At 41.0% G+C, this 57671-nt stretch carries 51 protein-coding genes and 1 riboswitch (1 of these 52 running past the window's edge); of the genes, 17 read left to right on the top strand and 34 right to left on the bottom strand.

Annotated elements, in window-relative coordinates; all coding sequences use genetic code 11:
* Positions 1–170: 170 nt before the first annotated feature.
* Genes murA through mlaF form a run of 7 tightly spaced genes read right to left on the bottom strand, consistent with a single transcriptional unit; the run spans position 171 to position 4852 of the window.
* Positions 171–1430 (bottom strand): UDP-N-acetylglucosamine 1-carboxyvinyltransferase, encoded by a 1260-nt coding sequence (gene murA / locus C9I86_RS16910; RefSeq protein WP_080158402.1) that lies wholly within the window; start codon positions 1428–1430, stop codon positions 171–173.
* 11 nt (positions 1431–1441) lie between these two features.
* Positions 1442–1696, bottom strand: coding sequence for a BolA family iron metabolism protein IbaG (ibaG, locus tag C9I86_RS16915; RefSeq protein WP_045030117.1), 255 nt, complete (start codon positions 1694–1696; stop codon positions 1442–1444).
* Positions 1697–1715: 19 nt separating this feature from the next.
* Positions 1716–2027: a lipid asymmetry maintenance protein MlaB gene (locus tag C9I86_RS16920; RefSeq protein ID WP_080158335.1), complete on the bottom strand. Its 312-nt coding sequence runs from the start codon at positions 2025–2027 to the stop codon at positions 1716–1718.
* 2 nt (positions 2028–2029) lie between these two features.
* A complete protein-coding gene (gene mlaC / locus C9I86_RS16925) occupies positions 2030–2665 on the bottom strand; it encodes a phospholipid-binding protein MlaC (protein ID WP_080158336.1) in 636 nt (211 codons plus the stop codon).
* Between the two features lie 14 nt (positions 2666–2679).
* On the bottom strand, positions 2680–3156 hold the full coding sequence (gene mlaD / locus C9I86_RS16930) for an outer membrane lipid asymmetry maintenance protein MlaD (protein ID WP_080158337.1): 477 nt from the start codon (positions 3154–3156) through the stop codon (positions 2680–2682).
* 52 nt (positions 3157–3208) lie between these two features.
* The gene (gene mlaE / locus C9I86_RS16935; protein WP_107277021.1) at positions 3209–3991 is read right to left on the bottom strand and encodes a lipid asymmetry maintenance ABC transporter permease subunit MlaE; all 783 of its coding nucleotides are present in this window, start codon (positions 3989–3991) and stop codon (positions 3209–3211) included.
* Positions 3992–4048: 57 nt separating this feature from the next.
* Positions 4049–4852, bottom strand: coding sequence for a phospholipid ABC transporter ATP-binding protein MlaF (gene mlaF, locus C9I86_RS16940; RefSeq protein WP_107277022.1), 804 nt, complete (start codon positions 4850–4852; stop codon positions 4049–4051).
* Positions 4853–5380: 528 nt separating this feature from the next.
* On the opposite strand from mlaF, the gene C9I86_RS16945 reads away from it, so the two are divergent.
* The 11 genes from C9I86_RS16945 (at position 5381) to mgtE (ending at position 14291) form a co-directional block, all read left to right on the top strand.
* Positions 5381–6340, top strand: a complete 960-nt coding sequence (locus C9I86_RS16945; RefSeq protein ID WP_080158340.1) for a calcium/sodium antiporter — start codon at positions 5381–5383, stop codon at positions 6338–6340.
* A 15-nt stretch (positions 6341–6355) separates the two neighbouring features.
* On the top strand, positions 6356–7327 hold the full coding sequence (locus C9I86_RS16950; protein WP_080158341.1) for a KpsF/GutQ family sugar-phosphate isomerase: 972 nt from the start codon (positions 6356–6358) through the stop codon (positions 7325–7327).
* A gap of 57 nt (positions 7328–7384) precedes the next feature.
* Entirely contained in the window at positions 7385–7948 is a 564-nt protein-coding gene (lptC, locus tag C9I86_RS16955; protein WP_080158342.1) for an LPS export ABC transporter periplasmic protein LptC, read from the top strand.
* On the top strand, positions 7929–8435 hold the full coding sequence (lptA, locus tag C9I86_RS16960) for a lipopolysaccharide transport periplasmic protein LptA (RefSeq protein ID WP_080158343.1): 507 nt from the start codon (positions 7929–7931) through the stop codon (positions 8433–8435). Before lptC ends, lptA begins: the two co-directional genes overlap by 20 nt.
* 9 nt (positions 8436–8444) lie before the next feature.
* Positions 8445–9170, top strand: a complete 726-nt coding sequence (gene lptB / locus C9I86_RS16965) for an LPS export ABC transporter ATP-binding protein (RefSeq protein WP_080158344.1) — start codon at positions 8445–8447, stop codon at positions 9168–9170.
* Between the two features lie 63 nt (positions 9171–9233).
* Positions 9234–10718, top strand: a complete 1485-nt coding sequence (locus C9I86_RS16970) for an RNA polymerase factor sigma-54 (RefSeq protein ID WP_080158345.1) — start codon at positions 9234–9236, stop codon at positions 10716–10718.
* Between the two features lie 32 nt (positions 10719–10750).
* Complete coding sequence (gene hpf, locus C9I86_RS16975) at positions 10751–11038, top strand: ribosome hibernation promoting factor (protein WP_080158346.1); 288 nt, start codon at positions 10751–10753, stop codon at positions 11036–11038.
* 2 nt (positions 11039–11040) lie between these two features.
* Complete coding sequence (gene ptsN, locus C9I86_RS16980) at positions 11041–11490, top strand: PTS IIA-like nitrogen regulatory protein PtsN (protein ID WP_080158347.1); 450 nt, start codon at positions 11041–11043, stop codon at positions 11488–11490.
* Between the two features lie 36 nt (positions 11491–11526).
* Complete coding sequence (gene rapZ / locus C9I86_RS16985; RefSeq protein ID WP_080158348.1) at positions 11527–12378, top strand: RNase adapter RapZ; 852 nt, start codon at positions 11527–11529, stop codon at positions 12376–12378.
* A complete protein-coding gene (locus C9I86_RS16990) occupies positions 12375–12647 on the top strand; it encodes an HPr family phosphocarrier protein (protein ID WP_080158349.1) in 273 nt (90 codons plus the stop codon). The genes rapZ and C9I86_RS16990 overlap by 4 nt, the downstream gene beginning before the upstream one ends.
* Before the next feature lie 282 nt (positions 12648–12929).
* On the top strand, positions 12930–14291 hold the full coding sequence (gene mgtE, locus C9I86_RS16995; protein ID WP_080158350.1) for a magnesium transporter: 1362 nt from the start codon (positions 12930–12932) through the stop codon (positions 14289–14291).
* Positions 14292–14379: 88 nt separating this feature from the next.
* Here the strand turns inward: mgtE and pmbA are convergent, their stop codons facing one another.
* Positions 14380–15723 (bottom strand): metalloprotease PmbA, encoded by a 1344-nt coding sequence (gene pmbA, locus C9I86_RS17000; protein WP_107277023.1) that lies wholly within the window; start codon positions 15721–15723, stop codon positions 14380–14382.
* Between the two features lie 114 nt (positions 15724–15837).
* Here pmbA and yjgA point away from each other — a divergent pair, with 114 nt between their 5' ends.
* On the top strand, positions 15838–16362 hold the full coding sequence (gene yjgA, locus C9I86_RS17005; protein ID WP_107277024.1) for a ribosome biogenesis factor YjgA: 525 nt from the start codon (positions 15838–15840) through the stop codon (positions 16360–16362).
* Between the two features lie 104 nt (positions 16363–16466).
* On the opposite strand, the gene tldD is transcribed toward yjgA, so the two are convergent.
* From tldD to csrD, 23 genes are all read right to left on the bottom strand, one after another.
* On the bottom strand, positions 16467–17915 hold the full coding sequence (tldD, locus tag C9I86_RS17010) for a metalloprotease TldD (protein WP_080158353.1): 1449 nt from the start codon (positions 17913–17915) through the stop codon (positions 16467–16469).
* Between the two features lie 14 nt (positions 17916–17929).
* Positions 17930–18751 carry a carbon-nitrogen hydrolase family protein gene (locus C9I86_RS17015; protein ID WP_080158354.1) on the bottom strand — a complete coding sequence of 274 codons (822 nt, stop codon included), beginning with the start codon at positions 18749–18751 and terminating at the stop codon, positions 17930–17932.
* Positions 18752–18848: 97 nt separating this feature from the next.
* Positions 18849–22739 carry a YhdP family protein gene (locus C9I86_RS17020; protein ID WP_107277025.1) on the bottom strand — a complete coding sequence of 1297 codons (3891 nt, stop codon included), beginning with the start codon at positions 22737–22739 and terminating at the stop codon, positions 18849–18851.
* A gap of 21 nt (positions 22740–22760) precedes the next feature.
* On the bottom strand, positions 22761–24230 hold the full coding sequence (gene rng / locus C9I86_RS17025) for a ribonuclease G (protein ID WP_080158356.1): 1470 nt from the start codon (positions 24228–24230) through the stop codon (positions 22761–22763).
* Positions 24231–24242: 12 nt separating this feature from the next.
* On the bottom strand, positions 24243–24812 hold the full coding sequence (locus C9I86_RS17030) for a nucleoside triphosphate pyrophosphatase (RefSeq protein ID WP_199190814.1): 570 nt from the start codon (positions 24810–24812) through the stop codon (positions 24243–24245).
* A gap of 109 nt (positions 24813–24921) precedes the next feature.
* A complete protein-coding gene (gene mreD, locus C9I86_RS17035) occupies positions 24922–25410 on the bottom strand; it encodes a rod shape-determining protein MreD (protein WP_107277027.1) in 489 nt (162 codons plus the stop codon).
* A complete protein-coding gene (mreC, locus tag C9I86_RS17040; RefSeq protein ID WP_107277028.1) occupies positions 25397–26383 on the bottom strand; it encodes a rod shape-determining protein MreC in 987 nt (328 codons plus the stop codon). The genes mreD and mreC overlap by 14 nt, the downstream gene beginning before the upstream one ends.
* Before the next feature lie 40 nt (positions 26384–26423).
* A complete protein-coding gene (mreB, locus tag C9I86_RS17045; protein ID WP_036793121.1) occupies positions 26424–27467 on the bottom strand; it encodes a rod shape-determining protein MreB in 1044 nt (347 codons plus the stop codon).
* A gap of 115 nt (positions 27468–27582) precedes the next feature.
* The gene (locus C9I86_RS17050; protein ID WP_146142640.1) at positions 27583–30417 is read right to left on the bottom strand and encodes a DUF6701 domain-containing protein; all 2835 of its coding nucleotides are present in this window, start codon (positions 30415–30417) and stop codon (positions 27583–27585) included.
* Between the two features lie 299 nt (positions 30418–30716).
* Positions 30717–31142, bottom strand: a complete 426-nt coding sequence (locus C9I86_RS17055) for a hypothetical protein (RefSeq protein WP_080158361.1) — start codon at positions 31140–31142, stop codon at positions 30717–30719.
* Positions 31132–31893 carry a PilW family protein gene (locus tag C9I86_RS17060; RefSeq protein WP_107277030.1) on the bottom strand — a complete coding sequence of 254 codons (762 nt, stop codon included), beginning with the start codon at positions 31891–31893 and terminating at the stop codon, positions 31132–31134. The genes C9I86_RS17055 and C9I86_RS17060 overlap by 11 nt, the downstream gene beginning before the upstream one ends.
* Positions 31893–32498, bottom strand: coding sequence for a prepilin-type N-terminal cleavage/methylation domain-containing protein (locus tag C9I86_RS17065; RefSeq protein ID WP_080158363.1), 606 nt, complete (start codon positions 32496–32498; stop codon positions 31893–31895). Before C9I86_RS17065 ends, C9I86_RS17060 begins: the two co-directional genes overlap by 1 nt.
* The gene (locus tag C9I86_RS17070) at positions 32495–32950 is read right to left on the bottom strand and encodes a type II secretion system protein (protein ID WP_080158364.1); all 456 of its coding nucleotides are present in this window, start codon (positions 32948–32950) and stop codon (positions 32495–32497) included. Before C9I86_RS17070 ends, C9I86_RS17065 begins: the two co-directional genes overlap by 4 nt.
* Positions 32951–33041: 91 nt before the next feature.
* Positions 33042–33515, bottom strand: coding sequence for a type II secretion system protein (locus tag C9I86_RS17075; protein WP_107277031.1), 474 nt, complete (start codon positions 33513–33515; stop codon positions 33042–33044).
* A gap of 591 nt (positions 33516–34106) precedes the next feature.
* Complete coding sequence (locus C9I86_RS17080) at positions 34107–35327, bottom strand: type II secretion system F family protein (RefSeq protein WP_107277032.1); 1221 nt, start codon at positions 35325–35327, stop codon at positions 34107–34109.
* A 7-nt stretch (positions 35328–35334) separates the two neighbouring features.
* A complete protein-coding gene (locus tag C9I86_RS17085) occupies positions 35335–37050 on the bottom strand; it encodes a GspE/PulE family protein (protein WP_107277033.1) in 1716 nt (571 codons plus the stop codon).
* A gap of 3 nt (positions 37051–37053) precedes the next feature.
* Positions 37054–38220 (bottom strand): lipopolysaccharide assembly protein LapB, encoded by a 1167-nt coding sequence (locus C9I86_RS17090; protein ID WP_107277034.1) that lies wholly within the window; start codon positions 38218–38220, stop codon positions 37054–37056.
* Complete coding sequence (locus C9I86_RS17095; RefSeq protein ID WP_107277035.1) at positions 38217–39065, bottom strand: ExeA family protein; 849 nt, start codon at positions 39063–39065, stop codon at positions 38217–38219. The genes C9I86_RS17090 and C9I86_RS17095 overlap by 4 nt, the downstream gene beginning before the upstream one ends.
* A 3-nt stretch (positions 39066–39068) precedes the next feature.
* Entirely contained in the window at positions 39069–40712 is a 1644-nt protein-coding gene (mshL, locus tag C9I86_RS17100) for a pilus (MSHA type) biogenesis protein MshL (protein ID WP_107277036.1), read from the bottom strand.
* A 14-nt stretch (positions 40713–40726) separates the two neighbouring features.
* Positions 40727–41047, bottom strand: coding sequence for an MSHA biogenesis protein MshK (locus C9I86_RS17105; RefSeq protein ID WP_241956912.1), 321 nt, complete (start codon positions 41045–41047; stop codon positions 40727–40729).
* A complete protein-coding gene (gspM, locus tag C9I86_RS17110) occupies positions 41040–41678 on the bottom strand; it encodes a type II secretion system protein GspM (protein ID WP_107277037.1) in 639 nt (212 codons plus the stop codon). The genes C9I86_RS17105 and gspM overlap by 8 nt, the downstream gene beginning before the upstream one ends.
* Positions 41678–43147: a PilN domain-containing protein gene (locus C9I86_RS17115; protein WP_107277038.1), complete on the bottom strand. Its 1470-nt coding sequence runs from the start codon at positions 43145–43147 to the stop codon at positions 41678–41680. Before C9I86_RS17115 ends, gspM begins: the two co-directional genes overlap by 1 nt.
* Positions 43148–43299: 152 nt before the next feature.
* Positions 43300–45228 (bottom strand): RNase E specificity factor CsrD, encoded by a 1929-nt coding sequence (csrD, locus tag C9I86_RS17120; protein WP_107277039.1) that lies wholly within the window; start codon positions 45226–45228, stop codon positions 43300–43302.
* A 138-nt stretch (positions 45229–45366) separates the two neighbouring features.
* On the opposite strand from csrD, the gene C9I86_RS17125 reads away from it, so the two are divergent.
* A complete protein-coding gene (locus C9I86_RS17125) occupies positions 45367–46260 on the top strand; it encodes a LysR family transcriptional regulator (RefSeq protein WP_080158375.1) in 894 nt (297 codons plus the stop codon).
* A gap of 35 nt (positions 46261–46295) precedes the next feature.
* On the opposite strand, the gene C9I86_RS17130 is transcribed toward C9I86_RS17125, so the two are convergent.
* Complete coding sequence (locus C9I86_RS17130; protein ID WP_107277040.1) at positions 46296–47759, bottom strand: phosphoethanolamine transferase; 1464 nt, start codon at positions 47757–47759, stop codon at positions 46296–46298.
* A gap of 151 nt (positions 47760–47910) precedes the next feature.
* On the bottom strand, positions 47911–48474 hold the full coding sequence (locus C9I86_RS17135) for a single-stranded DNA-binding protein (protein ID WP_080158377.1): 564 nt from the start codon (positions 48472–48474) through the stop codon (positions 47911–47913).
* A gap of 696 nt (positions 48475–49170) precedes the next feature.
* Here C9I86_RS17135 and galU point away from each other — a divergent pair.
* The 3 genes from galU (at position 49171) to C9I86_RS17150 (ending at position 54828) form a co-directional block, all read left to right on the top strand.
* Entirely contained in the window at positions 49171–50037 is an 867-nt protein-coding gene (gene galU / locus C9I86_RS17140) for a UTP--glucose-1-phosphate uridylyltransferase GalU (RefSeq protein ID WP_080158378.1), read from the top strand.
* Positions 50038–50178: 141 nt separating this feature from the next.
* Positions 50179–53007: an excinuclease ABC subunit UvrA gene (uvrA, locus tag C9I86_RS17145; RefSeq protein WP_107277041.1), complete on the top strand. Its 2829-nt coding sequence runs from the start codon at positions 50179–50181 to the stop codon at positions 53005–53007.
* 75 nt (positions 53008–53082) lie between these two features.
* Positions 53083–54828 (top strand): PglL family O-oligosaccharyltransferase, encoded by a 1746-nt coding sequence (locus C9I86_RS17150; protein WP_107277042.1) that lies wholly within the window; start codon positions 53083–53085, stop codon positions 54826–54828.
* A 57-nt stretch (positions 54829–54885) separates the two neighbouring features.
* On the opposite strand, the gene C9I86_RS17155 is transcribed toward C9I86_RS17150, so the two are convergent.
* Positions 54886–56004 (bottom strand): alanine--glyoxylate aminotransferase family protein, encoded by a 1119-nt coding sequence (locus C9I86_RS17155; protein WP_107277043.1) that lies wholly within the window; start codon positions 56002–56004, stop codon positions 54886–54888.
* Between the two features lie 207 nt (positions 56005–56211).
* Positions 56212–56393: riboswitch (Lysine riboswitch) on the top strand.
* Positions 56394–56505: 112 nt separating this feature from the next.
* On the opposite strand from C9I86_RS17155, the gene lysC reads away from it, so the two are divergent.
* Positions 56506–57671 carry the 5' portion of a lysine-sensitive aspartokinase 3 gene (gene lysC, locus C9I86_RS17160; RefSeq protein ID WP_369926136.1) on the top strand. The gene runs 202 nt beyond the window's last position, so the window shows 1166 of its 1368 coding nt (coding positions 1–1166); its start codon is at positions 56506–56508; its stop codon lies off the right edge, out of view.

Raw genomic sequence — 57671 nt, forward strand, 5'->3', positions numbered from 1 at the left:
GGCATGTATCTGTTCAAGTGCTTGTCTTAAAAACATAAAAAAATCCAAGTGCATTAAATACACTTGGATTTTTACACATCTACAGGATCGTTCAACTGATCATTTTGGGCTTAACTGATCAGCATTATCGCACGGTGCGAGGCTTTTTTATTGCTTGAAACCAATATCACTTATTCAGAGATACGTTCGATATTCATTCCTAGCGCACTGAATTTTTGCTCGATAAACTCATAACCACGGTCGATATGGTAAATACGATCAACAATGGTTTCGCCTTTAGCAATACTGCCCGCAATCACAAGACTTGCAGATGCACGTAGGTCAGTTGCCATCACTTGTGCGCCACTCAATCCATTAGTATCACCACAAATCACGGTATTACCTTCGATTTCAGCGTGAGCACCCATACGAATTAATTCAGGAATATGCATGAAACGGTTTTCAAAAATCGTTTCAGTAATGATGCCTGTGCCTTTGGCCATTAAGTTTAATAGCGAAAATTGCGCTTGCATGTCGGTTGGGAACCCCGGATGCGGTGCAGTGCGAATATTCACCGCTTTAAGCTCACGATCTGTCATATCTAGACTGATCCAATCATCGCCAGTTTCAACTAATGCCCCCGCTTCTTCTAGTTTTGCTAATACCGCTTCAAGAAGTTCAGGCTTAGTGTTGCGACAAACAATCTTACCACCAGAAACAGCAGCAGCGACTAAGAAAGTACCGGTTTCGATACGGTCTGCAACCACTTCATGATAACCGCCAGCAAGACGATCAACACCTTCGATGGTGATGGTTGCCGTGCCTGCGCCTGTAATTTTCGCACCGATAGCATTAAGGAATGCTGCAGTATCTTCAATTTCAGGTTCACGAGCTGCGTTTTCAATCACGGTTGTACCTTCTGCTAACGTTGCCGCAGACATAATAGTAACCGTTGCACCCACACTGACTTTATCCATCACGATATGGGCACCTTTAAGACGACCATCGACAGATGCTTTTACATAACCTTCATCAAGTGTGATTGTTGCACCAAGTTGCTCAAGACCCACAATATGCAAATCAACTGGGCGCGCACCAATAGCACAACCACCAGGTAATGATACTTGACCTTGACCAAAACGAGCCACTAGTGGACCTAATGCCCAAATAGAAGCACGCATTGTTTTTACAAGATCATACGGCGCACAATACTCATTAACATCACTTGCATCGATATTAACAGATGAGCCATTACGCGAGACTTTCACGCCTAAACGTGACAGTAATTCCATCGTAGTATCAATATCACGTAGCTGAGGAACATTGGCAATTTCTACCGGACCGTCAGCAAGTAACGCGGCAAATAAAATCGGTAAGGCTGCATTCTTTGCGCCAGAAATAGCCACTTCACCGCTTAATGGGCCGCTGCCCTGAATACGAAACTTTTGCATCATTTAGCTCTCTATAACGACATTAATTTTTTATCACGCGCCCACTCTTCAGGCGTATATGTTTTAATACTTAACGCGTGAATGTCGTTTGCTGCAATACGATCCATTAATGGACCATAAATTGTTTGTTGTTTCTTTACACGGCTCATGCCGTCAAATAGTGTACCCACTGCGATCACTTGGTAGTGGCTACCTTCACCTTTAACGATGATTTCATCAACGTCTAAAGCGCTTTCTAGAATTTGTTTAATCTCAGAGATTTCCACAAGCTATCCTCTCTACAGCTTACTCCATGCAAGCTGTTAACATTGGTTCGATATGGCTTAAGCGAAACAGCGTTTTAAGCTGTTGAGGTACATTGTGCAACATAACGCGACTCCCTGCTTGCTTAAGGTGCTGGCACAAATGCAGTAACATCACCATACCAGCAGAGTCTACTCGAGATAAATCAGCAAGATCGAGCACGAGCTGCTCATTATGTGGCATCCATTCGCTTCTTTGACGCCAAAAAGCTGGCACTGTGTCACGATCTAACGACCCTGACAAGCGGTATTGCCCTTCAGCGACAACCTGCCAACAAATCTTATCAGCAGTCATGGTTATTTGTTCTCAATTTGGATCGGTTTCGCCGCCAAATCACGTAAACTTTGTGTTACCGCATCAATACCTTTGGTACGTAGCTGTCCACTCCATTCACTTTGCTTAGTAGAGAGCATACTGACACCTTCAGCAACCATGTCAAATCCCTGCCATTCTTTTGTTTTTTTATTCAATCGTAATTTAAAATCAAGACGAATAGGCGGGCGCTGAGGATCAATAATATCAACGCGAACCGAAATAATACTGCGATCAGCTGGAACGGGCTTAGGTGATTCAAGTTCGATTTTTTGGTCGGTATATTGAGTCAAAACCTGTGCGTACGATGCCACTAAATAATCAGTGAAAGCCGCTGTGAACGCATCACGTTGCTCTGCGGTTGTATTACGTAAATTAGAACCTAACACTTTGTAAGCTGCATAACGGGTATTAATATACGGCAATAATTCTTGCTTAACGATCACCCGTAGTTGTTCTGGGTTTGCTTGAATTTTTGCTTGTTCCGCTTTTAAAGTACCAAATAAATGCGCGGATACTTTGTCCATCATTTTATAAGGATTGCTCTGATCAATCGTTGCTGCTTGAGCTAGCATTGGCACGGCCAGTAAACACAACATTAAGCCACGTACAAATTTCATGGTGGTTCTCCTCATTACTTCTTATCGCCGCCAAGGCTATACAGCACTTGACCAATCATATCTTCTAATACTAACGCAGATTTAGTGTCTTCAATTAAGTCACCGTTATGTAGCATTTCAGTGTCAGTATCAACAAATCCAGGACTAATACCTAAGTATTGTTCACCTAATAGACCTGAAGTCAGAATAGATGCAGAACTGGTTTCAGGGAAATAACCGAACTTTTTATTAACGTCTAAAGTAACAATTGGCACATACGTCTGTTCATCAAGGGTAATCGACGTTACTTCACCTACAGTAACCCCTCCCACCTTAACGGGAGAACGTACTTTTAAACCGCCAATATTGTCAAAATGGGCTTTCAAAGTATAAGTTTCAGCACTACCAAAACTTTGTACGTTAGCCACTTTAAACGCCAACACTAATAAAGCACTAATGCCGGCTAGCATAAACACACCAACCCACAATTCTAATCGTTTATTTTGTTGCATTGTTTTTATCCATGTAATTTATGCCGTCGTATGCATGCGGCTAAGTGAATGTTTAGCTACCAAACATTAATGCTGTTAACACAAAATCAAGTCCAAGTACCGCCAGTGATGAATTCACCACTGTACGGGTTGTTGCACGGCTGATCCCTTCCGACGTCGGTACGGCATCATAACCATTAAAGACTGCAATCCATGTAATCACGATAGCAAATACGATTGATTTGATAATGCTATTACCAATATCAGTACTGAAATCAACCGATGATTGCATCACCGACCAGAAACTGCCGTAGTCAATGCCCTTCCAATCAACACCAACAAGTTGTGCGCCCCATAAACCAATAAGCGAGAACATCAACGCCAACAATGGCATCGAGATAACCCCCGCCCAAAATCGCGGTACAATCACGCGGCGTAGAGGATCAACCGCCATCATTTCCATGCTTGATAGTTGTTCGGTGGTTTTCATCAACCCAATTTCAGCCGTTAACGCAGAGCCCGCACGACCAGCAAATAACAACGCCGTTACCACCGGGCCTAATTCTCGCAATAATGATAATGCGACCATTTGACCAAGGCTAGTTTCAGCGCCGTAACCAGCAAGAACTAAATATCCTTGCAGGCTTAATACCATGCCGATAAATAATCCTGACACGAGAATAATCGCCATCGATAGCACGCCAACTGAATACAATTGTCGAATCAATAGCGGCAACATTTTTATCGGCTGAGGCTTACACACTAATGCCCCATATAACATCAAGCTTGCACGACCACATGCTTGGCACTTTTCAATAGTCGCTCGTCCCAATCGGGAAATAGCATTAATTATCATTTTTTGCTCATATTATCGGTTGTCATTTACTGATGTTAGCAACAGCCTTGATACGGCTTACTCACCAAATAAATCATCACTTAATGATTGTGCAGGAAATTGAAACGGTACTGGACCATCCGCATCACCATCTAAAAATTGGCGCACTTGAGGGTTAGTATCTGCGTGTAATTGATCCGGTGTACCACAACCTATGATCTTAGCGCCTGAAAGAATATAGACATGATCTGCAATACTCATTACCTCTGGCACATCATGCGAGACAATCACCGACGTAATATTTAACGCTTGGTTAAGATCGCGGATTAACTTAACTAACACGCCCATGGTAATTGGATCTTGGCCAACAAACGGTTCATCGTACATCATCAAATCAGGATCAAGTGCAATTGCGCGCGCCAATGCTGCTCGTCGAGCCATGCCACCTGATAACTCATTTGGCATTAATTGAGCCGCCCCTCGCAAACCCACAGCTTCTAATTTCAATAGCACTAAGGTGCGCAATAAATCTTCAGGTAATTGAGTATGCTCACGCAATGGAAAGGCAACATTTTCAAACACAGTCATATCGGTAAATAAAGCACCCGATTGAAACAGCATACTCATTCGTTTACGCGCTTGATAAAGTTCACTGCGACGTAATGTGGGTATATTCCATTGATCAAACCATACCTCACCATTATCTGGCGCAATCTGACCACCAATCAAACGTAATAAGGTCGTTTTGCCGATCCCTGACGGCCCCATAATAGCGGTGACTTTTCCACGCGAGATATCAAGACTAATATTATCAAAAATACGTCGATCACCACGGGAAAAGCTCAGATTTTTAATCGAAACCAGTACATCATCATTGAGCATTATGTTTATGTTACCTCTCGCTAACTCGTTTGCGTAAGCGATGAATATTGATGTTATTTGACATAATAGCGTTTCATGCCACTTTATAATAAACAACTTAAAAACAATCAGTAGACATTATAAAAATAGAGCGTTGATGATAGGAGGAATTAAACGTCAACTCAACCTAAGCGCTGTATTATCATGCGTTAATGATGAATTTTTATCAAAAATAATATATTTACGATAAAACTGACACTAACGGCATAATTCCATTCTAAAACAAATCAACCTCATTATAATTCACCTAAAATAAAACATCGTTTTAATAGTGTAAATAGATAAGCCACTTTTTCTAACCTTAATCGGTTCTGATTCAGCAGCAGTTAATCAAGCCATCCCCCTAAAACCACCTCAGATGATAATTAGTATTGGCTTATGCTTCCCTTTTGCATGAGTTAACGTCAAAATTGGCAACTCAAATTGTAAATATTTCATCAATTGACTAAAAATCGCTTTTTTAGCGGGTCGTACTAAAAAGGAATTAACATGCTAGAAGCCATTGTGTTGCTCTGTATCGGATTAGCTTTACTGGTTTGGAGTGCAGATAGATTGGTATATGGTGCAGCTGCATTAGCGAAAAACTTCGGTGTTGCACCACTGGTTATTGGTATGACTATTCTGGCAATGGGATCTTCTGCGCCAGAAATGATGGTTTCAGCCACCGCTGCACTGGCCGATAAAACAGATACCGCGGTAGGTAATGTACTGGGATCAAACATTGCCAATATTGCGTTAATTCTCGGTATTACGGCAATCATAAAGCCCCTCTGCATTAGTTCGACTATTATTCGCCGCGAATTACCCATAATGCTGGGAGTTACGGTTATTGCTGGCGCGATTTTATGGGATAATTATTTAAGCCGTCACGAAGGCATTATTCTTGCGGTTCTATTTGCTATTTTCTTAGTGGTGATGCTTAAAATCAGCCGCGACAGTAAAAGTGATCCATTAGTAGAAGAGCAACAGTCAGAAATTCCAACTGGCGTCACTAATACCAAGGCCATTATCTGGGTATTTATTGGCTTAGGCATACTTCTATACTCTTCAGATATGGTAGTGGGGTCAGCAGTTACTATCGCTAAATACTACGGTATGAGTGACTTAGTTATTGGTTTAACCATCATTGCTGTTGGCACCAGTTTGCCTGAGCTTGCCGCATCTGTCGCGAGCGTATTTAAAGGCGAAGATGACATGGCGGTGGGTAATATTATTGGCTCAAATATCTTTAATATTCTTGCGGTAATGGGCATTCCAGGGTTACTGAACCCATCAGCATTAAGCCCACTAGCTATGAGCCGTGATTTTTATGTTATGTTGGCTATTTCCATTCTATTACTACTAATGGCTCTCGGTAAACGCCGCCTGATTAATCGCATTGAAGGTGGAATATTAGTGATTTGCTTTATTGCTTATCAAGCATTTTTATTTCTTAATATCGCCGCATAACAGGAGCTTTCTCTGATGTCTGGTCAATTTGATTTTTGCAGCCATGGTAAAAAAGTACTCGATACTGAATTACAAGCACTTGAAAAAATCCGTTGTTACATTGATAACAGCTTTACCCTTGCCTGTGAGTTAATTCTGCACTGCCAAGGTAAAGTGATCGTAATGGGAATGGGTAAATCAGGTCATATTGGACGGAAAATAGCCGCAACATTGGCCAGCACAGGGACCCCTGCATTCTTTGTTCATCCGGGCGAAGCAAGCCATGGTGATTTGGGAATGATCAAAAAAAATGATGTCGTGATTGCAATTTCAAACTCAGGTGAAGCCGCAGAAATTCTTGCATTACTGCCCGTTATCAAACGTCTAGGCATTGCCATGATCAGCATGACAGGCAAACCTGAATCAAGTATGGCTAAAATGGCGCAAGTGAATCTTCAAGTCACGGTAGATAAAGAAGCCTGCCCCTTGAATCTCGCACCGACCTCAAGTACAACGGCTACCCTTGTTATGGGAGATGCGGTCGCAATTTCAGTAATGGAAGCCCGCGGGTTTACTGCTGACGATTTTGCACTATCTCATCCCGGTGGTGCGTTAGGACGTAAATTATTGCTTCGTATTGCAGATGTCATGCACAGTGGTGAGTTACTACCTATGATTGAAGAGCATGCCAGTATTAAAGATGCACTATTGGAAATATCACACAAAGGCTTAGGAATGACGGCAATTGTTGATCATAACCAACAATTACGTGGTATTTTTACTGACGGTGATTTACGCCGTTTGTTGGATAATCATATTGATATTCACAACACCAGTATTGGTCATGTGATGTCAACCAATCCACAAACGATTTCACCACAGCTATTAGCCGCAGAAGGGCTAAAATTAATGGAAGATAACAAAATTAATGGCTTATTGGTGACAGAAAATAACCAATTAGTTGGCGCACTCAATATGCATGATTTACTTAAAGCCGGTGTCCTGTAGCACTATTATATCTCTGTAAATCATCGGTAACACCAAAGAAAATAAAGGCTTAAGTCTATGACTTTTAAAAAGCTATTCTATGTACTGTTAATGATTATATGTGCATGGCTCGGCTACTATCTACTTGAACAACATTGGAAACAAGATGTTCAAGTTAAACCTAATGACGAAAAACCAATGTTTATTGGTAATAAAGTCAGTAATACCAGCTTTGATTTGAAGGGTACTCGTCAATATCAAATTGATGCTGACCATCTTGAGCATTTTAATGTTAGTGGTGAAACCACATTTACTAAACCTGTTTTGTGGGTCTTTAAGCAAGGGCTAAATGCAGAATGGCGAGTCAGTGCTAACAATGCCAAACTAGAACAAGATAAAATTTTACACTTACAAGGTAATGTTCGTATTTTCAATCTATTACCTGATTCAGATGTTCAAGTCATTAAAACAGATAGTTTACGCTTAAATTTAGTCAATAAAGACTTTAGTACCGATGATCATGTCACCATCAATGGTCCTGTTTTCCAAAATCAAGGCGATGGCATGAAAGGCAACATGGATCGAAATGTGGCAACTCTTCTAAAAAATGTAAAAGGTAGATATGAACCGACTAAAAATTAGTACTCTACTATGCTTGTTGTGTATCAGTGCACCAACATGGGCAATGAAAAGTGATACCAAGCAACCCATTTATATTGATTCAGACAGTCAACAAGTTGATATGCCGAATAATATTGTTACGTTTATCGGCAATGTGAAGTTACGCCAAGGAACAATTGATATTCGTGCGAACAAAGTAGTTGTAACGCGACCAAACACTAAGTCGCAACAACAAACAATCATGGCATATGGACAACCAGCAACATTCCATCAAGTGATGGACGATGGTAAACCTCTTGATGGCGAAGCGCTTAAAATGCGTTATGAAACCGCCACTGAACGCCTAAAAATGACCGGCAAAGCAGAACTTAATCAAGATGGGAGTAATATTAAAGGTAATATCATTACTTACAATATTCGCGACCAACGTTTGGTAGCAGAAAGCGGTAACCAAGAGCGTGTCACCACCGTGATCTTACCAAGTCAATTAAACAATAATAAGAAATAAACATTATTTATGGCTATTCTAAAAGCTGAACACCTTGCAAAAAGTTACAACGGTCGCAAAGTCGTTTCCGATGTGAGCCTTGAGGTTGAATCAGGAAAAATTGTTGGTTTACTTGGTCCCAATGGTGCCGGTAAAACCACCTCATTTTATATGATCGTTGGCTTAGTTGGCCGCGATGAAGGCACAATTACCATTGATGGTGAAGACATCAGCCTTCAACCGATGCACAATCGTTCACGAATGGGTATTGGTTATTTACCCCAAGAAGCATCGATTTTTCGTCGTCTGACGGTTTATGACAACTTAATGGCTGTTTTAGAGACGCGTAAAGAGCTCACCAAAGAAGGCCGTCAAGATAAGGCCGAAGAACTGTTAGATGAGTTTAATATTCAACATATTCGCGATAGTTTAGGACAAGCATTATCAGGTGGTGAACGACGCCGAGTTGAAATTGCACGTGCATTAGCAGCAAACCCTAAGTTTATTCTGCTTGATGAACCGTTTGCAGGTGTCGATCCAATTTCAGTTATTGATATCAAAAAGATCATTAAACATTTACGAGATCGTGGATTAGGGGTATTAATTACCGATCATAACGTTCGCGAAACATTGGATGTTTGTGAACACGCTTATATTGTAAGCCAAGGCCATCTGATCGCTAATGGTACTCCAGATCATGTACTCAATCATGAGCATGTTAAGCGGGTTTATCTCGGTGATCAGTTCCGTCTATAGCATTCACCATTGGCTATTGATTACAGATAATAACAACAATAACAATAAGGTGTATCAACGTTAATGAAAACTTCGCTCCAACTTAAGCTCGGTCAACAGTTAGCAATGACGCCTCAATTGCAGCAAGCTATTCGCTTGTTGCAACTCTCGACATTGGAACTCCAACAAGAGATCCAAGAAGCGCTTGATGGTAACCCTCTCCTAGAGCTCGATGAAACCAATGAAGCGGATGAAATAAACACTAACAATGAAACCTCAACCGCAGAAGCCAGCACCAATGACGCGAGTGAAAATCTCGACGATATAGAGAGTTTTGATACCGCTGAAGTACTTGAATCCCGTGAATTACCCACTGAACTTCCAGTTGATAGTACTTGGGATGATATTTACAGTGCAGGAACAGGCAGCGCGGGCATTGCTATTGATGATGACATTCCAATTTATCAAGGTGAAACTACTGAATCATTACAAGACTATTTAATGTGGCAAGTACATTTAACCCCATTTAGCGAAACGGATCTCGCGATCGCAACAGCGATCATTGATGCGGTTAATGACAAAGGTTATCTCAGTTGTAGTACTGCTGAAATTTTAGAAAACTTTGAAGATGAAGATCTCGATGTTGAGCTTGATGAGGTAGAGGCGGTACTTAAACGTGTACAGCAATTTGACCCTTTAGGGGTTGCTTCTCGCAACTTACAAGAATGTTTACTGCTTCAACTCGCCACTTATCCAGCACAAACTCAATGGCTTGCCGAAGCTAAAATACTGTTGAGTGAGCACATTAATTTATTAGGTAATCGCGATTATCGACAATTGATGCGCGAAACCAAACTCAAAGAACCTGAACTTAAAGCGGTTATGGAGCTGATTCACAGCTTAAACCCTCGTCCAGGTAATCATGTCGTTTCAACCGAAACTGAATACGTTATTCCCGATGTCTCTGTCTTTAAAGATAATGGCAAATGGGTTGTTAGTATCAATCCTGACAGTATTCCTCGTATTAAAGTCAATCAGCAATACGCCGCATTAAGCAATAACACTCGTAATAGCGCTGATGGTCAATTTATACGTACTCACCTTCAAGATGCCAAATGGCTGATTAAAAGCCTTGAAAGCCGCAATGAAACCTTGTTGAAAGTCGCTCGTTGTATTGTCGAGCAGCAACAAGATTTTTTTGAATTTGGTGAAGAAGCTATGAAGCCGATGGTCCTCAATGACATCGCACTCGCGGTTGAAATGCACGAATCCACCATATCTCGAGTTACGACGCAAAAATATATGCATACACCTCGAGGTATTTTTGAATTGAAATACTTCTTCTCAAGTCATGTCAGTACGGATAATGGCGGTGAATGTTCATCGACAGCTATTCGCGCACTGGTGAAGAAACTTGTTGCTGCTGAAAATCAGGTTAAACCCCTGAGTGACAGCAAAATTGCGACTTTATTGGCTGAACAAGGGATCATGGTTGCGCGACGAACTATCGCCAAATACCGTGAATCGTTGGGAATTCCGCCATCAAATCAGCGAAAATGTCTGATCTAAATCGGATCAGCGCCAACAAAAGGAAGATGTCTATGCAAATCAATATTACCGGACACCATGTTGATGTAACCGATTCATTACGAGAATATGTCAGTACTAAGTTTGACAAACTAGAGCGTTTTTTCGATAAAATCAATACCGTTCAAGTGATCTTAAATGTCGAAAAGCTCCAACAAATAGCCGAAGCAACCCTGCATATTAATTCAGGAGAAATTCACGCTAAAGCTGATTCTGAAAATATGTATGCCGCGATTGACGAATTGACTGATAAACTGGTCCGTCAATTAAACAAACACAAAGATAAACTCAATAGTCACTAATCATGCAACTGAGTAACGTATTGAGCCTGGACTGCACCAAAAGTGCAGTCCCTTGCTCCAGTAAAAAACGCGCGCTTGAGCTCATCAGTGAGATCGCCGCAACACATCTTGATCAAAATCCGCAGCCATTATTTGAATGTATGCTCAATCGTGAAAAATTGGGTACTACAGGTATTGGTAACGGGATTGCAATTCCTCACGGCCGAATCAGTAACAGTGATCATGCGATTGCAGTGCTTATTCAATGCCAAGAGCCGATAGATTTTGATGCTATAGATGGTCAACCTATTGACCTGTTATTTGCACTTCTGGTACCAGAAGAACAATGTAAAGAGCATTTATCGACCCTTGCTAGCATGGCTGAAAAACTGGGCAATAAGAAAATTTGCAAACAGTTACGCAATGCAACAACCGATCAAGAATTATATAACATACTGATTAATGAAGAATAAATCAGCATCCCTCCACACACAAAAGGTAGCTTAACCATGAGGTTAATGGTTGTTAGCGGCCGTTCAGGTTCAGGTAAATCTGTCGCGCTTCGCGTGTTAGAAGATTTAGGTTATTACTGCGTTGATAACCTTCCCGTACACCTACTGCCGCAATTTGTAAATGATATTGCCAATAACGAACAAGATATTGCGGTTAGCATCGATATTCGTAATATGCCGCCACATCAGGGTGAACTTGACGCTATTTTCAAAAATTTACCCAATGATGTTGATATCAACGTTATTTTCCTCGATGCCGATGATAAAGAACTGGTTAAACGTTTCAGTGAAACACGTCGTTTACACCCACTCTCGCGCCATAATATGAGCCTTGAGCAAGCCATTCAATCAGAAGCAGTATTGCTTGGTGAGCTGAAAGAACATGCAGACTTAGTGATTGATACCACTAAGAGCTCTATTCATGATTTAAGCGAAACAGTGCGGGCACGAGTACTTGGTCGTGAAGCTCGTGAATTAGTGTTAGTTTTTGAATCGTTCGGCTTTAAACATGGTCTGCCTTCTGATGCTGACTATGTGTTTGATGTGCGTTTTTTGCCAAACCCACACTGGGTGCCAGAGCTTAAACCTCAGACTGGCCTTGATCAGCCCGTTAAAGATTTTTTAGCCGCTCACGCTGAAGTCAATAAACTAAACTACCAGCTACGAAATTTCCTTGAAACATGGTTACCAATGCTAGAGAAAAATAATCGCAGTTATGTCACCGTTGCCATTGGTTGTACTGGCGGACAACATCGCTCGGTGTATATCGCGCAACAATTGGCTGATTATTTTACTCAACAAGGTCAACAAGTGCAGGTACGTCATCGCACGCTGGAAAATTATAAATGACCATTAGCCGCGAATTATTTATTCGTAACCGTCTCGGGCTTCATGCTCGAGCGGCAATCAAATTAGTTGAGTTAGCACAAAGTTTCACAGCCATCGTTACGATCACTAATGGTGATAACAGCGCAACGGCAGACAGTGTGATGGGCTTACTCATGCTGGACTCCGCTCAAGGTCAAAAGATCATGGTTAGCGCAGAAGGCCAAGATGCAGAATCAGCATTAATCGCCATTTCAACCTTAATTGAAGCTGGGTTTGATGAAGAAAGTTAATTGGCTAAATTACAAGCCATAAATTACCACTGTTAAATCTTTTGTTCTTAGTGGTGTTAATCATTTTTAACACGTGATACTTTGCTCTTAACTGCGTTTTTTAGCCGCGATTAGTAGCCAACACTCATGAAATGTAGAGATATCACAATTATAATCATGCGTAATACCAATACTTCATCAGTTTATGCGCTAATTAAATAGTAATCAGCACAAGACAAAGACTCACTGATTACGTTAAAATTCAGCTTATTGCGCCATCAAATATAAGTGGGCCTAATACCTATGGCGGATGTATTAGAACAAGATCAAACCCATCACACACTCCAAGAAGTCAATAAAGCGCTCGAAAATGGCATGTTTGTTCATGTTCGCCGGTTACTCCAAGACATGGAGCCGGAGGATATTGCACACCTGTTAGAAGCCTCGCCACCGAAAGAACGTCAAGTCTTATGGCAATTGACGGATCCGGAAGAGCAAGGTGAGATCCTTGATGAACTCTCTGAAGATGTAAAAGATGGCATCGTCTCACAAATGGAACCAGAAAAGCTGGCAGCCGTTACCGAGGGGATGGAAAGCGATGATGTCGCCTACGTACTTCGTAGCCTCTCTGATGAGCGTTATCAAGAAGTATTGGCACAAATGGATGCCACCGATCGTCATCGTATCGAAAAAGCACTCGCCTATCCGGAAGATACTGCCGGTGGGATGATGAGTACCGATTTTATCACCATTCGAGGTGACGTAACCGCCGATGTGGTACTACGTTATTTACGTATGCGTGGTGAACTACCAGAAGCCACTGATGCTTTGTATGTGGTTGATGAAAATCAAATTCTGATTGGTCATTTGTCACTATCAACGCTCATCACCACTCAGCCTGACATTGAAATTAAAGATGTTATGCAAGACGCTGATGAAGCGATTGCCGTCGATATGGCAGACAGTGAAATAGCCAATATATTTGAACGTCGAAATTGGTTGTCAGCACCTGTCGTTGATACCAATAATCATCTGTTAGGTCGTATCACTATCGATGACGTGGTTGACTTGATCCGTGAAGAAGCGGAACACTCAATGATGACCATGGCGGGTATGGATGACGATGAAGATACCTTTGCACCAGTATTAAAGTCAGCCAAGAGCCGCAGTATTTGGCTTGGGGTTAATGTACTGACAGCGTTAGCAGCCGCATCTGTATCCAATATGTTTGAACACACTTTACAACAGATGGCGACCGTTGCGGTACTAATGACAATTGTTCCATCAATGGGTGGTGTGGCGGGTAACCAAACCGTAGCACTGGTTATTCGAGGCCTTGCTGTCGGTCACATTGGTGATACCAACACCCGTTGGCTACTGAGTAAAGAAGCCCGTGTCGGATTAATTAATGGCTTAGTATGGGCATTAATTATTGGCTTAGTGGTCTTTATTTGGAAAGGGAGCTTAATACTCGGCGCGATCATGGCCGGCGCAATGCTAGCAAACTTATTTGTTGCCGGCGTTGCTGGCGTATTAATTCCAATTGGTCTTAAAAAACTAAAAATTGACCCAGCACTTGCTGGCGGTATGGCACTGACAACCTGTACTGATATTGTTGGTTTAATGGTGTTCTTAGGTCTAGCGACCATTTTTATTACACCTTAATTAGTGATAATTGATTGATAAAAAAAGTCCAAATCAAGTGATTGATTTGGACTTTTTTATTGCGCATAAATTACGTCATTAACAACGATTACTCACCCGCAATCTTCATCGAATCTAACAGCATAGAACCCGTTAGAATCTGACTGCGTGTTTCAGTATCACTGCCAATAGCAACAATATTTTGCATCATGTCTTTAAGATTACCTGCGATGGTAATTTCAGAGACAGGATATTGAATTTGACCATTCTCAACCCAGAAGCCCGCAGCACCACGAGAATAATCACCCGTGATAATGTTCACTCCTTGGCCCATCAATTCAGTCACTAACAAACCGCGATCCATCTTTTTCAGCATTTGCTCAAAGCTTTCGCCTGTTGATGAAACCAACCAGTTATGAATGCCACCAGCATGACCTGTTGGCTGCATTTTCATCTTACGAGCAGCATAGCTGGTCAATAAGTATGTTTGCAGTGCGCCACCAGTGATAATTTCACGATCATAGGTCGCAAGACCTTCGCTATCAAACGGGGTACTTGCCATACCACGTAAAATATGAGGACGTTCACTAATATTTAGCCACTCTGGGAAAATTTGCTCACCCAGTTTATCTAATAAAAATGATGATTTACGGTATAAATTCGCACCGCTAATTCCCATCACTAAATGACCAAAAAGACCGGTAGCAACATCCGCAGCAAACATCACTGGCGCTTCACGAGTAGTGAGTTTTTGTGGATCAATACGACTTACGGTACGCTCTGCAGCATGACGACCCACACGTTCTGGGGTCCACATATCAGAGGCTAAACGTGAAGTGGTATAACTATAATCACGCTCCATATTGCCGTCTTTGCCTTCACTGATCACACAGCAACTAATGCTATGGCGACTAGAAGCATAACTGGCTAACATGCCATGACTATTACCGTAAACACGTACGCCGTAATGGCTATCGTAACTGGCACCATCGCTTTGTTTTACGCGAGGATCAAAGGCAAGCGCCGCTTCTTCTGCTGCAATTGCAATTGCAGCAGCACGATCAGGCTCTGGCTCATCAGGGTGAAATAAGTCTAAATCAGGAATATTACGCGCCATCAATTCCGCAGGGCCTGGGCCTGCAAACGGATCTTCAGAAGTGTAATTTGCAATATCTAAAGCAGCAGCAACCGTTTGAGCAATAGCCGCTTCACTTAAATCAGAAGTTGATGCGCTACCTTTACGGTGACCGCGATACACAGTAATGCCAAGTGCACCGTCACTATTAAATTCAACGTTTTCAACTTCGCACATACGAGTAGAAACACTGATACCTGTTGTTTTGTTAATGGCTACTTCGGCTGCATCAGCCTGTTTACCAGCAACTTCAAGCGCTTTTGCTACTGCGGCTTCAAGTTCAACACGCTGTTGAGCGACCTGTTCTCTTACGTCCATACAATCACTTAAGGTTAGGGTTTAGCTTATTAGTTATAGAATAATGTAATTTACGCCCAAAATCGTTATTAAACTGATAAAATAGAACTATTGATACAATGAGTGAGCCCATTTATGAGCCGTAAAAACAAAAAAGCCCCTTGGGATGAAGAAGAAGAAATCATCTGGGTAAGTAAATCCGAGATGAAACGCGACATGGAAGAGTTGCAAAAAATTGGCGAGGCGCTAGTTGAATTAACACCTAACGCTCTTGCGAAAGTGCCATTAGATGAAGAAATGATGGCCGCAATAAAAGATGCACAACGCTTTAGTAAAGAAGCGCGTCGTCGTCAGTTGCAATTTATTGGTAAGCAGATGCGTCATATGGATCTTGAACCAATTCAAGCCGCACTCGACAAATTAAATAATAAGCACTCTCAGCACACCGTTGCCCTTAAAAAGCTTGAAATTAAGCGTGACAAGTTGATTGAGAATGGTGACAGCATGCTAAATGCTATTTTGGTTGATCATCCCGATGCTGATCGCCAACACCTACGCCAGTTAATGCGCCAAGCAACAAAAGAAAAGGCACAAGAAAAACCTGGCAAAGCATACCGTGAGATTTTTCAATATCTAAAATCTCTCTACCTTGCTGATTAATCTCGTTGATTAATGCATAAATGAACAAAAAAATGCCAGCATACATGCTGGCATTTTATTTTATTGAAACCCACTTTTAATTAAAAGCGTATCACAATAGAAAATTATTCAGTGCCACCAACAGTCATTGAATCAATCTTCAATGTTGGTTGACCGACGCCCACAGGCACGCTCTGGCCCGCTTTACCACACACACCAACCCCACGGTCAATATCAAGGTCATTACCGACCATAGACACTTGTTGCATCGCTTCAATACCACTGCCAATTAAGGTTGCACCTTTAATTGGGCGAGTAACTTTGCCGTTCTCAATCAAATATGCTTCAGAAGCCGAGAACACAAACTTACCAGAAGTAATATCAACCTGACCACCACCAAAGTTGGGGGCGTAAATACCGTTTTTCACACTGGCGATAATTTCTTCAGGCGTATGCTCACCTGGCAGCATATAAGTATTGGTCATACGCGGCATCGGTAAATGAGCATAAGATTCACGACGGCCATTACCTGTCGGGGCAACACCCATTAAACGCGCATTAAGCTTATCTTGCATATAGCCTTTTAGCTTACCACCTTCAACGAGTACATTATGTTGCGCAGGCGTACCTTCATCATCAATATTAATTGAGCCACGGCGATCAACTAATGTACCATCATCAACAATAGTACATAACGGCGATGTCACTTGTTGTCCCATTTGCCCGGCAAACATTGATGAACCTTTACGGTTAAAGTCACCTTCTAAACCGTGACCAACAGCTTCATGCAATAAAACGCCGGGCCAACCAGCACCTAATACAATCGGCATCGTGCCCGCTGGTGCTGCATCGGCTTCAAGGTTCACTAATGCTTGACGAATAGCTTCATCAGCAAAGAAAATCGCTTGGCTTTTACCCGTCGTATCTTCAGTTAAAAAACGTTCATAACCATAACGACCGCCACCACCAGCACTGCCGCGTTCACGCTTATCGCCTTTCTCAACCAAAACCGTAATAGATAATCGTACTAATGGACGAATATCCGCCGCGTAAGTGCCATCAAGCGCGGCAACTAAGACTTCTTCATAAACGCCATTAATGCTGGCTGAGACTTCAGTAACTAACGGCTCTTTGGTGCGAATATAGCGATCAATTTCTTCAAGTAAGGCGATCTTTTGAAATTTATCAAAACTGCCCAATGGATTAATTGGGGAATAAATACCAGATGATGCCATTGGTGTGAATGTTTGTACTTTGCCATCACCACCTTGACGCACAATACCACGAGCAGCTTTTGCGCTTTGAGTTAATGCTAATAGATTAATTTGATCTGAATAAGCAAAGCCTGTTTTCTCACCCGCAACAGCACGTACACCGACACCACGATCAATATTAAACGAGCCATCTTTGATAATACTGTCTTCTAAAACTAACGACTCATGCCAGCATGACTGAAAATATATATCAGCATAATCAACATCACGGGTAGCAATTAAGCCAAGAATATTATGCAATTCATCACGACCGAGACCTGATTGGTCTAGCATGGTACTTTCTACAGTGTTAAGGGTCATTAATTTGCTCTTAGTTATTGAATATGACTGAACACCAATCGGGCATGATCAGCCACTGGCATATTGGTACGGATCTTATGTGCTAATTGTAAATCAACATTTGCTATCAGAACACCCGTTCCTTGTTGTTGACAGGCAATCACTTGCCCCCAAGGATCAACAATCATTGAGTGCCCCCAGGTTTCTCGCGTTTCATTATGCTCGCCCCATTGTGCTGCAGCCACTACCCAACACTGGGTTTCAATAGCACGAGCACGCACTAACACTTCCCAATGAGCGCGTCCAGTTAGCTTAGTAAATGCTGCTGGAATCACTATGATATCAGCACCTTGCTGGCGTAATTGACTGTACAACTGTGGAAAGCGAATATCATAACAAATGGATAATCCTAGCTTGCCAAAAGGCGTATCAATCACTTTAATTTCATCGCCTGCTTTAAAGGTATCAGACTCACGGTAACTATGGTGTTTATCAGCAACATCTACATCAAACATGTGCATTTTATTATAGTGCGCATGTAACTTACCTTGATCATCAAATAAGATAGCAGTAGTCGTAATGCTACCATCTGCTTGAAGAATCGGCATAGAGCCAATCAATAACCAAATTCCTAACTGTTGAGAATATTGAGATAATTGTTGCTGTAATGGACCTTTACCGAGGGGCTCTGCCCAACGTTGATAATCGGCTTTACTGCCAAAAACGACACTATTTTCAGGGGTAACAACTAATTTTGCCCCTTGAAGTTGCAACCCTTGCATAAACTTTTTTATCTGGCTCAGGTTACGCTCAGGATCAGTGCCTGAATTCATTTGTACTACACCAATTTTGGTCATGGCAATCTCCCTGAACTATTCTGAAATACATCAGATTTATCAAACGTCATAACGCTCGTGACAAGCACAACTTAAACACGCTTGTTCTTAAAAGCACTTACTCTTTAAAACTATTACTCTCTGGGATTTTATATTCACCTTCCAGACGAGAACGCTCGACAACCTTTGGCGATGCTATTGGCCCTGTAACTTGGTAATTTACTTGAGTAATAACATCTAATACGGGTGACAATACGGTTGATATTGCAAACACATACAATGCGACTTGTGGTGCCACTGCAAATGCGGTCATCACAGGTAATCCCGAGGTGAAATCAGGAATAAATTTAACGTTAGCATTTACCTTTTCATCAATCAGGTTCACTTTACCGTTGATATACATATCGCCAGCTAACGCCTGCATCTTAATATTATTACTATCGAAAATACCGTCTTTAATGGTGCCGTTACCACGAATATAATTAAAGGCTAAGCCATTATCAAATACCCCTGAAAAATCGAGTTTCATTTTTCGAATAATTGAATCAAGACTAAATAAACCTAAGAGGCGCCCTGCACCACCAACACCACTGACGATACCTTTACCAATGTCCGTCTTCACCGTACCATTTAATGTTGTACGATCAATCCCCCAAGGCGTACCTTGCCAGTTAACGATGACATGAGTATTAAATGGCGCATTTTGTACACCACCGGAAATGCCAAACCGATCAAGTAAATCGGTACTGTTAGTGCCACTAATAACAGCATCAAGTTTAGTGTGATTTTGATGGTCGCGTATGCTCCAATCACCCGAAGCCGTTAATTTCACATTTCCCGATTGAATCTTAAACTGCTGTAATTGTAGTTGCTGGTTATGTTTAATTACGTTCGCGGTAACAGATCCCAACCGGTAGCCTTGTAACCAAGCATCAGCAATCGATAAATCTATCGCAGGTATGGCCGCCATAATGCTGCTATCGTTCGCGGTAACTACAGTTGATTGTGGTTTTGCCGTTAAGATAGGGCTTAATAATTCCGCGGGCGGTTGCTGATTTAATTGAGGAAGATTAAGGTGTAACGATTTTAAAATAACATTTAGTGGCTGATTTTTTATCCATGAGATATAACCACTCGCTTCTTGTGACGCTAACTTAATTGACCACCCACGAGCATGCGTTGCAACAGTATCAACCTGATGCCAGTTAAGCCCGCCTAAGGTTAATTGACCAATTTTAGCCATCACTCGTGTCGGCAATGGTACTGAAAAAGCAGGGCTACTCGCAGTAACAGATGATCCTGTATGACTATCACGCAATTTTTTCACGACAGCTAACCATTGATCTGCATTCAGCGCGCGACTATTAATCTGCACAAGCTGACCTTGCAGTGGCGGCGTTAATAACTTTTTAATGCCAATAGTCAGATTACTAGCGGTAATCTTAGGCACTGATGCCAACAACGAAATCTGACCTTGATAAGCAACATTTGGCAGATCTGCATTAACCTTTAATTGATTTTTATCACCCTCAACTTTTATCGTAAACGCTGATGCGGTATGTTTTCGTTGCTGTAATGGGTAAGGCAATTGGCTACTAACATCAATTAATGGCACCTTAACACCCACTGTATAACTAAAACCTTGAGGCTTAATATCAACCCCAACCAAACCGTGCCAATCACTACTACCACTTAGGTTATCTAATAAAGTTGCGGGTAAATAATCGTGTAACTTAGCCAATTGCCATTGCCCACCAACACTGACATTAACTTTATAATCAGCCGAATTTTTAACGTTATTACCATCAAACCCAAAGGTGATCGGTTGCTGGTATAACATCCCCGTCAGCCGTTGCGCTTTAATGGCACTATTATTAAAACTTAAGCTACCGTTAACATTTTCAATGGCTAAATGAGGGGTCTTCAATGTAATCGAGTTATGGTTAAAATACACCTTACCGCTAGCACCGACATTGTTACTATCAAATGGAATATCCAAATTAAGCTTGGCAGTAACAGGGCCGGTCACATCGATGGTCGTCAGTGCACTACCAACAGACGTTGCTAAGGGGCTATTCAACATATATTGATGAACTTGTGGCCCTGTAGCAGCAAGATCTATCGCTAGTTTAAGCCGACCATTAGGGGCTAAATCTGCCTCCCCAACCACTTTAGAACTGCTCGCATCTAAGGTTTTGACATGATTCGCATCAAGATACATTTTGTCATTTTCAAATAACAACTTAAGTTGAAGATCACGTAGTAAAGGCCATGCAGGATCAAAACTAAATTTCGCCTGTGTTAACGGCACAAAAGCTTGAAAAACACCATCATGATGCTGATATGGAAATGCATTAAGAGCGCCATACCATAAAATACGGGCTGACTTAACCTTGCCGCCTTTAATTGCAGAGGCTAAATAGTTAGTTAAGCGATCCCCCAGCGCAGGGCGAGGTAAATAACGCCAAGTTTGACCCGCATCAACCACATTAGCTTCACCAAATAATGATAACCATGGCGAGCCAGTCGTGGGAATATCAACGCGAGCTTGACCGGCAAAGGTTAAATCCGGCGTTGCCACGGCAAGTCGATCACTCCATACCGTTGTTTGGTGTCCATTTCGATGCCAATACGCCTGCACCTGAGCTTGATTTATTTTTAAAGGCTTTGAAAACACACGATCATAAGCAAAGCTATCTGCCGCCACATTCAGTGAGATCTTACCTTGGTGACCATTTCCTGCAATGGTGGCATTTAAATGATTAATACCAGGAACCCATTGCCATGGTTTGACACTTAACTGCTGCACCTTAAACGAAAAACGCGGAACTTCATTTGCTTCACCCGCAACGCGAATATGTGTTAACAACCCACTTGGTTTAAGATGCTGCACCGCATTGACCAGCTTATTGGTTGGCGGTAAGAAATTAATTAAGGGTAATAGTCGCTGTAACGCAATATTACTTAAGGCTAATTTCCATTGTTTTAACTGATCATGCTCACCAAAACGTAATTGGCCCGCAATATCAAACGTTGGCCATACGACATCATCGGTATAAATAACAAATTGTTCAGTATCAATACGCCATGTGCTTGAACCATCCGCCAGTCGAATCGGTCTTAACGCCACCAGCCCCTGTTTAATTTTAATCTGATGTTGTTGATTACCCGCTTGCCAATCAATAATGCTGTTATCAACTTTAGCTTTACCTGTCATAATCTGGCCGTTATTGAGGGTTAGCCATGCTTCAACCCCTATTTCGCTATCGGTAATGTTTGCCACGCCAGCCAATTGCTTGTTCAACCACGGTGTTACTGATATATGCTTACCTTTGATATATAACGTACCAGACAGACTATCAAGCCCACCTTGTTCTGAAATATTGGCTTTAACGGCCAATTGTCCTAAATCTGTATTGGCAAAATTAATACTGCCTTGCGCCAGATGTCGACCATCAATATTAGCCCAATCAAGTTGTTTAATGTTCAGTTGTTGTTGAGCGCCGGATGGAGCAATAAAAGACACCGATGAATCGAGGAGTTGGAACTGACCTAAGCGTGTAAAAAACAGCTGTTCTAAACGCTGAGCTAAGCTGACATCGGCTACATTAGTCGCCGGTGAAGATGACTTTATTTTGGTAAGATCAAGATCAACCTGACCAATAGCGACTTGCTTAAAAATGGGCCGCAAGTGCAATGCTGAATGCCAAATATCAAAATAAAATGAAACCTGACCAATATTAGCCAATGGTTGAGAATGTGGTTGAGCTGCAACGGTAACGCCTGTTAATGTGATAGCTGGCCCAGCAGCTTCCCAACGTCCATCAATATGCGCTAATTGTAGGGAAATATCCGCCTGCTGTGATACCCAATGGGCTATCGGCTGGCGGTAATCATTAAGATGAGGAAGCAGTAACCTTAGACTAGTGACTAATGATGCTAATAATAACGCTACAATCACTATCAACCATAACCCACCGCGTACAAGACGTACGAGTATTTTCGGCACTATTACTTCCTCATTAATATGTTACATCATAACTACATCAAACTGCTCTTGAGTATAAAGAGGCTCTGGTTTAATTTTCACTTGTTTACCAATAAACACTTCCAGCTCAGCAAGCGCATGGTATTCATCACCCGCTAAAGCATCACCGACAGCCGATGAGACATAAACCACAAACCGATCAGCATCATAGGCACGATTAACACGGGTGATTTCACGTAAAATTTCGTAGCACACACTCTCAACTGTTTTAACCGTACCGCGACCTTCACAAGACGGACAAGTATTGCATAGTACATGCTCAATACTCTCACGGGTACGCTTACGGGTCATTTCGACTAACCCTAACTGGGTAAAGCCATTGATATTGGTTTTAACGCGATCAAATGATAATGCCTGCTCTAACGCTTGCAATACGCGACGTTGGTGCTCTTCTAGTGCCATATCAATAAAATCGATAATAATAATACCACCTAAATTACGTAATCGTAATTGGCGTGCAATGGCTTTCGTTGCTTCGATATTGGTATTGAAAATGGTTTCATCCAGATTGCGACGACCAACAAATGCACCAGTATTAATATCAATAGTGGTCATGGCCTCCGTTTGATCAATGATCAAATAACCACCCGATTTCATTTCTACTTTGCGATCAAGCGAACGTTGAATTTCAGCTTCGGTGTCATAAAGATCAAAGATAGGCTGATCACCTGAATAATATTCAATATTTTCGGTAACCTCAGGCACAAACTCATCAGTAAATTCTTTGAGTTTATCAAACGCCACTCGCGAATCGACCTGAATATGGTTAATTTCAGTGCCGACAAAATCACGTAAAATACGCTGTGCTAATCCAAGCTCACCATATAACATTGAACGAGGTTTGTATTTCGCTCGACGCTCGATGACCTTACGCCATAAATGCTTAAGGAATGCCGCATCTTGTGCAACTTCATCCGGATCAGCGCCTTCTGCAGCAGTGCGAATAATAAACCCACCAAGATGATCACAATGCTGTGACACTGCTTTCTTCAATCGATCACGTTCTTTTTCACACGCAATCCGTTGTGATACACCAACATGACTTGCACCTGGCATAAACACTAAATAACGCGATGGTAACGTAATATCGGTGGTTAAACGCGCCCCTTTCGTTCCTAGAGGATCTTTAACCACTTGGACTACGATGTCTTGGCCTTGACGGACCAACTCTGAGATATCGCGCACTTTAAATTGTTTTTTTTCATTTTCCGCCACACATTCAGTGTGAGGAACAATGTCTGATGCATGTAAAAAAGCCGCTTTATCTAAACCGATATCAACAAATGCAGCCTGCATTCCCGGTAAAACGCGACTAACACGTCCTTTATAAATATTGCCGACGATGCCTCGCTTTGATTCACGTTCAATGTGAATCTCTTGCAAAACACCCCCTTCAATCATTGCGACCCGTGTTTCACTCGGCGTCACATTTATTAGCAGCTCAGTGCCCATGGTTGCCTCTACTTATAATTTTAAAAAATCTTGTACCATGATGTCGGTTTCCACTAACGGTAACCCCATCACAGCGTAATAGCTGCCGTCGATACGGGTAATAAATTTGCCACCTATGCCCTGAATACCATAGCTTCCGGCTTTGTCTTGCGGTTCACCACTTTGCCAGTATTTTTTAATATCGTTATCAGACAGAGTTTTAAACCACACTTGAGTGGTAACTAAACAGGTTTGGCTATGCGATTGTGTCGCTAAGGTGACAGCTGTCATGACTTGATGTTGCCGTCCTGATAATAACCTCAGCATACGCGCAGCATCCTCAAAATCGACAGGTTTTTCTAGAATTTGTTGATCTACTACAACAATTGTATCAGCCCCCAGTACTGGGATGTCATTATTCGCCGCTTTTACACCAGCAAAAGCTTTATCATGTGATAAGCGTTGAACATATTGGGCGGCTGTTTCTTGAGCTTGATGACATTCTTCAACATCTACCACCACCCGTTCAAAGTTATAACCAAGTTGGGTTAAAAGCTCCATTCGACGTGGCGAACCAGAGGCGAGATAAAGTTGAATAGACATCATAATTATCCTTTTTAAATAATATGTTGATCAGCAATAATTGTTAAATAATTGCACCAAAAGAGCAAAGGGGGACACCAATTGGCTCCCCCTATAATATTAATAATAACTAACGAATAGCGAATTTACGTCGAATTCGACGTAATAATAAGAATAACCACGGCCATAATATAAAGTTTAATAGCACGGCAAAGAATTGCTGTGGATAAAAACTAATATTTGAAACTAAATATTCCGCCCAGAATTCAATTAATTTAGCTGCCAATGACAATAACGCTATCACAATTGCTTGCTGCCATAATGATAAATTACGTAAGACTCTAAAATTAAGCGCAATAATATAAGCAATCACAGACAACATTAAGCCGCGTACACCCAACGTTGAACCTAAGGTTAAATCCCACAGTAGACCGACGACTAACGCAGTACCAACATTAACGCGATGCGGTAATGCTAACACCCAATAACACGTCACAAGCACAACCCATGATGGTCGAAACGGTTCTAACTCTCCCGGCCACGGTACGGCTTGTAACACCAATGCAAATAGAAATGACAGCCAAATCCAAATTCGACCATGTGCTTTATTCGTTGGCATTATTTACCTTCCTTGGCGCTGGTACCACAGGCTCCGTTAGGTTTACGGCAGGGGCGGTCAGTGTCACAGGATCCGTTGTATTAACGGGTGTCACCGCAGTTGCTATTGGCGCACCGTCAGCAGTTACCGCCGTTTGATCTTTCATTTTTGTGCGATCAGTTGGCCATACCAATAACAAATAACGCAAACGATCAAACTGGACTGTGGTCTTGGCTGTAATTTGCGCAAATGGACGTTTATTATCAAAGGTAAATGATGTCACTCGCGCCACAGGATAGCCTTCAGGATAACGTCCACCTAAGCCAGAGCTCACCAGTAGATCACCCTTTTTAATATCGGTACTACTTGGTACATGTTCTAATAAAATCTGATGGTTACGTCCACCACCAGTGGCAATAACACGAATATCATTACGCACTACCTGGACTGGAATTGCATTAGTAGGATCAATGAGCAATAACACGCGACTATTATGCGCGCCAACATAAGACACTTGGCCGACAATACCTTTATCATTGATCACCGGTTGGCCTTCATAAACGCCATCGACACGGCCTTTATTTATCATTACTTGATAACTATAAGGATCAGAGTCAACCGCCATTACTTCAGCGACCATTTTACGTTCATCACGCACAAATGGAGAGCCGAGTAAATCTCTTAAACGCTGGTTTTCTTGCTGTAATTGATCGAGTAATAACACATTACTTTTCATGACTAATAAATCACGTTTTAATGCTTTATTTTCAGTCAATAGTCGTTGATGAGAACTGAATTGCCCACGCAGGACATCTAACATTTCACGCGGTAAGTTTGCCGCATATTGCAGCGGTGCGACCGCCGAATTCAATAAATAACGAATATTGGCAAAAGCACCAAGACGACTATCGGCTAGCATTAAGCTAGCCGATAATAATATGGCAAGAAACAGGCGTAATTGCAGAGATGGACCTCTGCCAAATATAGGTTTCATATAACACTATAACCTGTTTAATTAGGATCCTATGATGGTCTTATTCTTCGCTGAAGAGATCGCCACCATGCATATCGATCATTTCAAGCGCTTTACCGCCCCCACGAGCTACACACGTTAATGGATCTTCTGCCACAACAACAGGAATACCTGTTTCTTCAGTAAGAAGACGATCAAGATCGCGTAATAATGCACCACCACCAGTTAATACCATGCCACGCTCTGAAATATCAGACGCTAACTCTGGAGGACATTGCTCAAGCGCAACCATAACCGCAGATACAATCCCCGTTAACGGCTCTTGCAATGCTTCTAAAATTTCATTGGAGTTCAAGGTAAAGCTACGTGGAACACCTTCAGCAAGGTTACGGCCACGGACTTCAATTTCACGGACTTCATCACCAGGATAAGCCGAACCAATTTCGTGCTTAATACGCTCAGCGGTTGCTTCACCAATCAAGCTGCCGTAGTTACGACGTACATAGTTAATAATCGCTTCATCAAAGCGATCACCACCAATACGAACAGATGATGAATACACCACACCGTTTAATGATATAACCGCAACTTCAGTAGTACCACCGCCGATATCGATCACCATTGAGCCCGTTGCTTCAGATACTGGCATACCAGCACCAATTGCCGCCGCCATTGGTTCATCAATAAGGTAAACTTCACGCGCACCAGCACCTTGCGCTGATTCACGAATAGCACGGCGTTCAACTTGAGTTGAACCACAAGGCACAGCCACTAATACTCGTGGACTTGGACGTAAAAAGCTATTGTCATGCACTTGTTTAATAAAGTGCTGCAACATTTTTTCAGTCACATAAAAATCGGCAATAACGCCATCTTTCATTGGACGAATCGCGGCAATATTACCTGGCGTACGGCCAAGCATTAATTTGGCATCATGGCCTACTGCAGCAACACTTTTGGTTGCCCCCGCGCGATCTTGACGAATAGCCACAACAGAGGGTTCATCAAGAACAATTCCTTGTCCTTTGACATAAATAAGGGTGTTGGCAGTGCCCAAGTCAATAGACAAGTCATTGGAAAACATGCCACGAAGCTTCTTAAACATAGTCTTCAGCTATTCCTGCAAGCGTTAAAAAATCGTAAATTGCGCTCAATGTATCAAGTGCACCTTAGTGAAACAAGATATGGATCGCTAAACTACGTCCAGACACGCAATTTATTTACTCGATGGGTTGATTGAGACCTTTTTCAGCTCGATAAATGATTCTATCATTACCTCGATAGCTGCCAAAGGTCACCAACCCTGATGGATCCTCGTCGCCAATCCCACGCCAGTTAAATGTTAACCATGGTTGATTGGTCGTTTTAGTCGTCGTACACCCAATATTCATTGCTGGCTGAGCGGCAATTCTTACCCAAAAACGAAGTTGTTGTTTTAAATAAGTGTCATTTTCTTCAAGTGCCGGTAATGCCTTTAAAGAATAATTCTCACCTCGTAAGACGTTGCTGGCAATCATCCCTAAATGGGCTTGCTGATGTGGCTTTGAGGTATAGATAATGTGTTTGCATGACCACTCACTATTAAATCGTGAACCACTATCATCGCTATTCACTTCAAATTGATGGCCATTCCAATACTCCACTTTAAGTGGCATCGTTAACGGCTGATTAAATACACCATTCACATTTTCTAATACCATGCGACCATAACGGCTATCAACCGAGCCATTAAGTGGTGCCGTTAATCGTTGTGGCTGATTATAGCGTTGTAATAACTGCGTCTTATCCGCAAAATCTGTACACCCCAATGTCGAGCATTCTGAACGAGATTGCACTGATAATCCAAGCCCCACCGTAAACGGACCATCAGCAGTTGTCATCACTGCTGCTGAATGATTACCGTTTTGAGGTAAACGCTTGAACGTCAGCTCACCATCGGTAATGGTTAATTGTGCTTGTTGCCAGTCGTGCTGCCAGCCATCAACTAAATTAGATTGATCAAGCCGTAAACTGAGATCATTAGGACTATTTTTCACATGAAGATCAACCGCAGTTAATTGCAAATTTTCTTTCAATGTCGAATCAAATGCACTGTAATTACGTGTCGGTTTACCCGCTGCATTTTGTGCTTCAATAGTCGCATTGGCATTGAAGGTTTGATCCATATAAGTAAATGGGGATGATTCAGTATGAGCATTGATGATGCTACTGTCTTTAATCACCAATTGTTTTGGATAAAAACGTCCAATGGCACGCTGACTGGGGTTTATTGTCATACCGAGATAATTAGAGGATGTCATGGCTAGCTTCACGCTTCCCACTTCACTCCACCGTAAATCCGTAAACAGCAGTGCGGTAGTGTCATGATATTGATTATTTTTTTGATAAGTTCGCCCACTTAGCTCACCTTGAACCCCATTTTTGGGCGTTGCAATCCCTGCTATTTTAGCGGTCACTGTTGCAACTGGCGCGTCTTGAGCAAAAAAGTTAGCCGTAATCGGTCGCTGGCAATATTGATCTTGATTAACATCAATGATCGCCGCCTTTTCGTGAATATCACCAGCTTGCCATTGTAAGGGTTTCGCTTGAACAACAAACCCATCACCAGCCGCTCCCAAACCATTGCCACTATTGATAGTGCCTTCAAAACTAGCTCCTGTTTGAGGGCACATCGCAAAGGTCCACGGTCGAGAGTGAATCATCACCGAGCCATCTAATTGAGTCCAATCATCAGCTTGAAATTTTACGGATGTTCCAATGTCACAGCCTTGCTCACGATTACAATCACGATCGATAATATTCAGCACGACTTTACCTGCATCTGAATACCTTAACTGCCCCAGAGCTATCCCTTTTTTAAACACTAACTGCGCCTCATCTGTGGACCAGGAGCGTTGAGGATTCGCGCGTAATTCAACCTTGCTATTAGCTTGAGTCGCGGGTGCTATAAATTGAGTTTCCAATGATAATGATCTAGTACCACTGTAGCCTTTCGCGACCGTATTACTGTTTTTGTCATCAGCACAAGCCATTGCTTTTACAGTAATGTCATAAGGCTTATTAGCGATTATTTTTAAAGGGGTACGACTGATTTCAAACTTAAAAGGCACAACAGTATATTGCCCTATAGCTGTCGCTAATACGCTCGTATTTTGTCGTAAAAACCCACTAACATTAATATTTCCAATATGGTTTTCACTTTTTAACCATAACCTAGCAACGCCATTAATTACCCTCACATTAATGAGCTCTGAGGCATCATTAGCGTTAGTATTATCATTTTCAGACAAAAACCAATAGGCAAGAGTGGGCTTATTTAAACTCGTTGATACGACAATATTGCCATTATAAGTCGTGTCTATCTGGTGATTATTTTTTTGATGAACATTAAACGTTACCGGTAAACGATCACAACTTAATATCTGTGCTTTTTCAGGGGTAATAACCAAATCATATTCTTTCTCTTGCACACAAGATCCCCCAGCCCAAATATTACTGTCGGTATCAATTCGTAAATTACGCGCCGTTACTGCGCCACGTAAGGTTTGAGGCCGATCGGCAATATCCACCTTATTACCATAATTTGCAGAGATGTTAATATTGCCAGCAGAATACAAATAACCCACCATCTCAACCGTACTGGATAAGTTAATTGAGGCTTTTATTTCAACATCAGAAACAAAAGAATTCGCATCATCATTAGTACCAAATATATAAAGTTCATCAGGCGAACCGCCCTTATTAACATTTCCACTTAACGCTGCTTGTTCGACATAAACAATTGCTTGCTGGCCTTTTGCTACCGTAATATTGGCGCCTTGCATCACCAATAATTGTTTTATTTTATAGATACCGCCTTGTAATTGAGTTCGAGTTTTTGAGCCTAATTCAACTTTTAAATAATTCCCAGGCGGTAACATTAAAATATTATTATCGCCATAACTCTCAATACATTGATCGCGATATTGCTCTAATTCTGGATCACTACATACAATATCACTCGACGGAATATTATAAGTGGGCATTATTGGCATTTGTTTAGATCTGACTATCAAGCTCGAGTCCACTTCACAGGCCCATTGACTTGATAGATTTTGACATGATTTATCTCTATCTCCTCCTTGATCAATAAAATGGTTAAAACCTAATTGATATTTTTTATTATTTTCAGATTTAAAATAGGGATATTGAAACCCCATCCTTATTAATTGACCATCTAATTTTGTTTTTGAATGCGACTGTGCAACTTGCGGAAAATATTCACAATAGTTCGTCTGATTTGATGCTGTAGCGTTCACTGCAAAAGTTGCGAATAAAGCAGCCCATAGCCAAATTATAAGTTTTGAAATAAGTGTCATCGCGCTAGTCCTTTAACCCATACTTGTTGCTGGCGAACGACTTGATATTGACCACTACCACAGCGACCAATACTACGTAATTGAATCCGCCGAGTTGTCTCTGCGCCATACTCATCACACTCAATAGCAACCTTACAGCCATCAAAATCTACCAACGAAATTTGAGTCGGTACATCCTCACAAGCCAACATTTGCTGAGGATTTCCAATCGGAAATAAGGCATTTAAGCTAATTTCAATACCGCTATGCGCAACGAACCATGCGCGAGTGCCCAATACTTCTTGCGTTGTTGTAACGACTTGAGATGCATTTATTTTGATCATCGCAGCAGCCATCATCGACATGACTGTAATAATAAAAATTGCGACAACCAAAGCACTACCAGATTGTGAGATTAATGAAACAGAAGATTTACGGCGCATTCATCACCTGTACAGTATGGTCATAGCGGCTCGATTCACCATTACGAATAAAGGTAAATTGCCACGCAACTAAGGCACTGCGTGCAAGGGCGGCATGATCCAATTCAAAGAAAGACAAGCTTTCATCAATATATTGAGCTAATACAATGGCTGCTGACTCAGTACCCATGTTGTCAATCACAGTGCGTGTCAGACTATTATTTTCAATACAAAAGCGTACAGTTTGAATATAAATATAAAAACGTGATGCCAATGAACCACTCGCAAAACGATATTGCCCATCAAGTTCAAATAACCATTGATTAGCCGCTGTTCCTTTATTTATCGCGGTTACCGTAGCAATCTGCTCACTACCTGATTCAAAATCGAGCCATTTATGTGGGTTAATAGCCACCATCATCCCCACTTGAAATTGGGGAGCTGTTGTCTGTGTCATAAAAGCGGTGATGGTAGTAATGTCAGTTAAGGTTGGATTACTATAATCACCACTGTATTGAATGGGCTTAAACGATAAGCATCGCCCATCAACCGTAAGTTGCAGACTATTGGGGGCGGCATTACGTAATTCACGCGTTAAACGTTCAACGGCAAATCGCGCTTGAGATTGTAATTGTTCACGATCACGAGTGTGTAAATAACCTTCAGTACCCAAACTCACAAAGCGGCCAATACCCAGCGTGATAATGCTCATCACCACTATCACCATCACTAATTCAATTAAGGTAAATCCTTGCGATCGCCCTAATAACATTAATAATTACCTCGATAAGCAGCAAACTGATAACGCCCATAACGACCACTATCAACCACCATATTAATACGCTTATAATTATGCGGAGTAGCCGCAATAGCCGACAGAGAGTCAGGAGTATTCGTTAAGCTGCTATCGTAAAAAACAGCTATTGTCACCGTAAAATGACTGTAATCGGCGGCAATTGAATCACCAACGGCATTACTTAACGCCACGCCATTACCGTCCTCACATACTGCTGATTTTCCCTGCCAACAACCGATATAATCATCAACCGTAATAAACTGCTGCCGTTCATAATTAGGTTTTAAATCTAAAACACACGGGTTTGTAATCGCCTTTCCTTGCAAATCCTGAGTATCATCACAACGGATCTGCTCACCATTATCATCACTATTTATATCAAATTTACGCGATAAAATTTCCGTCATCATTGCATTAGCAAGTGCCGCTGCACGTGCTTGGTAATGAGATTGGGCTGATAGAGTAATTTGTGGAAATAAAAATCGGCTTAAAACAACCATCGCAACAGCAAAAATAACCAATGTGATGATCATTTCAATCAGTGTAAATCCACGTTGACAGTGATGAACAAAACGTTTCATAAGCAAGCCCCAGTATGAATGTAACCTTGCGGATTAATACACATTTTCGCCTGATTATTATTAGCCGTAAAGGTGATCTCACAACCTGATCCCGTCATACACTGACGCTCACTTTGTGGATTAAATGGCTGACCGAGTAAATTAAAACCAAAAAAATAGTTCGGGGTGATCGTGACCTGATCGTGTGCTGTCGTAAGATAATTTGTGGGGTTTTGTTGAGTCGTACAACCAAATAACGATTCGGTAATAGTCAAGGTAGCGCATGCTAATTGCTGTTGCTGCATGGCGCTAATTTGAATTTGACGCGCAATGGTAATCGCTTGATCACGCATTAACTCAGCACTAAAACTTGATTTAGAAGCGTAGCGACTGGCAGCAGTAACGGAAATAATCGCCAATACAATAATCACCATCACCAATTCAATTAAGGTGAACCCTTGTTGTCGCGCCACAGCGTTAACCTTTGCTCAATAGTATTTAATGATGCTATTTAAAATAAAAATAACATCATTAAATAGCGCTCCGCAGAGCGCTAAATATTAATTATGATTGTACTGGTTCAGTACAACCTGGACCATATATTATCGAAGTAGAAGCTGCGACTGATGGACTTGTTGCTTGTGTGTAAGTAACGATACATGTATCAGTTGTATCATTACTTTTGTAAGTATATTTAATTTTACCATCCGTTGGAGCTGCAACCACTTTCCAATCATCAGCAAGACCAGTCACAGCTGCTGCTAATGCTGCCGATGTTGCTGTTGGGTAACCATAAATAATCTCGATACCATCAAAAGTAGTAGCGGCTGTAGATACGCTCTCAACCCCCTGAATAGCAGCCTTACCATAAGTAATACCTGCTGCACCTTCAATCGCACCTTTTAAGCCTTGCAGTGAAGACGCACGCGCATCATCTTGAAGGTTCAAAAATTTAGGAGCCGCAGTAACGGCTAAAATACCTAAAATAACAATCACAACCACGAGTTCAATTAATGTAAAACCGTTTTGACGTTTCATAATGTCATCCTTTTCCCTGTGTATTCACTTCAGCTCGACCTTGAGTCGGTATGTAAGTAAATGAATGCCCTGCAATCACATTAATTGCATTCAAGCACTAAATATTCGATATAATAAATAGTTTTATTTTCATTCGTTATTGAAGCTAATGACCAATATTAAATTATGCTCAATCCAAATAATGACCGTCGAAAATAACCACTAATGGTGACAATAGCGGTTTTTTACTAAAAAAAATCATATTTACAAACAACAATCTAATGGAAATTAATAACTAAATAACAATAACTAACACAATCAACAATGGGTGTTTAACTGCATTAATTATAATTATTGATAGTAATATAATTGATTACTAAAATACGCGATTAGTTTCGCATCCAGATAAAATATTACAATTTATTATTTGTAAGAAATTAATAACTAACCAAGGAATAATACCAATTAATATAACTATTATTCTTTTACAGAATACCAATGAACGTTAATTTTCCTATCAACTAAATTAACTGTTAATATATTTATTAATTATCGAAATAATAATTCAATCAGTTATTACAACAATATTAAAAAGCTGTTATTTATTCGCTATTATCCAGCATTAGCAACATCTAACATTCCCCACATCGGTAAAAAGATACCAAGGGCAAGTAATAACACCATGGCTGATACCACCACTAATAACAGCGGTTCGATACGGGCAGTTAACGTCGCTAAGTCATAATCAACTTCACGGTCATAAAAATCAGCAGCTTCTAATAATAATTCGTCAATTTGCCCAGTCTCTTCACCAACGGCAATCATCTGTAGTACTAATGGCGTAAAAATATCAGTATTAGCCGCGGTTATTGCAATGCTACTGCCACTTTCAATGCCTAATTTCATGTCTAATAACCGCTGCTCTAAAAAGCGATTATCTAATGCTTCTGCGGCCATTTTTAAGGCTTGATTTAATGGAACACCAGCACGCATCATTAGCGCAAAAGTACGAGAAAATCGAGCCATCAAAGCACGGTTAATAATAGTTCCGATAATAGGCGTTTTTAATCGCCACAGATCCCATTGCCGTTGTCCTTGGGGGGTATTACGCCACAACCTTATTCCAACCCACATTGCGCCAATGCTAATAACCATCAATGGCCAATAATAAACAAACAGATTTGAGGTCAATATTAATACTTGAGTCGGCCAAGGTAAATCAACCCCAAACCGAGCAAACATACCGGCAAATTGAGGAATAACTTGAGTATTTAACACCACCATTGCCAGCCCAATCGCAATCATAACAAACATCGGATAGCGAATTGCAGATTTAATCTGGCGCCGAGTATCCATTTCTTGTTGGTAGTAATTCGCCAACTGCAATAGGGTTTGATCTAACCGTCCTGTATTTTCACCAACATGGATCATCGACACAAATAAATCAGAAAATACCCGTGGATGTTGCTGCATTGCCGCAGACAGCGAATGACCATTGGTCAGTTCAGTTATCACATCTGCTAAAGTTGAGCGTAATAATAAATGACTGGCACTTTGCTCTAAGCCTTTAAATGCACGTAACAATGGTACTCCCGCTTTGGTTAAGCTATAAAGCTGGCAACAGAAAATCACCAAAACTTCAATGGGTAACTGCCGTTGCCATAACCCATCAAACGTTAATGATGGACGATGATGTGTTGCCAGTTTAATTTCTAATGGGATAATTCCTTGGCGTAATAATTGATCGGTTGCCGCCGATTGAGTTAAAGCTTCGACCTGTCCGCGTAAAATCGTCCCTTGAGCACCACGGCCACGATAATTAAATCGTTTCATTTATATATTACCCAATATAGCCATCATAAAAATCCCCTTCCGCTAATGTCATCACTTCATCTAAGCTAGTGATACCCGCGTAAGCTAAGGCTAAGGCTGACTCAACCAATGGCTTATAACCAGCACTTTGTCGTGCGATTTGACTAAATAGAACCGCATTATTATTGCGTAATGCATCCATCATAGATTGGTCAAACTCTAATAATTCAAACACCCCAACACGACCTTTATAACCGATAAAGTTACAACTTTGACAACCTAAACCTAAGTTAAAATGGTGTAATCGCTCATTAAAATCACGCGCTTGTAACCAACTTTTCTGCTCGTTTTCTAAGACTGCCTCTTGTGTACAATCTGGACATACACGCCGCACTAACCGTTGTGCTAATACGGCTCTTACTGCACTCGCAACTAGGTATCCTGGCGCCTGCATATCAATCATTCGTAACGCACTATCAATCGCATTATTGGTGTGTAAAGTCGAGAGTACTAAATGGCCGGTTAATGCCGCACGTAAACCAATTTCAACGGTTTCTTGATCGCGCATTTCACCCACTAAAATCACATCAGGATCTTGGCGTAAAAAAGTCCGTAAAATCGAAGAAAAAGTCAGCCCAATTTTATTATTAACTTGTACTTGATTAACGCGTGACAACCGATATTCAACCGGATCTTCTGCGGTAATTAATTTTTTCCCCGGTTTATTAAGCTCATTAAGCGCACCATATAAGGTCGTAGTTTTTCCTGATCCTGTTGGCCCGGTAACTAAAATCATGCCATGTGGACGCTTTAGCTGACGCCGAAGCCGTAACAGAAGATCATTGGGCATACCAATATGATCTAAATCGAGAATTCCAGCCGATTGATCAAGTAATCGCATCACTACCGATTCACCGTATTGCACTGGCATTGTTGAAAGACGAATATCAATTGAATGATCGCGAATCTTAATATTAAAGCGCCCATCTTGTGGTAAGCGTTTTTCTGATATATCCAGCCCACTCATTAACTTAAGCCGTAATACTAATGCCGCAGCAACACTATTTTCATTAAGTAATGTTTCATGCAAAATGCCATCGATCCGCTGCCGAATACGAAGTACATCTTCATCGGGCTCAATATGAATATCAGACGCCCCTACTTGCAGTGCATCTTCAAATAAGGAATTGATCAGCTTAACCACTGTCATTTCATCATTATCACTATCATCAAATCCAAACCCATAATGAGTCTGAGTTTGATGCTCAGCATTTAGTTGCTCAGCAAACGACGCAATTTCTTTAGTGCGACGATAATAACGATCAAAAGCCGTAATTAACTGTCGTTCAGGCACAATAACAAACTCGACCTGAAACTGTTGTAATTGGTTAAGTAAGGCTTCCTGCATAGCAAGATCGGCAGGATCACTCATTGCGATACGTAACACATCACCACGACGACCAATCACCAATGCACGTAACCGTCGCGCATGCACTTCTGATAATAAATTCACGGCGTCGCTATCAATAACAAGCCGAGTTAAATCGACCAACGGAATATCAAGCTGTCGCGCTAAAAACTGCAACATTTGTTGTTCGCTAAGGAACCCCATACCAATTAAGGTATCACCTAATTTGCGTCCCGTTAGTTGCTGTTGCTGCAGAGCTTGATCCAGTTGTTGCTGCGCAATAATATGATCATCAACCAACAGATCACCTAACCGTTTACGTAAGCGTATTTGCATCTGTTAGCGCCTTTTAATCTGTAATGCCATAATTCGTTGCTGAATAAATTGTTGTGATGCAGCAGAAAGACCACCATGTACCGCGCCTTGACGATAAGAGGTCAACGCTGCCATAAATTGCTGACTTCGTTCTTGTGCAATCGCAAGCCCCAACCACCAGCGGCCATCAGCCGCATCATGTAATACTAATTGTTGGTAACTACTAAGCGCTAAAGCGGTATTTTGTAACTGCTGAGCTAAAGCGGCTCGCATCGCCAAAAAAGCGACTGTATCAACATTTTGAGGTTGTTCTAATACCGTTAATGCCGCTTGTGGTTGTTGCTCGTTAACCAATAGTTTGGCTAAAGTTAAGCGTAATTCAGTATTATGAGGCTGGCGTTGTAACCCTTGCTGTAACATTGCTACAGCTTGGCGGTTATCACCACGTCCATAATATAACGCGGCTAATTTTTGACGAGCAACAACCCATTCAGGACGGTACTTTAACGCGGCTTCAAGATGCACAATCGCTTGGCGACTATTGGCTTGGCGTAATACTTTTTCAGCTTTGTTATATTCAACCATTGCCAGTTGTGCGGGGGTTAACGCTACCGTTTCAATCGATAATCGACTTGATTTAAGCTTAGGTGTTACCGCTACATCTTTTGAGGATGGAGAAACCGTTGTCTTTATCGTTGCTTGTTGCTCGGCTAATGCTTGGTGATAACCGCTGTCATAGCCTTGGTCGTAGGAACTTGCGAGCTCTTGTTTAATATCAAGAGCATCAAGAGCGGGTTCAGCGACGGGCATTGTCGCCAAAAGTGCTGACTCAGCATTGGTTAATATTGGCGACGATGATATTGGCACCTCTTGTGATATCTGTTCAGGTACTGATAACTCTGGTTTATTCGAGGCCTGTTTTTTTATTGGAACTGGTAGCATAGGTAAAGTCGATACCACAGGTACAGTAGTGACAGGGAAAACAGAGGGAAAGAGTACTGGTGTAACGATGGATCGCTGCCAATAGATAGTGCCACCAACAAATAACAAAATGACCGCTATTAAAAGAATAGCGCGGCCATAGCGACCACGTTTATTGGGTAGCGGTGTGATCGTTGCAGCCTGTAGCTCTTTAGGTTCTGCATGAGATTGTTGTGCCAAAGCACTCAAACGGCGGTTTAGCTCACTCATAAATATTTCCACCCTAACCAGCGCCACCACATACAACTTGATTGACGTGCAGCAACAGTGTCAGTAATCGCTATATTAATATCTTGTCGACAAAGAGAATGACGCTGTTGACTATAAGCCGCTAATAATGATTTGTGTGCTAATTGATTAATCAACCTTGGAATACCACCACTCGCAAACCAAATCGCTCGTGCTTGAGCGATGGAAAATAACCCAGTACAACGACCAGACAATAACAATCGATGCTCAATATAAGCGACAGCTTCAGCTTCATTTAATGGTAATAATGTCGCTCGTAACGTAATTCTTTGTTGTAGTTGACGTAGTTGATAATGGGCTAAACGTTGATCTAATTCAGGCTGACCAATTAATACAATATGAAGTAGTTTTTCAAATTCAGTCTCAAGGTTGCCTAATAAACGAATCATTTCTAATGCGTCATCAGTCAATGCTTGAGCTTCATCAATAACGACAACCACCGCATGACCATTAGCTTTACGCTGCAACAATTGGTCATGAATATCAATCGTTAGCCGATGGCGATCACCATCAAATTTAAGCCCTAATTCAGAGGCTAATGCTATTTGTAATGTCATTCCACATTGTGCTGGCGTCGGTAAATACACTAAATCATATTGCGGTGGTAAACGATTGATTAACATGCGACAAATAAGGGTTTTTCCCGTTCCCACCTCACCAGATAACTGCATTATTCCATCCCCCATAGCCAATCCAGCTAATAGGGTATCAATAGCTGTTAAATGGGTCGGCAAAGCATGAAATAAAGCAGTATTAGGGGTGAGTAAAAATGGCGCTGAATGAAAGCCAAAGTGCGATAAATACATAGGTTACTTATCTTCAGGAAACCATTCATTAACCAATGAACGTGAACGTTCAATCTCTTGTTGCCACGTTTGATCACTAACAACTGTTGGTTTCAATAAAATAACCAATTCTGTTTTTTGCTTCACTTTATTAATGTTACGAAACAAATTTCCCACCACTGGGATATCACCTAATAGTGGTATTTTTGAAACTTGATCTGTCATTGCGGTTTTCATCAAGCCACCAATCACAACCACATCACCACTACGTGCATGAATAATTGAATCAGATTCACGAATAGTACTTTTAGCTAATGGTAGTTGGTAAACCCCAAATTTAGCGCCAAGATCGACCGCTTTGATCTCGTTTTTAATATCAACCACCGCCGGATGAACATGCAATAACACCCCTCCTTGATCATCTATTTGAGGGGTGACATCTAATGAAATCCCTGAGAAAAAGGGCGTTAATTCAATATCAGGTGCCGCAGTGCTGTTATCACCAGAGACATTACTGCTAGATACATTGGTGACAAAATATTCATCACCACCCACTTTGATCACCGCTTTTTGATTATTTGCCGCCGTCACTCGTGGGCTTGATAGCACATTAAGATCCCCCTGAGTTTCAAGAAAACTTAATACTGAAGTAAAGTTACCATCACTGATCGTAATATTGGTTTGACCACCAAGCAGATTTGAAACCGCATTACCGCCCGGTAATGCAGCAATGGCTGAGGCATCAATGATAGGTGTTGAACCAACCACAATATTGGTTCCGCCAATACTGCGACTGATATTCTGCCAATTAATCCCTTGCTGATAGCTGTCATTCAACGTTACTTCCATGATCTTGGCTTCAAGTACCACTTGTCGAATTAAACGTTGTTGTGAAATACCCAAAAATTGTTTTACTTCACGTAATTCATTGGGAAAAGCACGCACAGAAATCAAGCCTGCCTGTGGCGAGACCATCACATTTCGACCATCGCCATGACCAATCATACCCCGTACCACTTTTTCTAGCTGTTGCCAAAAGTCACTTTCAGAGGTGGTTTTTATGGTTGTTCCACCTGTAGTAGTACTGAGATCTTGATTTAAAATGGCATCATTATTGTCAACATCTACGCTGGTATTGTTTTCATTTGCTATTGAACCGGTCGTAATTGAAGTTAAGGACACCCCTTGACGCTGCAACTGTAAATAATCAACAGCAATAATATCGGTACGCAGTGTGGCAGGAAAAACCTGAATAATATTACCTTTACGGGTAATGCTATACCCATAAACATCATCAACAACATTGAGCACTTCATCTAATGTGACATCTTTTAACTGCAAGCTAATCAAGCCACTAACATTTGGATGGATCACTATATTAAATGGTGTGCCTTGCACTAAACTCGAAAAGAATACGTTGGCATCGACATTACGAGCATTCACTCGAAATCGTTTTTCTAATGCATGCGTAGGCAGCACTTGATCGGTATCGAGTGTGGGCATTAAATCAGCATTGACCGCGTCAGGTAATGCGAGCAGTGGTCGACTGGCTGCATCATTAGCTGCTTGGTTAAGTGTTTGTTGTATAGCAACTGGAGCTTGGTGCCCCATTTGGGTAGAGCACCCCATTAATGAAGTGATAACCACACCAAGTATGATTCGTTGCATATTTTTATATCCCTTCATTGCTTAATATCGGTGCTAAATAGCGACAATTGCCACTGTTTTTTATTGCGGGTTAATATCACTGAACTGTCATTAATTCGACTGACTCTATAGCCTGTTATATAACTGCCAACCGCCACTGTTTGACCACTTAAAATGGCACGACATTGCGGCTCACAAATAACACTTTGTAATAGAGGTAATGCCGAACGCGAGTGGAGTGATGATGATCGTTGTTGTGGCCATGATAATGGTGCCGTAGGATCTTGCTGCGCGTGTACCTTTATCCCATAAAATAAACAGCAGATAACACATCCTGTTACTGTATATTTACCCACCAATAAAATCCTTACTTTCACCTAAGGTATAGAGTTCTAGCTCAATACTAGCCCATGGATATCGTGTTACTTGATAGTTTAAATTGCGCCAATAATACTTCACGGGTAACGCTTCAATCTGGGTTAAATAACGAATTACATCAAAGTATTTCCCTTCAAATGTCATTCGTAATGGATGAATAAAATAGCCTTGATCATTACCATTCATCAGTTGCATCGCAGGTAATGACACCATCGTTTGTAAACGCAAACCATGACTGTGACGTAATACTTGTTCCAGTAAATACGGCATTTTAGTGGGTGAAACTAATCGACCTATCGTCTGTTGTAACTGCAGTTCTAATTGCGCATCTTTACTAGTCAATAAATTGATTTGATTATCAATTTTTTTATTGGGGCTTTGTGTTAATTTTTGCTGTAAACGCTGAATATCATGTTTAACCGTTATAATATTATTGGCCGTAACACGAATAGTATTGGTCTGATTTTGCAATTGCAGCCATTGTGGTTCAAGCACCATAAACACCCCAATGAAGAAAATTGCCATCCAACCAGAAATTGCAATCAGCCATTGTTCACGTGCAGATAAACCACTGAATCGTTGTTGCCATTCACACCAGATAATCTTCATCAAAGCGCCTCTTGTATACGTTGGGCTTGCAAGGTGAAGGTAACTTGGTTGTTCTTATCTCGACCAATATTAAGTAACTGAAATCGCCGTTGAGCCAAGGTCGAATAACGATTAAATGTCCCTAACCAACGTGGCACGGCTTCAGGCGAGCGAGCCACACCGTGTAAATCCATAGCTGTACCCGAAATTGAAATACGTTCAATAGCGACATCCTTAGAAGCCGCTTCAGCCAATTGCACTAATACCTGACCATAACCAACCATCAAACTGACATCATGATTCGCAACCGCTTTTAACGTCGCTTGTTTTGCCGTAATTTCCTGTTCTAACGCACTGAGATGTTGCTGCTTTATGGGGCTAACAACATGTAATAAAATTTGTTTTTGAGTTAACATTAATTGCTGTTGAGCTATCGTTAGTTGCGCCTTATTAGCGATAAAGGTGGGTGCTAATTGATGTAATTTAAAACTATAAACAGCACTCGTTAAGCCAATAATAAATATCAGCGTTAACCAACTAAGCAACATATTATTAAGTGTTAACCATTGACGTTTGGGTTGCAGATATTGTGAATAGAAATTAATTGAAGACGAAAAACCTTGTTGTAATCCTGCCCAAGCAATCCGAGTTCCCGTCGATGATAATAAAGATAATCGAGGTTCAATCGCTTGCACAATAACATTTAAACGCGCATTTAACGCCAGTGCTAATTGCTGACTATCATCATTATCACAACTAATTAATAACTGACTGATCGGGTTATCACGTAGTTGAGCGCTCAAAAAATCCAATGAACGTTGTAGTTCTAATGCTAGGCTATCAAGTTGTAATGCTTGGATATCTGAATCAACAGCGGCCACTAGAGGCACAGCAAAGCCACGTAATTGACGTTGAAAAATGAGTTTCTGTTGACTAAATGCAGTTAATTGTAAATCACCATTACCATAGCGATGCACCACTAATTGGCTTAAGTGTTGGGCTGTAAATTCACCCCAAACAACACTTTCAACCGTCATGCAACCGACATCACAACCAACAGATTGACACGCAAAGACAATTTTATTCACTTGTTGGCGTGTAGTAACAACAACCTGAATCCGATCGTTGTTTAAACTATCAAACCCATCCGCAACAATATCATCAGGTGATTCATTGACTAAATCTTTAACCAAATAAGGTAAAGCTAAAATTAATTCATCATCACTTAAATTAGGTTTATCAATCAATAAACTTTGGTATAAACCACGGCCTAAAATAATGGCGATTTGACTGCCTGCCAATTGGTGGCGAGTAATCAGTATTTCAATTGCGCTCGACCACTCAGTCACTGCTTCAATTGATACCGAATCAATAATGACATCGCTACCATCCCCTGCAACCAAAACAACCGCATCAGAAAATAGAGCAAGAGCAACATTTAATGCGGAGGGTTTACGTAAAAAAAACGGAGCAAGAGCGCGCAGAATCATGATAAAAGTAAGCCAAAAATTAGAGCCGAATAACAGCCCGCACTTTAGGTAAAGACTTACTGCTTCACAATAATAATGTATGAAATGTCAGACCTGCATCACCTTAAATGATAACTTTCATATTAACTGATTCACGATAATGATTATTAAGCTTAATTAGTGGTTACTATTGACTCCTCTGCAGCAAAAAGTCGTCCTTGTGCAGCAACGACACCAAGTTGTTGTAATACTCGCCATTCCTTATTCGTTTCCACACCGACCGCGATAACTTTTGCATCACTGTTGGCACAGGCTCCTAGCATACTTCGAACGAATAATTGATTTTCTTGGCGTTGATGAATATCTCGCACTAAACCACGGTGTAATTTAATGTAATCAGCTTGAATGTCTTTTATATAGTAAGTACTAACAATGGTTCTGCCCGCTTGCGAAACAACAAGTTTACAACCAAGCCCGGTTAACACGCGTAATACAGGTCGAATGGCATCAAGATGTTTAACCAACATACTTTCTGATACTTCAAACAATAATCGATTTAATACTGGCCGTGGTAATTGCAACAATTCATCTCGTAGCCATTTGACAAATTGTTTGTCCCGTAAACTGATAGTGGTGACATTGACCGCATAGCTGTTCTCTGCCGATTGTTGTTTGAGTAGCAATAGAGTTTGAGCAATCACCGCCCTATCAAAACGAATCGAATAACCCACTTGTTCAACGGCCGACATAAAATGTGATGCTTTGATGATATCCCCATTGTCATCGATAATTCGAGCTAACAAAGCGTAGCTCATTAGCTGATTATCCTCAGCCATAATAATCGGCTGCTGATACAATAATGGCCCGCCTTGGGTTAGCGTTTTATCTATCAATGTTCGCCAGCGCACATTACCGCGTGATTTATCCCATTGATGATCTTTATTAAAGCTATTCCAACTGTTGGCGCCTTGTAACTGCGAACTGCGCAAAGCGGTATCAACTTCATCCATGATCCGTCCACGGCGATCACCACCATGGAAGTATGTCACGCCAATATGACACCAATTATCTTTTTCCATTGGCGATGGCGGAGACAAACGCTCCACAGCATTTAATAATTGGTTGGTAAATATTTTAATTTCTTTGGCCGGTTGCTGCGGAATAAGGATTGCAAACTCAGCATCAAAATAACGAGCAAGAACGGTGTCAGGAAAACGCTGAATAAAATTTGATAAAATAACGCTGATTTCCTGTAACAACTCATCAGCAATGGTTTTTCCTTGCTCGGTACACATTTCCTCCCAGTCACTTAAACGCAATAAAATTACGGCGCCATGACTGTCTAGATCTTGTACCATTGACTGCAATCGACTATCAAACAACACTCTATTTGCGGTACCCGTCAACTGATCGAGAAAAGTATGAGTACGAATAAAGGTATCAAACCGACTACGCTCTTGACGGGCATCTTTAAGCTCTCCAATTAATTGGTCAAGCGCTAAACTTGCCGTTGCAGGCCATTCATAATCATTGCCTTCAGCATATTGCTCAACCCTACCAGCCAAAATCATTCGCCCACGCTCTTCTAATAACTCAGAACCATAAAGCTGGGTTCGCAACCAATGTACCCCACGTATTAAGCCAACAATAACAATCAGCATCGCCAGAGAAATGGAAGACATTGCTCCCAAAGAATAGGTAAATTCACTATAGAGAGGGATAGCCGCAATCGTGACTTGATAACCGGGGTGTGATGGCAGTTGATATTGATGATGGTAAATAATATTCGGGTCAGGCACTATTTGATTGCCATTAAAATCAAATACTGTTTTATTAGCATCGCTAATTGATAACGAGACCACATTACTCGCTTGTAATAGCGTCGGTAGCCAACGAGGTAATGCTTGAGCTCCTTGAGGGTCAGTTAATTCTTGATCAATAACCGTCACTACCCCATCAAGATAATGAACTAATGAATCTTGACCGAGTTTACGGAAACTCAATGCACCACCAATAAAAATCACTAAAATCGCGCAAATCACGATCATGGTAACAAAGGCAACTAAGCGATTTGTTAACTTCATCCTTGAGGCTTTTCTCATAGCATCCTTACTTTACATATGCCATTCATATCATTAGGTAATAATCAAACGATCTTAATCATTTTTTCCTTGCTAAGCATACGCTACATTAGACCTGTTAATCGATTATTAATATTGTAATAAAGGAATAATACTTTTATGGACTGGATCACCTGTGCCAATAGCTTTATTACCGTGGTAGAACATGGTTCATTAGCGCAAGCCGCAAACAAACTCAATACCTCAAGTTCTGCCCTCTCAAAACGATTATCTTGGCTAGAAAAACAATTAGGAGTACAACTATTAAAACGCACTACTCGCCATTTAACCGTAACAGAAGCAGGTCAATTGTTTTACCAACGTAGCGCTTTGTTAGTCAATGACTGGCAACAAATGCTAGCAGAAACCACCGCAACTTATGGCGAAGTTGGCGGTATTTTGCGTTTAGGCGCCCCCCTTGCTACGGGCAGCCGCTTATTGGTGAGCTATCTGGCTGAGTTTAGCCACAGTTACCCTAATATAAAGATTGAGCTCCACACGGTAACGCCAGGGCAATTACCTGATCTAAACCTCGATGTCTTCATTAGCCGAGAGATCACTGAATTTAACTCCTCCAGCTATATCGCCACCAAATTACTTAGCTACAGTAATGGGTTTTATGCTGCGCCTACGTACCTTGAAAATAATCCTAAAATCACCTCGCCAGAACAACTATGCCAACATAATTACCTACTGTTTGGCGAACAAGATCACCAACAAGATCATATTTTTGAACATAATCAACGACTTTTATTACAAGGTAATTTCATTACCACCAACCCAGAAGCATTAGTTGCAGGGGCGGTTGCTGGCATGGGGTTAATTTTAACGAGTAGACAAACAATAAAACGCGAGTTAGATAATGGCTTGTTGGTTCCGGTACTACCAACGTTAAAGCAACCAACCAATGCCATTTACGCATATTACCCAAAGCTAAATTATCATCATGTTAAAACGAAATTATTTATCGATTTTATCAAACAAAAAGCAACTACAATGGAACCTATTCATTGATCACTTTTTCAAATAGCCCGCTTTTATTGTTATCTTTAACGATGAATTATTTCATCAGGATCATTTTTTAATGATTCAAATAACACCATTTGATTACCGCTTAATACTTGAATCTTTTTATTTTGAGGCAATTGATAAACATTCAATGAGGGTAATTGTGCGGTTTTAACACCAATCCAATTCGAGAAAATCGACATAAAATTAAAAGCACTAATTTGCTTATTCAACATTATATGCTGGTGAATATCACTGGCAATTTCAATTAGTGGTACTTCATAATTTTGTTTATATAAATCACCATGCAGTAATTGTGTCTTTCCTTTAATAGCGCTGACATTATTTAAACCATGATCAGAAAAATACATTAACGAATAACTATCTTGAGTTGCTTTTAAATCATTTACTATTGTTTTAATAATGGTATCTGTTTGATTATAAGTAGATAAATAACAAGAAAGATCTTTATCCTTTAAGTTATAACTGTCTTTTTTAATCCGATCACAAAAATTCTCATGTGATCCCATAATATGCAAGACAATTAACTTTGAACCACTATAGGGCTCAGCTAAAGCTTGTTTAAATAGCGGTAATAATGAATAATCACTGGTATTATTAGTAAGAAAATTACCTTTTTTCAAAAATTTCTTTTCTGAAGCATGAACAGCTATTGCTGAAACAGCGGTGTCATATTGACCTATAAACCCTTGATTTGATAACCATATCGTTTTCATTTTAGCGGTGTTGGCTAAGGTGATAATATTATTTACAGGTTTTAAATCTAAGCCATGACTGATAGCTAATGTTCGAGGTAATGACACCGCGGTATGAGATGCCGTCGACAAATACCCATTCACAAATACACCAGGAGTTGTCGCTAAAAAAGGAGTGGTGTTAAGTGGATAACCATAGCTCGACATATAATCTTTACGCATACTTTCACCAATGATGAGAACGTAAGTTTTATATCTAGGTTTAACCTTTAAAATATGCCAATTTGAGCCTTGATGAATACTATTCTTCAACATATTCATTTGAGTAATATAGTGATCAATACTGATATAACAATGATATACAAATAAATTTAAAGACGAAAAACAAAAACAAAAACAACCAAATAAAAATACTATTTTATGCCATTTAAAAACAAATTTAACCCGTATTAAATAATAACTAAATGCAATAAATAAAATAGCATTTAGTATTATAACTTTTTGTGGAATAGCTAATAAAAATTCAATAGTCTCGCGTTTATTTGTTTCAAATAACGATGCAACAATACCTATATTGGGTTGCCCATAAATATAACCCGAATAGAAGTATAATACCGCCACCAATCCAATTGGAAATATAAACAACCATTTTAACCACCATTTAGATGACAAAAAGGTCAGTGCTAAAAACAAACACCCACCCGTTATCATCATTCTATTCTCATATCCAACCCCAAGCGTGAGTAATATAGATAATAATAATGTAATAACGACATCTAAATACTTCATAAATATAATAAGACAAAAAATAATGACAGAAAGAATATTCTAGCGTAGGTATGATACTTTTGACACATAAAAAACCCAGCATTTCTGCTGGGTTAGTATTTAATTCTGTCTTTATTGATGTTTACTATTACACTTTTGAATTACGCAGGATCTAGAACGGGATATCGTCATCAAAATCCATTGGTGGTTCATTATACTGTTGCTGCGGCTGCTGTGGAGCCGACTGTTGTGGTGCAGACTGATGTTGCTGAGGCTGCTGTGGTGCATAATTTTGTTGTGGCGCGGCAGCAGGTTGTTGAGGTTGACCCCAGTTACCTTGGTTTTGCTGTTGTTGGCCGCCCATTGGCGCACCTTGACCGCCATTACGGCCGCCTAACATTTGCATTACACCGTTAAAACCTTGCACAACCACTTCAGTAGTATATTGATCTTGGCCTTGTTGATTCTGCCATTTACGTGTTTGTAATTGGCCTTCGATGTACACTTGTGAACCTTTACGTAGGTACTCACCAGCGACTTCTGCTAATTTGCCAAATAATGCTACACGGTGCCATTCTGTTTTTTCACGTTGCTCACCGGTAGACTTATCACGCCAAGACTCAGAGGTTGCAATAGTAATGTTAGCTACTGCACCACCGCTAGGCATGTAACGAATTTCTGGATCATTTCCTAAGTTACCGATTAAAATAACTTTATTTACGCCACGACTGGCCATAGTTCACTCCAAAGCTGATAGCGACGGTTCTAGGTATTCATAGCCGCTTAGTGAAAGTTTATACTCAATCGCGCAGTTTATCATGGCAGCAAGGTCAAGGCATAGCGCCAAAGTACGTCAAGGGGCGCAATTATCCATGTTAAATAGGATATATATAACAGCAAAAACATAACCGATATCTATACAAGGTTATCTATATCATCATTTAAACGAGTAAAGCTGTCATTTTTATGACACTTACCACTCATTTTAAATATACAATGGTTGGCAAATAACAGTATTACTAATTATTGTTATATAAATATTCGCTAATTTTATTTTAATAAAATAGCAAATTTATTGACAAACACATTAGAGTTGACGTTTATTATATTAAAAACAAATCAATACTACATAAATATAATGGCATTAGAAATAATATTGCAACTTTATAAATAATAAATCGTCACCAATATAAGTATTATTACTGGCATTAACAATTAAAGATTATACATCTTATAATTATTATATTTTGTGAGTCTGACTATGATATTAAGTTGCTTTATTGTTTAAAATCTCTAACATTATGCACAATTTATTTTAGCGTTAACAAAACAATAACGATTATTGTTTTGTTAATTCTCAAAAACGAAATTAGCAGATAGATTTCAATCTGCACTTGGCACATTATCAATTACATTAAATCTAGGACACACTATGATCAAGAAATGTCTATTTCCAGCAGCAGGCTACGGTACACGTTTTCTTCCAGCAACAAAATCAATGCCAAAAGAAATGATGCCAGTCGTAAACAAACCATTGATTGAATACGGTGTTGAGGAAGCGATCCAAGCTGGCATGAACGGTATGTGTATCGTTACTGGTCGTGGTAAGAATACCTTGATGGACCACTTTGATAAGAACTACGAGCTAGAACATCAAATCAGTGGTACAAACAAAGAAGATCTATTGTTTGATATCCGTCGTGTGATTGATTCAGCTAACTTCACTTATATTCGCCAAGGTGAAATGAAAGGCCTAGGTCACGCTATCCTTATGGGTCGTGAGTTAGTAGGTAACGAACCTTTCGCCGTTGTACTTGCAGATGACCTTTGTGTAAACGAAGAGCAAGGCGTATTGGCTCAAATGGCAGCGCTTTACAAGCAATTCCGTTGTTCAATCGTTGCTGTTGAAGAAGTACCAGAAGAAGATACCCATAAATACGGTGTGATTGCAGGCCAAATGATTCGTGATGATCTATTCCGTGTTGATAACATGGTAGAGAAACCAGAACCAGGTACAGCACCAAGCAACCTTGCTATTATCGGTCGTTACATTCTAACACCTGATATTTTTGATATCATTGAAGAAACAGAACCAGGTAAAGGCGGTGAGATCCAAATCACTGATGCCCTACTAAAACAAGCACAATCTGGTTGTGTACTTGCATTTAAATTTAAAGGTAAGCGTTTTGACTGTGGTAGCGTAGATGGTTACATCGAAGCAACAAACTACTGCTACGAAAACATTTACAAAAAAGACCAATCTTCTAAGCTAGCAAAGCAACAAACTAGCAAAAAGTAAGTCATCTATACCTTTAAAAAATCCCGCTATGTAGCGGGATTTTTTTTATCGCTACTGTGTTTTTATTCAGTATCTTTTGCTCATTAAATCCGGCTATGAAATACTACTCACTTACAATCAAGCAAAACAATAGTGATGGGTATGGATTACATAGAAGTACAGGGTGCGCGCACCCATAATCTCAAAAATATCAATATTTCCATTCCTCGCGACAAGCTCGTTGTTATCACGGGCTTATCTGGTTCGGGAAAATCATCTTTAGCCTTTGATACTTTATATGCTGAAGGTCAACGGCGCTATGTCGAATCACTGTCGGCTTATGCTCGTCAATTTCTATCGTTAATGGAAAAACCTGACGTTGATCATATTGAAGGCTTATCACCCGCCATCTCGATTGAACAAAAATCAACCTCACATAATCCTCGTTCTACCGTCGGTACAATCACTGAAATATATGATTATCTACGCTTGCTCTATGCCCGTGTAGGAGAGCCTCGCTGCCCAACCCACAATGTTACTCTAGCTGCACAAACCGTCAGTCAAATGGTTGATCAGGTACTTACTATGGACGAAGGCAGCAAACTGATGCTGCTTGCGCCAATAGTAAAAGAGCGCAAAGGCGAACATGTCAAAACTCTCGCCAATCTTGCCGCTCAAGGTTACATTCGAGCGCGAATTGATGGTGATGTGTGTGATCTTTCCGATCCACCAACGTTAGAACTCCATAAAAAACACACAATTGAAGTCGTTGTTGATCGATTTAAAGTGCGTGATGATCTGCAATTACGTTTAGCTGAATCGTTTGAAACAGCATTGGAGCTTTCTGGTGGCACCGTAATTATAGCCCCCATGACAGCTGACGATACTTCAGAACAGGTCTTTTCAGCTAATTTTGCCTGTCCACATTGTGGCTACAGTATGCAAGAGCTTGAGCCGCGATTATTTTCGTTTAATAACCCAGCGGGGGCTTGTGGCACTTGTGATGGTTTAGGAGTTCAACAATATTTTGATCCTGAACGCGTGGTCCAAAATGGTGAACTCAGTTTAGCGGGTGGTGCAATTCGTGGCTGGGATAAACGTAATTTTTACTACTTCCAAATGCTCAAATCATTAGCTGAACATTTTAAGTTTGATGTTGAAGCACCTTTCGATACTTTACCTAAAAAAATTCAAACACTGATTTTAAATGGCTCCGGCACCACAGATATTGAATTTAAATATATTAATGATCGTGGTGATATTACCGTTCGTCGACATCCATTTGAAGGTATTTTAAATAATATGGAACGCCGTTACCACGAAACAGAATCTAATTCTGTGCGTGAAGAACTGGCTAAATTTGTATCGACTAAGCCTTGTGCTAGCTGCCATGGTTCTCGCCTACGCCAAGAAGCACGTCACGTTTTTATTGGTGAAACCAACCTACCTCATATTTGTGACATGAGCATTAGTGAAGCATCCGCTTTCTTTGATAGCTTAACATTAACAGGCCAACGGGCTCAGATTGCTGCTAAAATTCTCAAAGAAATCAATGAACGTTTAAGTTTCTTAATCAATGTAGGTCTCAAATACCTCAGTTTATCTCGCAGTGCTGATACCCTTTCAGGGGGTGAAGCTCAGCGTATTCGACTCGCAAGCCAAATTGGTGCGGGTTTAATGGGCGTGATGTATGTCTTGGATGAACCCTCAATTGGTCTCCACCAGCGTGATAATGAACGGTTATTAAAAACCCTAATTCATCTACGTGATCTTGGTAATACCGTGATTGTGGTTGAGCACGATGAAGACGCTATTCGAGCGGCTGATTATGTGATTGATATCGGTCCAGGTGCCGGTGTTCATGGCGGCGAAATTATTGCCGAAGGTAGTGTTAAAGATATATTAAAGTCCAAAAAATCATTAACAGGACAATATCTTAGCGGTAAAAAATCAATTGCAATTCCAGCACAACGAGTACCATTTGATCCCGCGAAAACAGTCAAGCTTTTAGGGGCCAGCGGTAATAATCTTAAAGATGTTAACGTCGAAATTCCAGTTGGATTACTAACCTGCATTACAGGTGTTTCGGGATCAGGTAAATCAACCTTGATCAATGATACTTTCTTTAAGATCGCCCACCAGCGACTCAATGGTGCCACAACAGGCACACCGGCTCCCTATAAAGAAATTCAAGATCTAGAACATTTTGATAAAGTGATCGATATTGATCAAAGCCCGATAGGCCGTACACCTCGTTCAAATCCAGCGACTTATACGGGTATTTTCACCTCTATTCGTGAGTTATTTGCTGGTACTCAAGAATCCCGCTCTCGAGGTTATAAACCCGGTAGATTTAGCTTTAATGTTCGCGGTGGGCGCTGCGAAGCGTGCCAAGGTGATGGTGTTATCAAAGTTGAAATGCACTTTTTACCTGACGTTTATGTCCCATGCGATGCGTGTAAAGGTAAACGCTATAATCGTGAAACGCTAGAAGTACGCTATAAAGGCAAAAGTATTGATGAAGTTTTACAGCTCACCGTTGAAGATGCACATCAGTTCTTTGAACCCGTTCCAGCAATTGCACGAAAATTGAAGACATTAATCGATGTCGGCTTATCGTATATTCGTCTCGGACAAGCAGCAACAACCTTATCAGGTGGTGAAGCACAGCGGGTTAAACTAGCCAAAGAATTATCTAAACGTGATACAGGTAAAACCCTCTATATTTTAGATGAACCCACAACAGGCTTACACTTCCACGATATTCAACAGTTATTAACAGTGCTACACAAGCTACGTGATCGTGGCAATACCATCGTTGTTATCGAACATAATCTCGATGTAATAAAAACCGCTGATTGGGTCATAGATCTCGGTCCCGAAGGCGGTAATGGCGGTGGTGAAATTATTGCAACAGGTACTCCCGAACAAGTTGCACTTGTTGCTGGATCCCATACTGCGAGGTTTCTTAAGCCTCTACTTAACATCTAATTGTAAAGTGTAATTAAGCCCTATCAAACAGGTTGGCAATAGTCAGCCTGTTTGTTTTTTTACTCAGGACTCACCATGACAGTGTTACAACTTCAAGGTACGAAATTAGAACAGAAACGGATTTCTAAGCCTTTATCTTTAGTGCGATTATTCTTAGCCAGCGTTGGTATATTTTTTATCGTTGCAATGCACTACTTTCAGCACAACCCTGGCGGTTCAGGACTTGAGCTATCTTTTAATGCCAGTGCATGGATTCCATTTAGCTTTGCCATTAGTTGCGGTTTATTAGAAATTTGTCGTCAAAAAATTTGGCGTTACTCTCGTATGACGTTAATTTTATTTGGTAGCTGTCTACTTCTGTCACTTCCCGTTTTTTATGCTAATGCCGATGGCTTTGGCACTTCAAACCGCTTACTCACCCTCTGGGCTGGTTTTTTATTTTTTGTTAGCTTACAGCAGTTTGTTTTTACTCATAATCAACGCCAACGACTATTATGGTTTATTACTATTGCGGTATTGCTCGAAGCTGCCTTTGGTTGGTATCAATTTTTAGGACTATCAACCCACAACCGTTTTGGTTATGACGTTATTGCTAACCGCCCTTACGGTATCTTCCAACAACCCAATGTGATGGCGAGTTTCTTAGCCACGGGACTTGTTATTGCCGCTTATCTATTAGCACGCTTACCCCGCTATCGAGGTAAATGGGCCTGGCAACACCTTATCTTACTCGCTGTTCCTGTCGTAACGATTCCACTACTGGTGGTACTAAACTCACGTACAGGTTGGTTGGGTGCAAGCATTGGTTCATTATTAATGCTGCCTTATTTGTTTCGCTTTGCGGCAAAATATCAACAGCGTATGTGGGGCTTAATGTTATTATTAGGCATGGCATTAGCATGGCAATTTAGTACCGTTACCGACAGCTCTTTTGCACAACAAGCACGAGTAACATTAGAAAGCCAGCGCGCAACCATCATGCCACAAGCCTATGAGATGTTTACCACTAAGCCCCTAACAGGTTATGGCTATGGTAAATTTGAAGTCACCTACATCACCCAAACCGCATTATGGCATCAGCGAGATCCAGCGCATCAAGCTGCGGGGGTACCAAGCTTAGATCACCCGCATAATGAATTACTTTTTTGGGCTGTAGAAGGTGGAATTGTACCGTTGCTGGGGTTAATCATTGCAGCATTAGCGGTCATGATTAGCATCAAGAAAGCCCCAAATGGTACTCAGTTAGCGTTAGTTGGCTTATTTTTCCCAATCGTATTACATACGCAACTGGAATATCCGTTTTATCACTCACTTGCCCATTGGATCATGTTTATTATTTTGATCTTCTGGGTCGATAATCTCACCACCAAATACCATCGCTATCAAACTCAATATGTACTTGCTCTTAAAGTCAGTGCCATCACAATACCGATAATGGTAACCAGTTTTATGATCACCACCTTATATTCAGGATGGTTACTGACTAAGTTTGAAACAACACGTCCAGTTGATATCAATTATTTAGTCAAAGTGAATAATCCATGGGCATGGCAAGATCGCTTTGAGTGGGATTTACACCACACTCAATTACAAGTTGGAATCGCCACCAATAAACCCCAATTGGTGACAGATTATATTATTTGGGCTAATCAAAAAGCCCTCACTTGGCCACGACCAGCGTTATATCAGAACTTAGTATTAGCATATAACGATCAAGGTAACACTGCTCAAGCTGAGCAAGTGGCGGCAGAAGCACAACAACTATTTCCAAGCCTCACACAACTTAGCGCCGCAACAACCACAACGTCATCAGCAAAGTAACCATGACGAACAACCATCAATGGCGAACGCTATCGCTATTGATGGTTCATCACTACTTTATTTCAATGTGCTTTCAAGGGCTTTAAGGCACAAAGCGACATTTTCACTGCGCGCAGCATAACCCATCAATCCAATCCGCCATGCTTTACCTGCAAGCGAGCCTAATCCTGCACCAATTTCTAAATTATAACGCTCTAATAAAGTCGATCTTACCGCGGCATCATCGACGCCTTCTGGAATATAAACCGTATTAAGCTGAGGTAGCCTATATTCCTCTGCAACCACAAATTCAATCCCTAGCGCTTCAAGTCCAGCTTTCAATTCAAGATGCGTCCGTTGATGTCGTTGCCAAGCTTGCTCTAACCCTTCGTTATGTAACAACACTAAAGCTTCATGTAGAGCGTATAAACTATTAACAGGCGCAGTATGGTGATAACTACGTTTACCTTCACCACTCCAATACCCCAGCACTAAACTTTGATCTAAAAACCAACTTTGCACTGCTGTTTTACGTTGCTGAATTTTATTTATAGCTTGCTCGGAAAACGTCAGTGGCGATAATCCAGGTACACAAGATAAACACTTCTGACTACCAGAATAAACCGCATCAAGTTGCCACTCATCCACCAGCAACGGTACGCCACCTAAAGATGTTACGGCATCAACAATGGTTAAACAGCCATACTTTCGTGCAATTTCAGCCAAGGTTTTTGCATCAGATAATGCGCCAGTTGACGTTTCTGCATGTACAAAAGCAACAATTTTAATATCAGGATCGGTCTGTAATGCTTGTTCAACCAAAGCAGGAGATACAGGCTCGCCCCATGCATTATCAACCATAATGGCTATACCGCCACAGCGTTCAACGTTCTCTCGCATACGATCGCCAAATACACCATTACGGCAAACTAATACCTTATCTCCCGCCTCAACCAAATTAACAAAACAGGCTTCCATACCCGCACTACCTGGCGCTGACACCGCAATCGTAAACGTATTTTTCGTTTGAAATGCATATTGTAGTAGCTGCTTAAGCTCATCCATCATTTTAATAAATAGCGGATCAAGGTGACCAATTGTCGGTCGGCTTAGTGCTTGTAATACTTGTGGATAGATATCAGAGGGCCCCGGTCCCATAAGTGTTCTTTGAGGCGGTATAAAACTGGTGATAGGCATAGATTCAACTCCATTAAATCATGATTATTATCAATAGGGTGATGGAAAGATTAATCGTTATTACAGAGTATTAGAGCAATGCCAAAGCTGCAAGTAACGACCTGAGATCCTGTTAGTTATACCTACTTTTTGTTAACTATCGAGAAATTATCATTTAACAATTGACAACTAAGGGCGATTTCCTATTCAATAACAACAGTGATTATTCACGACAGAAGAGGTGCGTTACCTAGGTAGCAAAATTGAAGGGCCCAACCCTAAATCAATTTTGTGAGGGAGAGTAACGCCGAGATATCACCTGTTTGGGGCAGATGATATCGGCTATGAGAGTTGAATCTCTCAGGCTGTCATCTAAGTCAGGTTGACTATGATGGGGAGCTTCTGGGTAGCCGCACCAGCGTTACTGCCTATTACCTCCTCGACAATGGACGTCGGGAATTCTTCCGAAGCAAAAGTCTACTTTGCAGTATTTACGATATAAGGGAGAACACCGTAATGAGCATGCTTTCGACCGCAACAACCAACCCAGTGATTGTGGCCAAATTTGGTGGCACCAGTGTCGCCAACTATGCCGCAATGTGTCGCAGTGCCAATATAGTTATTGCCAATCCACACACCAAAATAGTGTTAATAAGTGCTTGCTCAGGCGTGACCAATTTACTGGTCGCCTTAGCCAAGGGGATTAGTGATATCACTTTACGCCAACAACATTTACAGCAATTAACCACGACTCACCAACAGATACTGGATCAACTTCAGCATCCACACGCAGTGAGTGGTGCTATTTACACACTATTAGATGATATAGCCTCTGCCTCTGCGCAGGCAGCAATAGCATCATCATCACAACTTACTGACAAATTAGTCAGTCATGGCGAGCTATTATCAACCCATCTTTTTAATCAAATTTTAGTCGAAATGAATGCTGCTGCGATACGATTTGATATTCGTGATGTCATGCGTACTGATACCCAATTTGGTAAAGCATTACCGCAACCCGAACTTATTCGCCAATTAGCTCAACAACATTTAGTGCCACTTATCGATACTCAGATTGTGGTTTCACAAGGCTTTATTGGCCGTGATGAGCTTGGCAATACCACCACACTAGGGCGAGGTGGCAGTGATTATAGTGCAGCATTAATTGCAGAAGCCGTTGATGCGACCACGCTAGAGATCTGGACCGATGTTCCGGGAATGTACACTACCGATCCTCGCATTACAGCTGCAGCGAAACCGATCAAAGAAATCAGCTTTAGTGAAGCCTCTGAAATGGCCAATTTTGGTGCTAAGATCCTCCATCCATCAACACTGGTTCCAGCCATTCGCCACCAAATTCCAGTATTTATTGGTTCATCAACAGCGCCGCAACAAGGTGGAACATGGATCAGAAAAACCGTGAATCAAGCGCCACTCTTTAGAGCACTAGCATTGCGTGGAAATCAGACTATGGTGACACTCACCAGTCTTAATATGTTTCAAGCTTATGGCTTTTTAGCCGAAGTGTTTCGTATTTTGGCAGAACATAAAATCTCGGTCGATTTAATAACCACCTCAGAAGTCAGTGTCTCGTTAACGCTCGATCAAACCGATACTGGCGGTGGTGCCCCAACATTACCTTCCGCTGCCGTTGAACAATTAAATCAATTGTGCCGTGTTGATATTGA

Source organism: Photobacterium sp. NCIMB 13483 (genome assembly GCF_003025475.1).
Taxonomy (GTDB): domain Bacteria; phylum Pseudomonadota; class Gammaproteobacteria; order Enterobacterales; family Vibrionaceae; genus Photobacterium; species Photobacterium piscicola.

What these genes read in the sequence shown, in the direction of transcription:
- C9I86_RS17095 (WP_107277035.1), bottom strand. Translation starts at nt 39,065, where the DNA reads ATGTATTTATCGCACTTTGGCTTTCATTCAGCGCCATTTTTACTCACC.
- ptsN (WP_080158347.1), top strand. Translation starts at nt 11,041, where the DNA reads ATGCAACTGAGTAACGTATTGAGCCTGGACTGCACCAAAAGTGCAGTC.
- hpf (WP_080158346.1), top strand. Translation starts at nt 10,751, where the DNA reads ATGCAAATCAATATTACCGGACACCATGTTGATGTAACCGATTCATTA.
- C9I86_RS17115 (WP_107277038.1), bottom strand. Translation starts at nt 43,147, where the DNA reads ATGATTCTGCGCGCTCTTGCTCCGTTTTTTTTACGTAAACCCTCCGCA.
- C9I86_RS17150 (WP_107277042.1), top strand. Translation starts at nt 53,083, where the DNA reads ATGACAGTGTTACAACTTCAAGGTACGAAATTAGAACAGAAACGGATT.
- lptA (WP_080158343.1), top strand. Translation starts at nt 7,929, where the DNA reads ATGAACCGACTAAAAATTAGTACTCTACTATGCTTGTTGTGTATCAGT.
- mreC (WP_107277028.1), bottom strand. Translation starts at nt 26,383, where the DNA reads ATGAAACCTATATTTGGCAGAGGTCCATCTCTGCAATTACGCCTGTTT.
- csrD (WP_107277039.1), bottom strand. Translation starts at nt 45,228, where the DNA reads ATGAGAAAAGCCTCAAGGATGAAGTTAACAAATCGCTTAGTTGCCTTT.
- C9I86_RS17130 (WP_107277040.1), bottom strand. Translation starts at nt 47,759, where the DNA reads ATGAAGTATTTAGATGTCGTTATTACATTATTATTATCTATATTACTC.
- C9I86_RS17085 (WP_107277033.1), bottom strand. Translation starts at nt 37,050, where the DNA reads ATGCAAATACGCTTACGTAAACGGTTAGGTGATCTGTTGGTTGATGAT.
- gspM (WP_107277037.1), bottom strand. Translation starts at nt 41,678, where the DNA reads ATGAAGATTATCTGGTGTGAATGGCAACAACGATTCAGTGGTTTATCT.
- C9I86_RS16970 (WP_080158345.1), top strand. Translation starts at nt 9,234, where the DNA reads ATGAAAACTTCGCTCCAACTTAAGCTCGGTCAACAGTTAGCAATGACG.
- uvrA (WP_107277041.1), top strand. Translation starts at nt 50,179, where the DNA reads ATGGATTACATAGAAGTACAGGGTGCGCGCACCCATAATCTCAAAAAT.
- mlaD (WP_080158337.1), bottom strand. Translation starts at nt 3,156, where the DNA reads ATGCAACAAAATAAACGATTAGAATTGTGGGTTGGTGTGTTTATGCTA.
- mlaC (WP_080158336.1), bottom strand. Translation starts at nt 2,665, where the DNA reads ATGAAATTTGTACGTGGCTTAATGTTGTGTTTACTGGCCGTGCCAATG.
- C9I86_RS17090 (WP_107277034.1), bottom strand. Translation starts at nt 38,220, where the DNA reads ATGAGTGAGCTAAACCGCCGTTTGAGTGCTTTGGCACAACAATCTCAT.
- C9I86_RS16945 (WP_080158340.1), top strand. Translation starts at nt 5,381, where the DNA reads ATGCTAGAAGCCATTGTGTTGCTCTGTATCGGATTAGCTTTACTGGTT.
- C9I86_RS17030 (WP_199190814.1), bottom strand. Translation starts at nt 24,812, where the DNA reads ATGTCTATTCAACTTTATCTCGCCTCTGGTTCGCCACGTCGAATGGAG.
- C9I86_RS17125 (WP_080158375.1), top strand. Translation starts at nt 45,367, where the DNA reads ATGGACTGGATCACCTGTGCCAATAGCTTTATTACCGTGGTAGAACAT.
- galU (WP_080158378.1), top strand. Translation starts at nt 49,171, where the DNA reads ATGATCAAGAAATGTCTATTTCCAGCAGCAGGCTACGGTACACGTTTT.
- mreD (WP_107277027.1), bottom strand. Translation starts at nt 25,410, where the DNA reads ATGCCAACGAATAAAGCACATGGTCGAATTTGGATTTGGCTGTCATTT.
- mlaF (WP_107277022.1), bottom strand. Translation starts at nt 4,852, where the DNA reads ATGCTCAATGATGATGTACTGGTTTCGATTAAAAATCTGAGCTTTTCC.
- C9I86_RS17015 (WP_080158354.1), bottom strand. Translation starts at nt 18,751, where the DNA reads ATGACCAAAATTGGTGTAGTACAAATGAATTCAGGCACTGATCCTGAG.
- lptB (WP_080158344.1), top strand. Translation starts at nt 8,445, where the DNA reads ATGGCTATTCTAAAAGCTGAACACCTTGCAAAAAGTTACAACGGTCGC.
- C9I86_RS17065 (WP_080158363.1), bottom strand. Translation starts at nt 32,498, where the DNA reads ATGAAACGTTTTGTTCATCACTGTCAACGTGGATTTACACTGATTGAA.
- C9I86_RS16950 (WP_080158341.1), top strand. Translation starts at nt 6,356, where the DNA reads ATGTCTGGTCAATTTGATTTTTGCAGCCATGGTAAAAAAGTACTCGAT.
- murA (WP_080158402.1), bottom strand. Translation starts at nt 1,430, where the DNA reads ATGCAAAAGTTTCGTATTCAGGGCAGCGGCCCATTAAGCGGTGAAGTG.
- C9I86_RS16920 (WP_080158335.1), bottom strand. Translation starts at nt 2,027, where the DNA reads ATGACTGCTGATAAGATTTGTTGGCAGGTTGTCGCTGAAGGGCAATAC.
- lptC (WP_080158342.1), top strand. Translation starts at nt 7,385, where the DNA reads ATGACTTTTAAAAAGCTATTCTATGTACTGTTAATGATTATATGTGCA.
- mreB (WP_036793121.1), bottom strand. Translation starts at nt 27,467, where the DNA reads ATGTTTAAGAAGCTTCGTGGCATGTTTTCCAATGACTTGTCTATTGAC.
- C9I86_RS16990 (WP_080158349.1), top strand. Translation starts at nt 12,375, where the DNA reads ATGACCATTAGCCGCGAATTATTTATTCGTAACCGTCTCGGGCTTCAT.
- C9I86_RS17075 (WP_107277031.1), bottom strand. Translation starts at nt 33,515, where the DNA reads ATGAAACGTCAAAACGGTTTTACATTAATTGAACTCGTGGTTGTGATT.
- C9I86_RS17080 (WP_107277032.1), bottom strand. Translation starts at nt 35,327, where the DNA reads ATGAAACGATTTAATTATCGTGGCCGTGGTGCTCAAGGGACGATTTTA.
- pmbA (WP_107277023.1), bottom strand. Translation starts at nt 15,723, where the DNA reads ATGGACGTAAGAGAACAGGTCGCTCAACAGCGTGTTGAACTTGAAGCC.
- C9I86_RS17055 (WP_080158361.1), bottom strand. Translation starts at nt 31,142, where the DNA reads ATGCGCCGTAAATCTTCTGTTTCATTAATCTCACAATCTGGTAGTGCT.
- tldD (WP_080158353.1), bottom strand. Translation starts at nt 17,915, where the DNA reads ATGACCCTTAACACTGTAGAAAGTACCATGCTAGACCAATCAGGTCTC.
- mgtE (WP_080158350.1), top strand. Translation starts at nt 12,930, where the DNA reads ATGGCGGATGTATTAGAACAAGATCAAACCCATCACACACTCCAAGAA.
- mlaE (WP_107277021.1), bottom strand. Translation starts at nt 3,991, where the DNA reads ATGATAATTAATGCTATTTCCCGATTGGGACGAGCGACTATTGAAAAG.
- C9I86_RS17155 (WP_107277043.1), bottom strand. Translation starts at nt 56,004, where the DNA reads ATGCCTATCACCAGTTTTATACCGCCTCAAAGAACACTTATGGGACCG.
- mshL (WP_107277036.1), bottom strand. Translation starts at nt 40,712, where the DNA reads ATGCAACGAATCATACTTGGTGTGGTTATCACTTCATTAATGGGGTGC.
- C9I86_RS17135 (WP_080158377.1), bottom strand. Translation starts at nt 48,474, where the DNA reads ATGGCCAGTCGTGGCGTAAATAAAGTTATTTTAATCGGTAACTTAGGA.
- yjgA (WP_107277024.1), top strand. Translation starts at nt 15,838, where the DNA reads ATGAGCCGTAAAAACAAAAAAGCCCCTTGGGATGAAGAAGAAGAAATC.
- rng (WP_080158356.1), bottom strand. Translation starts at nt 24,230, where the DNA reads ATGGGCACTGAGCTGCTAATAAATGTGACGCCGAGTGAAACACGGGTC.
- C9I86_RS17060 (WP_107277030.1), bottom strand. Translation starts at nt 31,893, where the DNA reads ATGTTATTAGGGCGATCGCAAGGATTTACCTTAATTGAATTAGTGATG.
- rapZ (WP_080158348.1), top strand. Translation starts at nt 11,527, where the DNA reads ATGAGGTTAATGGTTGTTAGCGGCCGTTCAGGTTCAGGTAAATCTGTC.